The organism is Rhodococcus sp. I2R, from assembly GCF_020889545.1.
Classification (GTDB): Bacteria; Actinomycetota; Actinomycetes; order Mycobacteriales; family Mycobacteriaceae; genus Rhodococcoides.
The window spans coordinates 1-52216 of the sequence record NZ_JAHUTG010000032.1 but is presented as its reverse complement, the minus strand read 5'-3'; the positions used below and the strand labels follow the sequence as shown (position 1 = coordinate 52216).

General features: G+C 62.4%; 48 protein-coding genes and 1 pseudogene. 32 read left to right on the top strand and 17 right to left on the bottom strand.

Annotation, left to right across the window (positions count from 1 at the left end; all coding sequences use genetic code 11):
• The 4 genes from KVY23_RS22920 to KVY23_RS22905 all read right to left on the bottom strand — a co-directional run.
• Positions 1 to 423: GDP-mannose 4,6-dehydratase (locus tag KVY23_RS22920; protein WP_230558313.1), on the bottom strand; the 423-nt coding region annotated here is incomplete at its 3' end.
• 11 nt (positions 424 to 434) lie between these two features.
• On the bottom strand, positions 435 to 1487 hold the full coding sequence (locus KVY23_RS22915) for a glycosyltransferase (protein WP_206509945.1): 1053 nt from the start codon (positions 1485 to 1487) through the stop codon (positions 435 to 437).
• Positions 1488 to 1647: 160 nt separating this feature from the next.
• Positions 1648 to 3156, bottom strand: a complete 1509-nt coding sequence (locus KVY23_RS22910) for a sugar transferase (RefSeq protein WP_374108760.1) — start codon at positions 3154 to 3156, stop codon at positions 1648 to 1650.
• Positions 3157 to 3726: 570 nt separating this feature from the next.
• Positions 3727 to 5046, bottom strand: coding sequence for a UDP-glucose/GDP-mannose dehydrogenase family protein (locus KVY23_RS22905; protein WP_206509944.1), 1320 nt, complete (start codon positions 5044 to 5046; stop codon positions 3727 to 3729).
• Between the two features lie 1083 nt (positions 5047 to 6129).
• On the opposite strand from KVY23_RS22905, the gene KVY23_RS22900 reads away from it, so the two are divergent.
• The 3 genes and pseudogenes from KVY23_RS22900 to istB all read left to right on the top strand — a co-directional run bounded on the left by KVY23_RS22900 (position 6130) and on the right by istB (position 10025).
• Positions 6130 to 7419: an O-antigen ligase gene (locus KVY23_RS22900; protein WP_230558312.1), complete on the top strand. Its 1290-nt coding sequence runs from the start codon at positions 6130 to 6132 to the stop codon at positions 7417 to 7419.
• A gap of 379 nt (positions 7420 to 7798) precedes the next feature.
• Positions 7799 to 9174, top strand: a pseudogene (locus tag KVY23_RS22895) (transposase).
• On the top strand, positions 9171 to 10025 hold the full coding sequence (gene istB / locus KVY23_RS22890) for an IS21-like element helper ATPase IstB (protein WP_230558311.1): 855 nt from the start codon (positions 9171 to 9173) through the stop codon (positions 10023 to 10025). The pseudogene KVY23_RS22895 and the gene istB overlap by 4 nt, the downstream one beginning before the upstream one ends.
• Positions 10026 to 10149: 124 nt before the next feature.
• Here istB and KVY23_RS22885 read toward each other — a convergent pair whose 3' ends face one another.
• On the bottom strand, positions 10150 to 10575 hold the full coding sequence (locus KVY23_RS22885; protein WP_206509941.1) for a hypothetical protein: 426 nt from the start codon (positions 10573 to 10575) through the stop codon (positions 10150 to 10152).
• Between the two features lie 624 nt (positions 10576 to 11199).
• Positions 11200 to 11532, bottom strand: coding sequence for a hypothetical protein (locus KVY23_RS22880; protein WP_230558310.1), 333 nt, complete (start codon positions 11530 to 11532; stop codon positions 11200 to 11202).
• A gap of 795 nt (positions 11533 to 12327) precedes the next feature.
• Between KVY23_RS22880 and KVY23_RS22875 the strand changes: the two genes are divergently transcribed.
• The 8 genes from KVY23_RS22875 to KVY23_RS22840 all read left to right on the top strand — a co-directional run bounded on the left by KVY23_RS22875 (position 12328) and on the right by KVY23_RS22840 (position 17803).
• On the top strand, positions 12328 to 12672 hold the full coding sequence (locus tag KVY23_RS22875; protein WP_206509939.1) for an ankyrin repeat domain-containing protein: 345 nt from the start codon (positions 12328 to 12330) through the stop codon (positions 12670 to 12672).
• Between the two features lie 150 nt (positions 12673 to 12822).
• A complete protein-coding gene (locus KVY23_RS22870; protein ID WP_230558309.1) occupies positions 12823 to 13299 on the top strand; it encodes a DIP1984 family protein in 477 nt (158 codons plus the stop codon).
• A gap of 532 nt (positions 13300 to 13831) precedes the next feature.
• Positions 13832 to 14353, top strand: coding sequence for a hypothetical protein (locus tag KVY23_RS22865; RefSeq protein WP_230558308.1), 522 nt, complete (start codon positions 13832 to 13834; stop codon positions 14351 to 14353).
• A 521-nt stretch (positions 14354 to 14874) separates the two neighbouring features.
• Positions 14875 to 15375 carry a hypothetical protein gene (locus tag KVY23_RS22860; RefSeq protein ID WP_230558307.1) on the top strand — a complete coding sequence of 167 codons (501 nt, stop codon included), beginning with the start codon at positions 14875 to 14877 and terminating at the stop codon, positions 15373 to 15375.
• 60 nt (positions 15376 to 15435) lie between these two features.
• Positions 15436 to 15681 carry a hypothetical protein gene (locus KVY23_RS22855; RefSeq protein ID WP_206509935.1) on the top strand — a complete coding sequence of 82 codons (246 nt, stop codon included), beginning with the start codon at positions 15436 to 15438 and terminating at the stop codon, positions 15679 to 15681.
• Between the two features lie 340 nt (positions 15682 to 16021).
• Positions 16022 to 16351, top strand: coding sequence for a helix-turn-helix transcriptional regulator (locus KVY23_RS22850; protein ID WP_206509934.1), 330 nt, complete (start codon positions 16022 to 16024; stop codon positions 16349 to 16351).
• Positions 16351 to 17043, top strand: a complete 693-nt coding sequence (locus KVY23_RS22845) for a cation transporter (protein WP_206509933.1) — start codon at positions 16351 to 16353, stop codon at positions 17041 to 17043. Before KVY23_RS22850 ends, KVY23_RS22845 begins: the two co-directional genes overlap by 1 nt.
• A 217-nt stretch (positions 17044 to 17260) precedes the next feature.
• Positions 17261 to 17803, top strand: a complete 543-nt coding sequence (locus tag KVY23_RS22840; RefSeq protein ID WP_206509932.1) for a DUF6328 family protein — start codon at positions 17261 to 17263, stop codon at positions 17801 to 17803.
• 28 nt (positions 17804 to 17831) lie between these two features.
• Here the strand turns inward: KVY23_RS22840 and glsA are convergent, their stop codons facing one another.
• Together glsA and KVY23_RS22830 are read right to left on the bottom strand one after the other, a co-directional pair.
• Positions 17832 to 19109, bottom strand: a complete 1278-nt coding sequence (gene glsA, locus KVY23_RS22835; protein ID WP_206509931.1) for a glutaminase A — start codon at positions 19107 to 19109, stop codon at positions 17832 to 17834.
• A 23-nt stretch (positions 19110 to 19132) separates the two neighbouring features.
• Positions 19133 to 19885: an SDR family oxidoreductase gene (locus KVY23_RS22830; protein WP_206509930.1), complete on the bottom strand. Its 753-nt coding sequence runs from the start codon at positions 19883 to 19885 to the stop codon at positions 19133 to 19135.
• A 116-nt stretch (positions 19886 to 20001) separates the two neighbouring features.
• On the opposite strand from KVY23_RS22830, the gene KVY23_RS22825 reads away from it, so the two are divergent.
• Together KVY23_RS22825 and KVY23_RS22820 are read left to right on the top strand one after the other, a co-directional pair.
• A complete protein-coding gene (locus KVY23_RS22825; RefSeq protein WP_206509929.1) occupies positions 20002 to 20895 on the top strand; it encodes a LysR family transcriptional regulator in 894 nt (297 codons plus the stop codon).
• 146 nt (positions 20896 to 21041) lie between these two features.
• Complete coding sequence (locus KVY23_RS22820) at positions 21042 to 21911, top strand: AraC family transcriptional regulator (protein ID WP_206509928.1); 870 nt, start codon at positions 21042 to 21044, stop codon at positions 21909 to 21911.
• A 71-nt stretch (positions 21912 to 21982) separates the two neighbouring features.
• Here the strand turns inward: KVY23_RS22820 and KVY23_RS22815 are convergent, their stop codons facing one another.
• Positions 21983 to 22447 (bottom strand): SRPBCC domain-containing protein, encoded by a 465-nt coding sequence (locus tag KVY23_RS22815; RefSeq protein ID WP_230558306.1) that lies wholly within the window; start codon positions 22445 to 22447, stop codon positions 21983 to 21985.
• A gap of 82 nt (positions 22448 to 22529) precedes the next feature.
• On the bottom strand, positions 22530 to 23474 hold the full coding sequence (locus KVY23_RS22810; protein ID WP_230558305.1) for an SDR family oxidoreductase: 945 nt from the start codon (positions 23472 to 23474) through the stop codon (positions 22530 to 22532).
• A gap of 193 nt (positions 23475 to 23667) precedes the next feature.
• Here KVY23_RS22810 and KVY23_RS22805 point away from each other — a divergent pair, with 193 nt between their 5' ends.
• From KVY23_RS22805 to KVY23_RS22760, 10 genes are all read left to right on the top strand, one after another.
• Positions 23668 to 24507, top strand: coding sequence for a helix-turn-helix transcriptional regulator (locus KVY23_RS22805; protein ID WP_230558304.1), 840 nt, complete (start codon positions 23668 to 23670; stop codon positions 24505 to 24507).
• Between the two features lie 192 nt (positions 24508 to 24699).
• Positions 24700 to 25689 (top strand): LacI family DNA-binding transcriptional regulator, encoded by a 990-nt coding sequence (locus KVY23_RS22800; protein WP_230558303.1) that lies wholly within the window; start codon positions 24700 to 24702, stop codon positions 25687 to 25689.
• 25 nt (positions 25690 to 25714) lie between these two features.
• Positions 25715 to 26722, top strand: coding sequence for a 2-hydroxyacid dehydrogenase (locus KVY23_RS22795; RefSeq protein ID WP_230558302.1), 1008 nt, complete (start codon positions 25715 to 25717; stop codon positions 26720 to 26722).
• Positions 26719 to 27936, top strand: a complete 1218-nt coding sequence (manD, locus tag KVY23_RS22790) for a D-mannonate dehydratase ManD (protein WP_230558301.1) — start codon at positions 26719 to 26721, stop codon at positions 27934 to 27936. Before KVY23_RS22795 ends, manD begins: the two co-directional genes overlap by 4 nt.
• 3 nt (positions 27937 to 27939) lie before the next feature.
• Positions 27940 to 29454 (top strand): mannitol dehydrogenase family protein, encoded by a 1515-nt coding sequence (locus tag KVY23_RS22785; RefSeq protein ID WP_230558300.1) that lies wholly within the window; start codon positions 27940 to 27942, stop codon positions 29452 to 29454.
• Positions 29455 to 29509: 55 nt separating this feature from the next.
• Positions 29510 to 30874 carry an MFS transporter gene (locus KVY23_RS22780; protein ID WP_230558299.1) on the top strand — a complete coding sequence of 455 codons (1365 nt, stop codon included), beginning with the start codon at positions 29510 to 29512 and terminating at the stop codon, positions 30872 to 30874.
• 6 nt (positions 30875 to 30880) lie between these two features.
• Positions 30881 to 31540 (top strand): bifunctional 4-hydroxy-2-oxoglutarate aldolase/2-dehydro-3-deoxy-phosphogluconate aldolase, encoded by a 660-nt coding sequence (locus tag KVY23_RS22775; RefSeq protein WP_230558298.1) that lies wholly within the window; start codon positions 30881 to 30883, stop codon positions 31538 to 31540.
• Complete coding sequence (locus KVY23_RS22770) at positions 31537 to 32475, top strand: sugar kinase (RefSeq protein ID WP_230558297.1); 939 nt, start codon at positions 31537 to 31539, stop codon at positions 32473 to 32475. Before KVY23_RS22775 ends, KVY23_RS22770 begins: the two co-directional genes overlap by 4 nt.
• Positions 32472 to 33515: an L-idonate 5-dehydrogenase gene (locus KVY23_RS22765; protein ID WP_230558296.1), complete on the top strand. Its 1044-nt coding sequence runs from the start codon at positions 32472 to 32474 to the stop codon at positions 33513 to 33515. The genes KVY23_RS22770 and KVY23_RS22765 overlap by 4 nt, the downstream gene beginning before the upstream one ends.
• Complete coding sequence (locus KVY23_RS22760; protein ID WP_230558295.1) at positions 33499 to 33780, top strand: hypothetical protein; 282 nt, start codon at positions 33499 to 33501, stop codon at positions 33778 to 33780. The genes KVY23_RS22765 and KVY23_RS22760 overlap by 17 nt, the downstream gene beginning before the upstream one ends.
• Before the next feature lie 57 nt (positions 33781 to 33837).
• On the opposite strand, the gene KVY23_RS22755 is transcribed toward KVY23_RS22760, so the two are convergent.
• Together KVY23_RS22755 and KVY23_RS22750 are read right to left on the bottom strand one after the other, a co-directional pair.
• A complete protein-coding gene (locus tag KVY23_RS22755; RefSeq protein ID WP_230558294.1) occupies positions 33838 to 34446 on the bottom strand; it encodes a histidine phosphatase family protein in 609 nt (202 codons plus the stop codon).
• A gap of 58 nt (positions 34447 to 34504) precedes the next feature.
• A complete protein-coding gene (locus KVY23_RS22750) occupies positions 34505 to 35647 on the bottom strand; it encodes a PEP/pyruvate-binding domain-containing protein (protein ID WP_230558293.1) in 1143 nt (380 codons plus the stop codon).
• A 60-nt stretch (positions 35648 to 35707) separates the two neighbouring features.
• On the opposite strand from KVY23_RS22750, the gene KVY23_RS22745 reads away from it, so the two are divergent.
• The 7 genes from KVY23_RS22745 to KVY23_RS22715 all read left to right on the top strand — a co-directional run bounded on the left by KVY23_RS22745 (position 35708) and on the right by KVY23_RS22715 (position 44394).
• Positions 35708 to 36103, top strand: a complete 396-nt coding sequence (locus KVY23_RS22745) for a hypothetical protein (RefSeq protein ID WP_230558292.1) — start codon at positions 35708 to 35710, stop codon at positions 36101 to 36103.
• Positions 36100 to 36735, top strand: a complete 636-nt coding sequence (locus tag KVY23_RS22740) for a hypothetical protein (protein WP_230558291.1) — start codon at positions 36100 to 36102, stop codon at positions 36733 to 36735. Before KVY23_RS22745 ends, KVY23_RS22740 begins: the two co-directional genes overlap by 4 nt.
• Before the next feature lie 73 nt (positions 36736 to 36808).
• Positions 36809 to 37516 carry a hypothetical protein gene (locus KVY23_RS22735; protein ID WP_230558290.1) on the top strand — a complete coding sequence of 236 codons (708 nt, stop codon included), beginning with the start codon at positions 36809 to 36811 and terminating at the stop codon, positions 37514 to 37516.
• Positions 37517 to 37648: 132 nt separating this feature from the next.
• A complete protein-coding gene (locus KVY23_RS22730) occupies positions 37649 to 39076 on the top strand; it encodes an HNH endonuclease signature motif containing protein (protein ID WP_230558289.1) in 1428 nt (475 codons plus the stop codon).
• Positions 39077 to 39481: 405 nt separating this feature from the next.
• Positions 39482 to 40339 carry a lipase family protein gene (locus tag KVY23_RS22725; protein WP_206511567.1) on the top strand — a complete coding sequence of 286 codons (858 nt, stop codon included), beginning with the start codon at positions 39482 to 39484 and terminating at the stop codon, positions 40337 to 40339.
• Positions 40340 to 40732, top strand: coding sequence for a hypothetical protein (locus KVY23_RS22720; protein ID WP_230558288.1), 393 nt, complete (start codon positions 40340 to 40342; stop codon positions 40730 to 40732). It begins immediately after the preceding gene.
• 206 nt (positions 40733 to 40938) lie between these two features.
• Complete coding sequence (locus KVY23_RS22715) at positions 40939 to 44394, top strand: indolepyruvate ferredoxin oxidoreductase family protein (RefSeq protein ID WP_230558314.1); 3456 nt, start codon at positions 40939 to 40941, stop codon at positions 44392 to 44394.
• 16 nt (positions 44395 to 44410) lie between these two features.
• Here the strand turns inward: KVY23_RS22715 and KVY23_RS22710 are convergent, their stop codons facing one another.
• Positions 44411 to 45451 (bottom strand): glycosyltransferase, encoded by a 1041-nt coding sequence (locus tag KVY23_RS22710; protein WP_230558287.1) that lies wholly within the window; start codon positions 45449 to 45451, stop codon positions 44411 to 44413.
• Positions 45452 to 45918: 467 nt separating this feature from the next.
• Between KVY23_RS22710 and KVY23_RS22705 the strand changes: the two genes are divergently transcribed.
• Positions 45919 to 46347 carry an acyltransferase gene (locus tag KVY23_RS22705; RefSeq protein WP_230558286.1) on the top strand — a complete coding sequence of 143 codons (429 nt, stop codon included), beginning with the start codon at positions 45919 to 45921 and terminating at the stop codon, positions 46345 to 46347.
• A 4-nt stretch (positions 46348 to 46351) separates the two neighbouring features.
• On the opposite strand, the gene KVY23_RS22700 is transcribed toward KVY23_RS22705, so the two are convergent.
• The 4 genes from KVY23_RS22700 to KVY23_RS22685 form a co-directional block, all read right to left on the bottom strand.
• Positions 46352 to 47557 carry a lipase family protein gene (locus KVY23_RS22700; RefSeq protein WP_230558285.1) on the bottom strand — a complete coding sequence of 402 codons (1206 nt, stop codon included), beginning with the start codon at positions 47555 to 47557 and terminating at the stop codon, positions 46352 to 46354.
• Positions 47557 to 48876, bottom strand: coding sequence for a lipase family protein (locus KVY23_RS22695; RefSeq protein WP_230558284.1), 1320 nt, complete (start codon positions 48874 to 48876; stop codon positions 47557 to 47559). Before KVY23_RS22695 ends, KVY23_RS22700 begins: the two co-directional genes overlap by 1 nt.
• A complete protein-coding gene (locus tag KVY23_RS22690) occupies positions 48873 to 50024 on the bottom strand; it encodes a lipase family protein (RefSeq protein WP_230558283.1) in 1152 nt (383 codons plus the stop codon). Before KVY23_RS22690 ends, KVY23_RS22695 begins: the two co-directional genes overlap by 4 nt.
• 107 nt (positions 50025 to 50131) lie before the next feature.
• On the bottom strand, positions 50132 to 51451 hold the full coding sequence (locus KVY23_RS22685) for a polysaccharide biosynthesis tyrosine autokinase (RefSeq protein WP_230558282.1): 1320 nt from the start codon (positions 51449 to 51451) through the stop codon (positions 50132 to 50134).
• A gap of 342 nt (positions 51452 to 51793) precedes the next feature.
• Between KVY23_RS22685 and KVY23_RS22680 the strand changes: the two genes are divergently transcribed.
• The coding region (locus tag KVY23_RS22680) for a GDP-mannose 4,6-dehydratase (protein ID WP_230558281.1) at positions 51794 to 52216 on the top strand (423 nt) is incomplete at its 3' end.

Genomic DNA, 52216 nt, shown 5'->3' with positions numbered 1-52216 from the left:
CTCGGACTGAGGGACCTGCTGCACCTTGCCGAACATCTCACTGCTCGAAGCCTGATAGAACCGCACGCGTTTGCCGGAGGTGTCCTGATAGAAGCGGAGCGCCTCGAGCACGTTGAGCACACCACCACCGGTGACGTCTGTGGTCAACCGAGCGTTCTCCCACGAATATGCGACGAACGACACAGCACCGAGGTTGTACACCTCGTCAGGTTGAGCGGCGGAGAACGCCCGCATCAGCGACGACAGGTCGAGCAAGTTGCCGGAAAGGATCTCCACGAACGGGTGACTCTGTTCGAGCAACGCCCGCTTTGGATTGTTCTGACCGCGCACCAGGCCGTACACCTTGTAGCCCTTGTCGTGCAGCAACTCGGACAGGTACAAACCGTCCTGACCGGTAATACCCGTGATCAACGCTCGCTTCATCTGCTTCGTCCTCATACTTTCTGATCTAGACGCTGTGAAGCGCTAGATGCTCGGTAGACCGCTTGCTGCAGCGCCTCGGCAAACCGTTGTTCGCTGAACTGATCCAGATGGGTGTCCATAGCGTCCTGAGACCAACGGCGATCCTCTAGCGCGGTCAGCGCAGCAGCAATGGCTGTTGGCTCGGGCTCCCCGAAGTAGACTCCGGTAACGCCTTCTGCAACGGTGTCCAAGAAGCCTCCCCATCGCAGTACCGCACTGGGCTTCCCGTAGCTTGCGGCCTCCAATGGCGTAAGACCGAAGTCTTCGTAGCTTGCGGCGACCAAGCCTGCGCAATGTGCGTACAGCCAACGAATTTGGGCGTCCGTCAAGTCCTTGACCATCGTCACATTCGGTCCCGCCAATTCAGCGAGCTCAGCTTCTTGCGGGCCACTTCCAACAACAACGAGACGCCTGTCGCCATGCTCGAACGCACGGATAACCTTGTCGACGTTCTTGTACGGCAAGAGGCGCGAGATGCAGAGGTAGTAGCCGTCAGACCATGGCTCGACCGCCTGGACTGCCTCCGTTGGCAGGCTAGCGTCGAGGGACTGGGGAGCCGGAAGCACCGTGGACGGGAGGCCGTATGCGTTTTCGATTCGCGACTTGACCACGGATGAGATAGCGAAATACTTCGACGCGGACTTTGCGGCTCTGCGGTCCCATGCCTTCAGAGCCGGACTGGATGCCGCGATGAGGCCCCGCAGGGTTCGAGACGCCGAAGTACCCAGGTATGCCTCACGTTGATACAGCCAGCGCGCCGGTGAGTAGCAGTAGACGATCTTGGTACCCGATGTCCGGAAACCGTGAGCCCACCCGCTGCTGCTGGCAAGGACGACGTCGGCATCGATTTTCGTCGTCGACGACGCAATGGGCAACAATGGCAGTGCGCTGCGATGGTGCTCGCGAAGGTACTTCACCTTGTTGAGCGGCGAAACCCTGATGTCGAAGGATTCGAACTCAGGGTAAGTGCCGTTCGGGTCGTACAGCGTCGTGTAGATGGGTGCCTCCGGGAAGGCTCGCGCCATAGCGAGAACGACTTTCTCTGCCCCACCCCGCTGTGTTAGGTAGTCGTGCGCAATCGCGACCTTCAGTTTTTCTCGCAAGTTTTCTTTCCCCGACCTTGTTCTCCGACGCGCGCACGCGAGGAGCAATGCTCCAACTGACTAGGTACTGTCGAGAGTTCGCTCAGTACGCGCCGTCACTCCCGGCTACCGCCCTAACCGTTTTTGCGATGATCAGCAGGTCGCCCACCATCGACCAGTTCTCCACATATGACAGATCGAGCCGAACAGTCTCTTCCCAAGACAGGTCTGACCTACCGCTGACCTGCCATAGGCCTGTAATGCCGGGTTTGACCAGCAAGCGACGTCGAACCTCGCCGTCGTACGTCTCGACCTCTCGGCGGAGTGGCGGACGTGGTCCAACGACACTCATTTCGCGGCGCAGGACATTGATGAATTGCGGCAGTTCATCGATGCTGAATCGCCGCATGAATTTGCCGACTCTGGTAACCCGCGGGTCCTCGCGCATCTTGAAAAGGACGCCACCCTCGCTCTCGTTCTGCGCGAGCAGTCTTTCAACGTGCTTGTCGGCATCCTGCACCATGCTGCGGAACTTGATCATCGAGAACGGCTTACCGTCGATGCCCATCCGCTCGGACTTGTAGAAGACCGGCCCCCGGCTCGTCACCTTCACAGCGATAGCCGCGATCAACAGGACCGGTGTGATCAGAAGCAAGACGGCGGATGCAAACACCAAGTCGAAGGCGGTCTTGCTGAAGCGTTTTGCGCCGTTGTATTGCGGCTTCTCGACGTGGATGAGGGGGAACCCTGCTACCGGGCGCATGACGAGCCGTGGGCCGGCCACGTCCACCACACCGGGAGCGACAACCAAGTCGACGTCTTTCTTTTCCAGGTCCCACACCATCTTGCGGATCCCTTTGGTTCCGAGATGCTCGGTTGCTGTCACAGCGACGGTGTCAGCGCCCGAGGCTTCGATCGCGTCGACCACGCCATATTCGTCGCCGAGTACAGGAATCTCGTACCCCTCAAGTGTCACGGCGTCACGCGCCGGTTCGTAGCCGGGCAGGCACATGCCGACGACGCGGTACCCAGCACCCGGCGAACGCTCGAACTGCTTTGCCATCGAGACGGCAGCTTTGCGACTTCCGACGATCAGGACGGAGGTTTGGTACTTGCCCTTGCTGCGCTTCACCGCCACCCCCTTGCGCCACAACCAGCGGCTGAGGAGGAGCCCCAAGAGACCGACAGGGAGAGCGATTGCCAAGTACAAGCGAGCGAAGTCCACTTTGAAGAGCAGCGACACGATCGCAATCACGCCGAAGAGCTTGAAGGTGGCCGACACGATGCGGCGGTATTCCTCGGCACCGTTGCCGATGACGCGGGTCGATCGCGTCCGGAAAATGGCGAGGAACGCCACCCACAGCGCAGCCAGAACGATAGACACTCCGCTGTAGCTCAGCGTCGCCTGCAGGCCGTTGTTTTGCAGCTCGCCGAACCGGATGAGCTGAGCGAGTGCCACCGCGAGAACAACGACAGCGACATCGGTGATGCGTAGTCGATAGATGTACTGGTGCTCCCAAACACGGCGCGAGGTCAAGCGCTCTACGCGTCGCGCCTGCTGGTCCTTCTCAACCCCCTGCGGAGTCTGCTGCACGGATCCGAGTGTTGCCACCGGTTCCCCTCCTGAATCTGCTCTCTTGCTTCTATGTCAACGGTGTCTGCACTCCGACACGTCGACACTGACGTTGGGAGACGAGTCGATGGCTCCGCAGCCTGAGATTTAGATTTTCGCACGCGGTGCGACTTGCGACCTCTCAAGTGGGTCACATCACAAAACAATTACATCCAACATGATTGGTCTACCACACTTTCAGCACAGACCGGGAAGAGAATAGTGATCCGTCCCAATTCATCCCCTATCGTCCAACTCGTCGCCGTCGTTACAGCAGCACGATCCGACAGCCATTGTCGAAAACCACTGTTTCGCAGGCTGTTTGCATGTTCAAATCCAAATCACCGCATTGGTCGGGACGGATTTAACCTGACGGTAACTGGTCGACTTCATCGCTTTCGAAAAACTTTCAAGTAAATGGTCGCGAATCCGTCTAGAACCAAACCTGCCGTTATCAAGCAGTCATTGTGCCGGTTTTTCGCAAGCGCCACAAACGCCACCGTGCGGTGAATGCATCAACTGAACGACACCAGTCTTGTTTGGCCGGTTCGCAGCAGCGGACGAGACGGGTTACGGACGCCCGAGTCCGCGGTAGGTCCAGCCAGCCTCACGCCACTGCACGGGATCGAGGCAGTTGCGGCCATCGATCAAAGTCTTGGCGCGAACCACGTCATCGAGGTCCTTCGGGGTCAACGCCTTGAACTCTTTCCACTCCGTCAACACCAGCACCACGTCAGCGCCTTCACATGCCTCAAGCGCGGACGCGCTGTACCCGAGGGTCGGGAACAATGCCCGTGAGTTGTCCATGGCCTTCGGGTCGTAGACGTTGACAGCAGCACCCTGCAACTGGATCTGACCTGCGACGTTGAGCGCTGGCGAGTCGCGTACGTCGTCGGAGTCAGGTTTGAACGCCGCGCCCAACACCGCGACCCTGGCTCCCAACAATGATCCGCATGCTTCGCGGGCCAGCTCGACCATACGAGTGCGTCGGCGCATGTTGATGTTGTCGACCTCCCGCAGGAAGGTCAACGCCTGGTCCGCGCCCAGCTCACCGGCCCTGGCCATGAACGCCCGAATATCCTTCGGCAGGCATCCTCCACCGAACCCGATACCGGCATTGAGGAACTTGCGGCCAATTCGGTCGTCATGACCGATGGCATCGGCAAGAACCGTCACGTCCGCACCCGCGGCCTCGCAGACCTCAGCAATCGCGTTGATAAACGAGATCTTGGTCGCTAGAAAGGCATTGGCTGAGGCCTTGACCAGCTCAGCGGTCGCAAGATCGGTCACCAGAAACGGGATCTTCTCGTCGAGCAATTGCGCGTAGACCTCGCGGGCCAGGTCCTCCGCCCGGCCGGGTCGATCGCGGTCGACGCCGAGGACCAGACGATCGGGGTGCAGCGTGTCCTTGACTGCGTAGCCCTCACGGAGGAACTCCGGATTCCAGGCGATCTCGACGTCGTTGCCAGCTGGGGCGAGTTCTCGCGCCATTGCGCCTAGCCGAGCTGCTGTGCCCACGGGAACGGTCGACTTGCCGAAGATGACGGCGGGCTTGGTGAGCAGGGGCGCGAGTGTCTCGACCACGGAGTCGACATAGATCATGTCGGCCGCGAACTCGCCCTTCTTCTGGGGAGTGCCCACGCCGAGGAAGTGCACGTCGGCGAATTCAGCGGCCTCTTCGTATGAGGAGGTGAACCGAAGTCGACATGCCGCGATATTGCGCTGCAGAACCTCTTCGAGCCCGGGCTCGTAGAACGGGACCTCACCGGCCTCGAGCTTGGCGAGCTTCGCCGGGTCCACATCGACGCCCAGCACCTCGTGGCCGAGCTCTGCCATGCACGCAGCATGGGTGGCACCGAGGTACCCGGTACCGAACACAGTTATCCGCATAGCGCTACTTCCCCCGTCGAAGACAAGACTCGATATGTCAACGGCCGTACGGACCACTGAGTGGATTCCGATAGCCAGCCGCTACGGCCACATCCTAAGGCCACCAATCGACAGCTCGCGCCCCAGGGATTTTCACTCAGAGGTCGGAAATGCTGCCGGACAGCCACCCAGATTGGCCACGAGAACACCAGCAGGGCAACAGGGCACGAACGGGCGTTGAACTAAGTTCGAACGACCAGAATTGTCAGCGGTGAATGCGCGCAGTCAGGGCGGCCGCGAGACTGCGGAGTACAGTTCGCGGCTTCTGTGGTTTCGGGGTCCGCTCTTGATCTTCGCCCCAGTATGGTTCCTGCGGCCATCCGCATTGGTCGGCAGGAGGGCAAGGGGAAGGTTTTGTAGTCACAAACAAGAGACTCGGGTGTTTGTGATGGCTCGCTACAACCCGCGCGTTGTTATTGAATGGTTCATTCGACCGAGTGACGGCGGTCCGAAATGAGCGCGTATCGCGAGGGGTAGATCAAGCCGGGGCGCCTGGCCTCGGCCTCGGCCTCGTACATGTCGGCATCTTCCCTAGATGAACGCACATGGTCGGGCTCCTTGCACAGCAGCTCGCTACTCCCCGCATCAAAAGCTGAGTTCGGTAATCAGCTCGGCGTTCGAGAGTTCTTCAGGTTAGATGCCGAACCGTCCGTCACGATCGAATCGAGAGGGCATCGCTGTGTTCGCCGAGGTGGGCGCATAACTCGCGTTATGCGCCCGTTTTCAAGCAAGTCCGACAGCGATCAGACCGAGCGGTACGGCATGATGACGCGGTGGATTCTCTCGCCCGTCTCAGCTACCTCGGACTTGCAGCGATCCCGCTCGATTGCGTGCTGTACATGATGCATCGCAGTGGCAACTCCGTGTTCCGATCACGCACCGAACGGAAGCTGGATAATGAGCGCGTGCCAACTGCGGGACCTGCGCGAGGACGTCGACCCACATGATGGGCGCACCTGCAGCGAAGCCTGCGCCGACGAACTATGGCTGGACCGCAACGGATAGGTGGGCGACTGACCACCCGGTACGGCACAATGACAGACTATGACTCTGGCGCACGCAACCCATGACGCCGAGGCTGTTCAGCCACGCAGCGTCCGTGACATACTGCGCGGCAATTGGCTGGTGTTTCTCACCGTGCTTGCCGTGCCGATCAGCTACCTGCCGTACGAGCTGACCTCGTCACGCTGGCCCCCGACGTATCCGTTCTTCGCGCTAGTCGTTGCCACCGGCGTTCTCGCCGGCGTGCTCGGTCGACGTCAGGGCCCGGTCGACTACGCGCTTGCAGCACTTGGGCTGTGGATCGCCCTCGACCTGACGATCATGGGCATCGGAACCGCCACGCCGCCGTGGAACCAACTCACCCGCGAACTACTCACCCTGTTCGCCGGACTCGTCCTGTTCCGAATCGCGCAGACCTCCGAGCGGAAATTGGCCATTGTCTACGGCCTCCGCGCCGCCCTCGTCCTCTGTGGCGGCTGGGGTGTCTACCAGTATTTCGTCGGGCTTCCGTTCCTGCTGTCACAGGGGTACGGGTCGGGCTTCTACTTCGCCACCGCTGACGGCACGTACCGTCCTTTCGGAACGTTCTTCTCTCCGACCGTGTACGGCGGATTCCTTGCCATGCTGGGCATAGCGGTTATCGCAACGCTGACACGCAGTCTGTACTTCTGGCTGACATTCGTCGCGGTCGCTTCCGTGCTTCTCATGACCGAGACCCGATCGGCCATCATCGCTTTCGCAGTGGCGTTCGCAATTGTGCTGTTCCAATCCGGTCGAGCACGTGGGGTCCGGTTGGCCGTCGCCATCGCGGCGATGGGGTACGCCATCATCGGGTACCAGTTCTGGAAACCGCCCTATGTCGCGTCCGCCCTCGAACGACTGTTCTCGGCATCGAATGACGCCGACACTTCGAGCGTCACCCGGCAGGCTCTGTGGCAGGGCGTGATCGACGGCCTCGATCATCAGGGCGCGTGGTTGACAGGGTTCCTCGCCCGTGATTTCGTGCCTACGATCTCGCCGTACACCGGTCTGACGGTCGCCCGACTCGGCCACCCGCACAGCAACTACTTCCAAGAGCTCTACCGGTACGGCCTTCCCGGACTTGCGTTGTTCGTCGCGCTACTGCTGGCGATGTGGTGGACGATCCGCCAGGGCAGGGCGTCTGTTCCGCTCAGCATGAACACCGCCGCGCTGGCTGGTGTCGTCGTGTTCGCGGTCGACTCGATCTTCAACAACTCGCTGTCGTCGTTGAACGTGTTCGTTGGCCTTCTGCTGATTGCCGGTCTCGGGTCGGTACCGTCTCGCCGGAAGTTGGATCTTGGCGATAGATGAGCGGGCCAGGATGTGGGCCGTCTCGCATTGTCGAAGGGCCGCAGCGGGAACCGTTCTTGCCCTTACCCCGCCGGAGCGCGAGCCCGTCACCAACTCGATTGTCGATCAGTGCCGGGTCGCTCTTGCTGACCGATACAAGGTGACTGCGTGGCGCCATGATGAGTACGCGGTCAGCCCGGAGGGCGTCGAGTGCATCGAGTTCGTCGGCACCGTGCAGATTGGCGATGAGGGACGGAACTATTGACGGCGCTCAGTGAAAGTGCCCAGATCTGATCTCTGAAAGTGCTCACCCGTGTGGCTCCGCCAATGAGGGTGGGTCTCCTCCGATGCTGATGGTCTCTGACCACGCACCAGCGTCCCGAAGGAGACCCGCGATCTCATGCTTACATGGGAAGAGGACATGGAGATATCCGCACAGCCGCAATCGAGGCATGTCGATCTCGGACATCGCCCGCCACACCGGCCGCAACCGCCGAACCGTCCGCAACTACATCAACGGCACCACCACCCCCGGAATGCGAAAAAAGTCGAGCCCGGACCAGTTCGAGGACTTCATCGACTACATCCGGTATCGCTTCACCGAGGACCCGCATCTGTGGGCAGTGGCCTTGTTCGACGAACTGTTGGCCCTGGGATTCGGATTGTCATACCCGACGATGACCCGCAAGATCCGGCAACAGAAACTACGCCCGATCTGCCTGGCCTGCAGGACCGCAACCGACCGAGCCAACGCCATCATCGAACACCCACCGGGCGAGGAAACTCAATGGGACTACGTCGATCTGCCGAACCCGCCTACTGAATGGGGCTGGGGCAAAACAGCACACCTGTGGGTCGGTTCCCTCGCACACTCAGGCAAGTGGCGGGCAGTGCTGACCCCGGCGATGGATCAACCGCATCTCGTCGACAATCTCGATCGCGTTGTCCGCGCGCTGGGCGGCATCACCCGAGTGTGGCGTTTCGACCGGATGGCCACGGTCTGCCACCCCGACTCCGGTGCGGTGACCGCTAGCTTCGCCGGCGTCGCGAAGTACTACGGGGTCTCCGTCGCGATCTGCCCACCCCGACGAGGGAACCGCAAAGGCGTAGTCGAGAAGGCCAATCACACTCCCGGCGCAGCGGTGGTGGCGATCACTACCGGACATGAGCGTCGAACAAGCGCAAGCGCATCTCGACAACTTCTGCGCCGCCATCTCCGACAGTCGCACCCGCCACACCCCCGACGGGACCAGCACGGTCGCCGACCTCGCAGCGGCCGAACCATTGCAGGCACCGCCGGCCACTGCGTATCCAGTGATTCTCGGCGACAGTCGGACAGCGTCGCGGCAAGCGTTGGTGTCCTACCGCGGTAATCAGTACTCGGTGCCGCCGGAGTTAGCATCCGCGCAGGTCACCGTCACCCGGCCGGTCGGCGGCAGTCATCTCGACATCGTCACCGCCTCCGGCATCACTGTCGCCAGGCATGCGGTCGCCGCGGACGGCCTGGGCATGATCATCCGCGACAGCGGCCATGTCATCGCACTCGAGCAGGTCGCGATAGCGACCGCGAACACCGGTAAACCGCACCGCCGCAAGGAACGGATACCACCCGGTCCTGATGCGGTCAGGGCGGCAGAAACATTGCGTGGCAGACGTTTTCATCACTCGGTGACCGACACGACGGAGACCGAATCAGGCTCTACGGAAACAACATCGGATGTCATCGACCTCTCAACCTACGAGCGGGCCGCACGAGGAAGGAACACCCTCGCATGAGCGAAACACCGACATCGCGTGCCGTGGCCGATCGACTTCCCGCACCGAACTCCGCGGAAGCTGCGAGTCTCTACCAACGTCTTCGAGGTCATCTCGGGGTCCTCAAACTCGCCGACGCAGCCGAAGCGTTGCCATCGGTCCTCGACCAAGCGGCGGCGGAGGATCTGTCGATGACTGCAGCGTTGGAGCGACTGCTCTCGATCGAGGTGGCCGCCACCGAAGCCCGGCGGTTGACCGGCAGGTTGCGGTTCGCGTGTCTGCCGACACCGGCATCGCTCGAGGACTTCGACTATGGCAACGCAGCCGGCGTCGACAAAAAGTTGATCGACGAGCTCGCGACCTGCAGATATTTGGAGACCGCGACGAATGTGCTGCTCATCGGACCACCCGGAGTCGGCAAGACGCATCTGTCGGTCGGGCTTGCGCGAGCCGCAGCGCATGCTGGGTATCGGACGTATTTCACCACCGCAGCCGATCTAGCTGCGCGGTGTCACCGGGCCGCGATCGAAGGCAGGTGGGCGACGACGATGCGGTTCTATGCCGGGCCGACACTGCTGGTGATCGATGAACTCGGGTATCTACCGTTGCCCGGCGAAGCGGCGTCAGCGTTGTTTCAGGTTGTCTCGCAACGGTATATGAAGACTTCGATCGTGATCACCAGCAATCGCGGGGTCGGTTCGTGGGGCACAGTTCTCGGCGACGACACCGTCGCAGCAGCAATGCTCGACCGTCTCCTGCATCGATCGGTAGTCCTCGACATGTCCGGGGATTCCTACCGGCTCCGTGACCACAACGCACGCTCGGAGAAACTCCGCAAAGCCGTCACAGGAACCCGTCAACCACTACAGTGATCACCGCTACCGGGTGAGCACTTTCGCTGACCGAAGTTGAGCACTTTCGATGAGCGCCGTCACTATCGCTGCTCGATCGGCCCGGACCCGAAGATCGGCGCTGTGACCGATCTTCGACCCTGGGTTACACCGATCCGTGGATGCCTACTCCTGAATCAAGGTTCGTAGCACCGGCGGGAGTGATGGTTGCAGGCGGCGCGCCATTGTCGGAATCGGCGTACAACGCGAGCCCTGCCGATGCCGCGTACCCGCCGACCGCCGACTGTCCCAGCGGTGAGGACATCGTCTGCCCTGCGTTGCCGCCGACCGTTCGCACTGCCGCTGCCACCTGCTCGACGCCGCCCACCGCAAACCACGTGTTGGCCGGAATCGTCAGTGCGGTTCCGGCGGTCACCGTTCGCTGACCGACGACAGTATTGTCCGTCTGCCCGGACTCGACCAGCAACGTCGCCCACGCAGTACCGATCGCCCATGAGAACGGGTTCGTCTGGTCTGTGATCTGGAAGACGCCGCAGCGTGTGACCAACCCCGCTGCCCTAACCGTGCCCACGAGAACATCAAGCTGGTCGATCGTGAGACCTGCCGTCCCAGAGAAGAACGGGTGCAGCGCGACCCCCCGATGCTGGGAGTAGCGGTCCGGATGCCGATGATCAACGGCGACGGATACCACCAACCGACTGCGGCTGGCGTGAACAGCAGGTTCCCGCCCGTCGATGCAGATGCGGAACCGATCGTTTCAACTGCGCCTGAACCAACCTTGCATTTCAGGCCACCTGCTTCCGCCCAGATCACAGCGCTGTTGGTTGCCGTGCTGGTTGGAGCGGTTCCATAGGGGAAAAACTATTCCCTTCTTTCCACCCGTGTTCCCCCGGTGGGCCCGCCGATGAGGAGGTTGGAGTCGACGTCCCATCCGCAAATCTCGCCGCCACCGGGTGGAAATGCGGAGCTTGTTCCCGCCGTAGAGATCGATCGCCCAGAGGTAGCTCCCGTCTGCCCAGAGAGCTTGCGGCGTGGACTGGAACCCTCCCAAGAATCCGACCGGGATCGCACCGAGCGAACCAGGTGCAGTGGGAAGCGCACCCGAGAACCGCGAGTTCGCACCTGCGATATTCGTTGTAGGGAGCTTGTCCCGCCCTCGGCCTAGCACGGTCCACCCGGCCGGGAATGGCGCGGGTCAAATCGAAGTTGATGCACGAACGATGTTGATCGCGACGCCGTCACCTACAGTCCCGGCGATCGTGATGTTGGTCGGTGTCGCGCTGGGGTCCTGGTTCAGTAAGATCGTGTCGAAACGAATCTGCCTGCTGTTGTTGATGATCATCTCCGCTGTGGTGGACGCAACCTTGACCTGGCTGAATGTGGCCGAGTGCGGCCCACCATTAACATCGCCGATCTCGATACCTGTTGCGCAACCTTCGATCCAGACGTGCGAGAACCAGAACAACTTCGACGATCGCTCGATGTGGATCGCGTGCCTGGTCGTGCCGGTTCCAGGTGGGGAGACCATCGTCGTATTGAGCACCGGCAGTCCGGCTGCGAAGTCCGTGCCAGCAGGGTTGCGCCGTAGACGTGCTTCCAGTTGGACCCGACTGCGCAGTTGACGATGTAGTTCTGGATCGCGTCAGTATGGACACCGATGCCGAGGTTGTTGATGTCGCAATCCGAGACACGGTTGTCGCCTGCGTTGGATCGGAAGTTGAAGCCCTCCTGCGTCCGGTAGGTAGCGCAGTCGCGGAGACGTCTTGGCCTGCGATAACGCACCTCGACCAGGAGCAGCGGAAGGAAGGAGTCGACGGCGTCAAACGCAACGGCCCCGGCCTGAGTGACGGTGACGCCAAGGTTCGCGAACTTGACCTGCGTCTTGCTCGACAGAGTGACAAAGAGCCTGTGCCGGTGTACCGGAGCTGTGAAAAGGGCGCCGTAGTTGGGAATTGACAGCGAAGGTGCGCATACGAATGTTCCGGACGGGATGAAGTCAGTACTGCCGACGACTGATCCGCTCGACGAAACGGAGTCGTTCGCGGCCTGAATGCGCGCGGTGGCGTCGGAGCCGTCACCCTTCGCGCCGAACCGGAGGTCGGTGATGATGACCCAGCCGAGGGCGCGTGCAACCTGTTCGTGCGAAGTTCCCCGTCGGACGCCCGGGAGGTGGACGCATCGTTCTGGCCATCTGGCACCTTCGACCCGCGGCGATGCAAAGCTGGGTCGGAAGAAACGAGACGAAGTGAGGCGCACAACGCGAGGTATGTACCCGCTGTGAAACGACAGTAGTCTTCGCAACGACGGCAGTTCCTTGCGGCGATTGGCGGGGCGCGCGCTCGGTTCGGCACCCTGCACCCTCGACTACCAACGTGACGTCACCTCCACCCCCGACATTCGCGCCGAGTTCGCGATCGAGGATCGACACGGCGACCGCGCCATCAACAAGAATGAAGTCGTAGCCGAGGCAGACGAATGGGGCCGAGTTCCGCCGCACTACGCGGCGATGGCACGTTCGAACGGGGAGGTCCGGCAGCACCTGAAGCAAACCGAAGACCCAAATCCACGTGATCACGAAGGCTGGACTCTACTTCTGTTCGCCGCCCGCTCGGCACGCCATGACGTGTTGGGTTCCTACTCGATGCAGGTGCCCGAATCGATGCGGTGACCAACCATGGGCACCATCCGGCCCCGATTGGTCTTTCATTGCACAGACCACTGTGGTACTCCTTGAATATGAACACATTCGACACGTCGAAAGGCGCATGAGCGCCCGTCAATTCCCTACTTTCGGTGCTGCGGCGCCGGGGTGTAGATCATGAAACTTGCCGAGGCCCTCGCAGAACGGGCGGAACTGGTCCGGCGCGCCGAACACCTGAAGGTTCGGATTCTGGCGAACGCTCGCCACCAAGACGGTGAATCACCTGCAGAGAACGCCTCCGAGCTGCTGGCGGCGCATGCCACAACGCTCGACAGGCTTCAAGTGCTCATCCGCAGAATCAACCGCACCAACAGTGCCGCAATGGTGCGCGACGGAACCGTCACCGATGCCCTCGCATCCCGTGATGTGCCGCGCATGAAGCACAAGGCCGTCACCGCCGCAGCCGATGCAGCATCGGGACGGGAGCACGACCACCGATACGGGCCCCGGCAGCTACGCTCGGAGCTGGTTTATATTGCAGCACTGCCAGTCTCGGAGCTACGCGATACTGCCAATGACCTCGCCAAACAGATCCGTCAGGTCGACCTCGAGATCCAACGCGTCAGCTGGGAGTACGACCTGATCGACGAGTGAGATAGCAGCCGGGTAGTAGGTAGTCTTCTTCGAAGCGAGCACGTACCGCGGGCCGGCGGTTTCCGGCCTACCTCCTGCGTGGTGGGCAGCGTTCCGAGATTGACTCGGATAACATTGCAGCTCAGTACATCTCACGCACGACGGTGCACCGCGCACATCACATCACCGTGTGCTGGTCGAACGAAGACGAGGGTGGGCAAGGGGCCACTCGGCTGACATTTCCATAGGGATATGAGATCTACCTGTGGCCCGCTTCCACTCTGTCGCTGCGCCGCGGTGTCGCACGGAACCGACAGTTCGACGCCCCGCAAGAGACCGTTGCAGTGTCCACGGAACAGAAGCCACTCACCACTCGCACCCCAAAGCGTGACCGACCTGGCCGACTGACCGATGGCAACAGTATCGATATTGGTCATCGCGTCGTCACCAGGGGTTCAACCTGATCAGGGTTGCGCGAGCGAGATTGTGCCAGCATTCTATGTGAGTGGCTCCGAATCCGAAACGGGTAGTTCTCAGCAATGGAATCGATTGGGTGACCGTCTTTCTCGACGGCCGCGTGAAGGTCGCGTCACGCTCTCACCTGTGGGATGTGGTCGATTCCGGTCGACACACCGCCATGGGGCAATACGTAACCCTGGGCGTCGGCCGCGACCTGGACCTCGAGCCAGGATCCGGCGCCCCGACAGTTCCGGCGTTCGAGACCCGCCTCGACCAGGAGTTGGGTGACGCCCTCGCCGCGACCGTCGCAGCCACCAACGGCACATTCGTCGAGTTCGTGCACGACGGCAGCATTCGCGTGGGCAACGACAACCGCGACATCGCCGAGACCTTCAACACCGGCCGAGAGTCACTCGAAGGCGGACCCTCAGGCCGCGGAGGTGCCGTGATGATCACCTTCCTGGGCACCTACAGATCAGCGCGCGTGCGGGAACATGACTTTCTCGTTGACATTCCCGATAAAGAGCGACCAGCTGCGAACAGGCTCCTCCCTGGCGAGTTCGTCATCAAGGAAGGAAAGATCGCGGCGCCGCGCACCACTCCGGCTTCATGGTGAGCCACCAGCCCCACCCAATTGCCGCGCCGCGGAGCATGTCCGGGCGAATCGTCTCGGCCAGATGCGTACGCGGAAGCGTTGGCACCTGATTCGTTCCGTGGCACTATGTCGAAATGAACGAAGAAGAGCCCTCCGGTGCACGCCGGCAGGTCAAGAAACAAGCTGCAGTAATCATTGTCGGCGTCGTTTCTGGCTTGACTGTTCTCTTTCTAGGTCAGCATTTCTGGGGCATCGACTCGGCGATTCAGAATGCACAAGCAGTAGACGGAGCGGCGCTTGCACAAGATGACAACCTACCCGCCGCGGAAGCCACCTTCGTCGGGTACGGAGAGAGGTCAGCCGTAAACCCCTGGCCAGGGTGGGTTAGCTCCGAGATAGTCGACATCCCTCCGGGAGTCCAAGAATTTCCGTTGCCCCCTGGCGCCACGAACATCGGACGACCAACCTTGGCCGTACGAACCCCGAACGATCCCGAGCACTTACCGTACGTTTCGCGAGAATTCGTCTTCAACCTCAAAGGGTTGACCAAACTACCCACGATGATCACCGACATCGAGGTGATGATCGCCAGCCAAGGACCTGCACCCTCGGGAACAGTAGTTTGGTACATGCCACAAGGCGACACTCTCCGTAGGGATATCGGTTTCGATTTGACTCCAGGCGCATCTCGTTCGGCGCGCGTGATCGACGAGCACGGCGGCCTGGGCGAGAACTACTTCAACGAGAGAATCGTTACGTTGAGCCGTGACGAGTACCTCGGATACAAGGCACTCGTGTTCGCTCCCCCCGACTCCGATACCGAATTCTTCATCCGAATCAATTTCGATAACGGCACGCACGTCGATCTGCGGGATTCGCAAGGCGAGAATTTTCGCCTCACCAGCTACCCGCGGTCTACAGACCGGACATTCGTCAACAGCACGCCATCAGGGAGCTACGACGACATGGGCTTGTACCAGTGTGAATACCCTGCCGGTTGCGCATGGAGCTTGAACTCGATGCTGCAAAGCGGACCACGGTAGCGCCGCGCCTACGATCGAACTTCGATCCTGGTGGACTTGTTGAGCGTCGACGCTTTGGGGATGGACAGACAGCACGATCAGCTCTCTCGGGTGTCGAGTATCCCTCCGAGCAGTAGGACGAGCACCACCTCGCACAATCCGATGGCGAAATACACAACCTGCAGCCACCGCGTGAGTGCCGCCGACCACGACACCCAGGATCAGTCCTGGCGCCACGAAACTGTCGAACGGCGTGCCGTCCAAGTATCGGTGCGGCACGCCTGCACCATCGAAGAACACGCCCATGACGCCGCCGACGGCAGCTGAAGCCGCCGCGAACGACAGCATTATCAGCAGAGACCAACGCAGGACTGGACTGCTCGTCATGTCCCAATGAGTGTCGTTGCGGCTCATAGCGTCCTTCCTGACGCTTCGTGTGATCCGGAGCCTCCATTCCACCCTGGGCCCAGGTCGCGATCCAGTGCCGAAGGTCCTCATTCACCCCGTTTGGGCAGATCAGGTACTGCGATTCGGTCAGCAGGCGCTGATCTGCTCGGCCCGCCGAGGACACGGTCATCGCTACTCGAGCAGTCCGGTTCCCGCAACTGCGGATCGCCTGGAGGATTCACTCTTTTCTGAATACAGAATGCGATGTACCGTTGCGGGCATGGACATCCTGACCCGCGTTTCGGTGCTGTCACGATTCGGCCACGCGCTGTCCGACCCAACCCGCACCCAAGTGCTGCTGGCGCTGAAAGACACACCGAGGTACCCGGCCGAACTCGCCGACGCACTGGGTGTGACACGCCAGAAGTTATCGAATCACCTCGCATGCCTACGCGGCTGCGGCTTGGTCGTTGCCGTACCGGACGGACGCAGAACCCGATACGAGCTGGCCGACAACAACATCGGACAGGCGCTGGAGGACTTACTGAAAGTTGTTCTCGCGGTCGACCCGACCTGCTGCCCGGCATCGACCACCGAAAACTGCTGCTGATGCCCGCCGAGCTGGGCATGACGTCGCCGCCGAACTCGCCCTCCGTCGAGCGGCGAGCCGTACTGTCCACCCGCATTCGCTGGTTCGTCGCGGCGACGATTCTCTACAACGTGATCGAAGCGGTCATCGCCATCGCAGAGGGTGCTCGGGTCTCATCCACCGCGCTGGTCGGGTTCGGCCTGGATTCGATCATCGAGGTGTCCTCGGCAGCGGCCGTGGCATGGCAGTTCTCGGCCAAAGACCCCGAGACGAGAGAGAAGGTCGCTGTACGAATCATCGCATTCTCCTTCTTCGGGCTGGCAGCGTACGTCACCGTCGACGCCGTGCGCGCACTGTTCGGGCTCGCAGCCGCCGAGCATTCAACAGTCGGAATCGTTCTTGCAGCAGTCAGTTTGGCGATCATGCCCACGCTCTCGTTTGCCCAGCGTCGGGCCGGACGCGAGCTGGGTTCCGTCACCGCCGTCGCCGACTCCAAACAGACCTTGCTGTGCACCTACCTCTCCGCCGTTCTCCTGATCGGATTGCTCCTCAACAGTCTCTTCGGTTGGTCGTGGGCCGACCCAGTAGCTGCCCTCGTCATTGCCGGCCTCGCCACGAGGGAGGGAATGAACGCTTGGAAAGGAGACACCTGCTGCGCGCCGATACCCGCCCGCACCGAATCGGACGAACACCGCTGCGACTGCTGCGAGTGATACCTGCCCAGTGATCTCACGAGTGCATTGATGCCACGATCTCCACTTCGATGATTGGTTGCCTCTGGTACGGGTACTCCGCTTACCAGGCGCAGCAGCTTCACGGGGAACTAGTCCCAGCCACCGAATGGGTGGCAGAGGGCGGGCCGGGGATGACTCACGCACTCCGCGCACGCTCACAATGCACCGTTGCCACCTCCGCTCGAAAGGGGACGCGATGTCGAAGAACAGCACAGAGGAGCCCCCAGGGAGATCCAACGAAGGGTTCAACTCGCGCCACCGTGGGGAAAGCCCAGAGCAGGCGCTCGATCGAAACTGGACCAGCCTGCTGCAGGAGCTCAGGGTGGTGCAGACCGGAATTCAACTACTGACCGGGTTCCTCCTCGTTCTCCCGTTCCAAGAGAGATTCGCCCAACTCCCCAGCTACGACAAAGCCATCTACATGATTGCGGTCCTCGCCTCGGTAACCGCAACGATTCTGTTGACCTCTCCAGTCGCGATGCACCGACTGTTGTTTCGACGACGAGCCCTCGCAGACTTGGTCTCTACGGCACACCGCGCCGCCCTGGTGGGTTTGATGTTGCTTGGCGTAGCGCTCACCGGTGTGGTTGTTCTGATAACCGATGTCGTCATCGGACCCGTAGCGGCGATCATCGTGGGCATCACTGCAGCGTCGGGCTTTCTCGGAATCTGGGTGATTCACCCGCTACTTCGGCGTCGCCGCGCGGAGTCCACAGCCGGCGAGAGGTCGTCCCCGTAGAGGCAATACTGCGTCGCGCAGCTGGTCCTCACCGCACCGCATCGCTCAGCTGTTCCGGTGTCCACCGCTCGATCGTGCGGCCGTGACTGTCCGCGAAGTTCTCGACGGTGCCTTCGGGGTCGACGACGATGATCCAGTAACCCTCTTCGATGAGTTTCGCCGCGGTCTCCGAGGACGTGCGTTCCGCCACGGGCATCACCTCGTCGACCCGGCTCATGTCGAATACCACCAGATCTGTACCGGGCGGATGGGTGACGATCTCCTGCACCAGCGACTCGATGCTGCTCAACACGAGGTCGCCCTGCAGCACATAGATCGTCGCTTCCGTACCGTCGACGAGGGAGACGACCTGCGTCTCGCGCAGCGAGGAGCGCGAAGGCCTGGTCGCCTCCATCAGGTGCAGGCCCATGTCCTCGGACAGCAATTCCATCATCGCCACACCCCTGGCGCTGTTGCCGTGCGCATCCAACCGAGGCGAGAACACCGCCACACCAATCTGCCCCGGCAATACCCCGATGATTCCGCCGGCCACCCCGCTCTTGGCCGGGATACCCACCGTCGTCAACCAGTTGCCCGCCGCGTCGTACATGCCGCAAGACGCCATGACGCTGAGCAGGTGACGATTGGTCCGTCTGCAGAGAAGCTGCTTGCCGGTCTTCGGCTGCACTCCGCCATTGGCCAGAGTGGCTGCCATGAGGGCGAGATCGCTCACCGTCACCGACGCCGCGCATTGGCGAATGTAGCCCGTGACCGACTCGGTGGGATCGGCTGGCAATGCCCCCGATCCGTGCAACAAGTACGCCAGCCCCAGGTTGCGATGGGCCGTGGCCAGCTCCGAGTTCGCCACCGCCTCGTCCACCCGAATCGGCCGATCCGCTAGGTCGCCGAAGTACTCCAGCATCCGATCGACCGCCGTTTTCTCTCCCTCGGAATTGATCAGGGAGTGCGTGGTGATCGCGCCCGCATTGATCATCGGATTGCGCGGCTTGCCTGTCTCCGGGTCGAGAGAGAGCTCGTTGAATGCATCACCGCTCGGTTCGACGCCGATCCGATCCAGCACGTACTCGAGGCCGTGGTCCTCGATTGCGAGCGCATACGCGAACGGTTTGGACATCGACTGAATGCTGAATTCGTGATCGGCATCGCCGCTGGCATAGACGGTTCCGTTGCTGGTGCACAACGCGATCGCTGCACGAGTCGGATCAGCTGCAGCGAGTTCTGGGATGTAGTCCGCTGTCGATCCCGAGTCGACGTGCTCGGTAGTAGCGATGATGCTGTCGAGATAATCAAGAATCGGCGAGCGCATCAGCAAACCTTTCTCGGCCGCGGTCAGCGGGTCGTGTATCCGCCGTTGGCGAAAATGGTCTGCCCGGTGATCCACCAACCCTCACCTGCGAGGAACCGCACGAGTGGGGCGATGTCCTCGATCTGTGTGAGTTGATTCTTCAGCGCCTGCGACTTGTGAAACTCGACGCGCTCCGGGGTTTCCTGGCCGTAGAAGAACGGTGTGTCCATCGGTCCGGGAGCGATGTTGTTGACCGAGATCCCGCGTGCGCCGAACTCTTTGGATGCGGCGCGGGTGAAATGTTCCACCGGACTCTTGCCGCCGGCATAGGTCGAGTAGCCGTCGGTCAATGCGGCGAGCAGCGCAGTGACGATGGTGATCACCTTGCCGTCGTCGTTGATTCGTTTGCCTGCTTCCTGAATGAAGAAGTAGGCGGCCTTGCTGTTGATGCCGAACATCGAGTCGTACTCGTCCTCCGAGGTCTCGACGATCGGCTTGCGGAGCACCTTGCCGACGGTGTTGACGGCGATATCGACGCCGCCGAAGGCGTCGACAGCGGTGTCGAACAGCTTCACGATGTTCGCCGGACGGGTGAGATCACCTTGAAACTTCACGGCCTTCACACCCGCTGCCCGTACTGCCTCGACTGTCCGGTCGGCATCGGCCTCGGTGCTGTCGCTGTTGTAGTGCACTGCAACGTTGACGCCCTGCTCGGCGAGGGTGGTGCTGATCAGTCCACCGAGGTTCTTGGCCCCCGCGGCTACCACCGCTGATTTGCCCTGTAGCGAGTTGCTCATCCGAATCTCCTGTCGCACTGATCTCGATGTCGAGCTAAACGGTAGGGTTCAGAGCCACAATTGAAAAACACTAAAAATGGGTGATTGCACAAGTATCAATTGTGGATAGGAGAGCCATGCCGAATCGACCCAGCCCACAGCTCGACCTCCGTCGTCTGCGTCAGTTCGTTGCCGTCGCCGATACCGGGTCGCTGACCGCCGCTGCGGCCCAAATGTTCGTCTCGCAACAGGCCATGAGCAGCGCCATGCGTCAGCTCGAGAAGGACCTGGGGGTGCGGCTCCTCGAACGACACGGCCGCTCGACCGTTTTGACCGCCGCCGGCCTCGAACTCCGCCAGGGTGCGTCGATGCTCCTCGCTGCCGCCGACGCGTTGGGTGCGGCAACTCAACAGGCCGCCCGGGGCGAGGCCAAACCGTTCGTCGTCGGCCACTCTCCCGCAATCACATCCGAGGAAGCCTTCACCAAGATCGAACCGATTCGCGCAGCGATGCCGGAGATGTCGGTGACCGTCCGGCAGATGTTCCCGGACCGAATTCACGATGAGCTCGTGGACCGGACCGTCGACGTCGTACTGCGACGCGGAGTCATGACGCCACCCGATCTCGCCACCGCGGTACTCCACTACGACACACTGAACATCGCCGTCGACGCGAACCACGACCTCGCCCGACGCGGTGAGATCTCGCTACCGGACATCGCCGACTGGCCACTGGTGGTGTGGGCACCACCCGGGCACTCCTTCTACACCGACTTCCTCGTCTCTGCCTGCAGACGTGCGGGTTTCGAGCCGACGTTGGTTGTGAACCCCATTCAGGGAACACCTCCGGTGACGGCCGTCGTTCGATCGGACCGGGTCGCACTCGTCACCGCGGCCGTAGGCTCTGCCCTGGGCGGGCAGGTGCGGGTATCGAGCCTCGCCGACGCCCCGCGTGTCCCAGTGCAGGCAGTGTGGCTGCCGCACACCATCTCCCACGCTCGGACGGCACTGCTCGATGCAGCACTCCCCTGACCGACGAGCGAAGCCACCGGCCGGGTAGTCACATCACCGTGTGCCAACTTCGCCGCACCCGACAATTCGGGACAGAAATAGTCGAGACATGGGCATGCCCCCACTCATATCGTTGTGCTCGCAACCGAAGAAAGGCGCTCACGGACATGCTGGAACGATGGAACGATGCTCTCGGCTACATCGAGGAGAACATCGAAGGTGAGATCGATCCGACGGCACTCGCACGGATCACTCTCACATCCGAGTACCACTTTCGACGCGTCTTTTCGGCACTCGCTGGGATGTCACTATCACAGTACATCCGGGCGCGCCGAATGACGCTGGCAGCAGCGGAGATTCTGGACGGCACCGGCATTCTCGACGTCGCATCGAAGTACAGATACACCTCCGGTGACGCGTTCAGTCGCGCGTTTCGACAGATGAACGGTATGACGCCCGCTGAAGCGCGCCGTCCCGGGGCCATCCTCCATTCACAGCAAGCACTGACATTTCACCTGACCATCCAAGGACGGAGCACCATGCGCTACCGCGTAGTCGACCTACCTGAACTCCACATCGTCGGCAAGACAGCACGAATCCCCCTGAAACATCACGGCGTGAACCCCGCGATGACCGAGTTTCACCAAAGCCTTCCGGCCGGCACTGGAGAACGCCTGCGCAAGCTCGCGGACATCCCTGCGCTACCGGAGATCCTGTTTGTCAGCACGGATTTCGAAGCTGATCGCGCCGACGGCAGCTTGTTCGACTATTACTTCGCCGTCGCGACATCCGTCCGCCACCAAGGTTGGGACGCACTCGCGGTGCCGGCGTCGAAATGGGTTGTGTTCGAGGCGCACAGCGAAGGCAACCTGCAGGCTGAATTGCAGCAGCTCTGGGCCGACGCGTTCAGCGAGTGGTTTCCATCCAATCCCTACCAAATAGTCCCGGGCCCGGAAATTCTCACCGTCACCGAGCATTCCGAAGACTGGACCACAGGCACAGGCGAGCTGTGGATCCCCGTCGAACGCACGAGCTGACGCCGGTCGACGGAGGAAACGAGCCCGGTGAAGTATTCGCAACTACCGGAACCTGATCGGACCGCTTTCGGTCAGGTAGTGGCCTCGGCATCGAGCCGGCTCAGAGTGTAGGACAGCTGATCCTGTGTGACCAGCGGAAACTTCACCTGCTCGAGGACCTTCTTGTCGGTCACCTTCGACCAATCGTACGTGTGCCGCACCAACGTTTCGTTGGGTCCCTGAGACTCCAACTCCCACAGCCACTCCCACCCGGGAGGCTCGGTACCTGCGGGCGCGGTCTTCCAGGCCAACAACTTGTCCTTGGCGTACCCGGACACATAGTTGTCGGTTTGGTACTCACCGCCCATGTGATCGCCCTGCATGTTCATCCTGAACACTTCACCGACCTTCTGGATGCGATCGGCGTGGTCCACACCTCGGATGAACCCGGAGCCGTCGAGCGATTGGTGTCGCTCCGGATTGGAGAGGACGTCGAAAACTGCGTCGACCGGCGCCTCGATTGTTCGTTCGACAGTGACCTTCGTTGTGTCGCTCATCCCTCCACCCTGCCTGCACTTCGCCGACGCGGCAATCAAGCCCTGGTTACGACGCCTCGCACCGTTCTCGCGAGGCATACCGTCAGGCAGTCTGGAAGACAGTCTTGGTGAGCTCCTCGGACATCTGCCAGATACGCGCTGCGTCGTCCACGCTGCGCAACGGCGCGTACATTTTCTGTTCGTCGGGTTTGCCGCTGAGGTTGCCGAACCCGCTGGGGCCGTACAGGGCGCCGGGCTTGGCATTCGGATCGGTTGCTGCCATCAGCGCGGGTAGCGCCGCCGTCTCGGCGGTGCCCGTCAGAATTCCGTGAGCAGACAACCACCGGATCACCCGGTACTGAGGGGTGTCCTTGCTCCGATCCAACTCGGGGCGGGCGGCCAGCAGACTGGTGGGCGCGACGCCGGGGTGCGAGAGGTTACTGGTGATGCCCCACCCATGAGCGGCACTGCGCCGCGCCAACTCGAGGCCGAACAGCCCGAATGCGATCTTGGACTGGCTGTACGCGCGCATCGCGTCATAGTTGCGCTCCCAATTCAGGTCCTCCCAGTTGATGTTTCCGCGACGGGCAGCGATGCTGACCTGCGACGTCACCCGAGCACGACCGTCGCGCAGCATCGGTAGAAGCCCGGCGACAAGGGCGAAATGACCCAGGTAGTTCGTACCGAACTGCACCTCGAATCCGTCGACCGTGGTCTGTCTGCTCGGTGGGCTCATCACGCCTGCATTGTTGATGAGAATGTGGATCGGACGGCCCTCCTCGCGCAAGGTCTCGCCCAGTGCCGCAACCGATTGCAGCGACGACAGGTCGAGCTTGCGCAGCGTCACGTCCGCACCGGGGGCGAGACCGGAGATCGTGTCGATCGCCGCTTTGCCTTTAGCGGCGTTGCGCACGGGCATGACGACCTCCGCACCGGCGGCGGCCAGTCGGGCGGCCATTCTCAGGCCCATCCCGTCACTGGCTCCGGTGATCACTGCTCGTCGTCCGGACAGGTTCGGAATCGTGATGTCGATCGTTCTGCGTGGCATGGTGTGCTCCCTCGGCGAGTTTGGTGTTGGTCTGCAATCGATACTGGTTGGACGACGGTGACCTATCCAGGACCTCTCGAACACAGGCTCACCGGACCGTCGGAGAGTTCCGATGGGGGGATCAGCGGGCCGTGGCTACTTCTGCTCGGGAGCGGTAGAAACAACTGAAGCGTGCGCGGACAGGAGGAGCGATGTGATCGATCGGACCGGGTTGGCGGGGTTTCTCCGCAATCGCCGTGAGGCACTGCAGCCAGAGGACGTCGGGTTGCCTCGCGGACAGCGGCGCAGGACCAGTGGGCTGCGACGCGAGGAGGTCGCGTCGCTGTGCAACATGTCGAGCGACTACTACTCCCGCATGGAGCGCGAGCGTGGACCGCAGCCGTCGCCGCAGATGCTCGCATCCATTGCTCAGGGATTGCACCTGTCGATCGACGAACGCGACCACCTGTTCCGCCTCGCGGGGCACAACCCGCCGCCCAGGGGCACATCGAGTGAGCACATCAGCCCTGGTCTGCTGCGTATCCTCGATCGTTTGGTGGATACCCCGGCAGAGATCGTGACCGAGCTCGGCGAGACACTGCGACAGTCTCCGATGGGTGTCGCGCTCATCGGCGTCACGACCCAGTTCACCGGGCCCGCTCGTAGTGTCGGCTACCGATGGTTCACCGACCCGAACGCCCGAAACATCCACGCCCCTTCGGAACACGAATTCCTCACTCGAATGTACGTCGCCGGGCTACGCGAGATCGTCACCCTCCGCGGCCCCGACTCCCGAGCAGCACACATGGCCGATCTACTTCTCGGCAGCAGCGAGGAGTTTCGGCGCGTGTGGGACGACCACGAAATCGGAATACGCCCGCACGAGGTGAAGCACTTCGTCCACCCCGAAGTCGGTGCTCTGGAGCTGAACTGCCAACGGTTGGTCGACCCGGAACAAGCCCACTCACTGATGGTCTACACCGCAACCCCGGGCAGCGAGAGCTACGAGAAGCTACAGATGCTGTCCGTCCTCGGTGCGCAGTCGCTGCGCTGACACTCCGCCGATGCGGCGCCGACGCGGTTCTGATCGAGAAGGTGCGATCGGGCCTGACCTCCGTCGGCTCCAGCCGTCAACTACTTCATGGTTCGACTCTTCCCGCAAGCCCGTTTGCGCAATATCTTGACAATATTGCGCAAACACTGCGATGGTTGTGGTCGCAGTCACAACGAGAAGACAGGGTGAACCATGGCACCGACACTCACGCAGGTCGCGCAGAAGGCAGGCGTCTCTCTCTCCACCGCGTCGCGGGCTTTCAGCGCTCCCGACCGAATCGGTGCGGACACCCTCACACGAATAGTCGCCGCTGCCGACGAGATCGGTTACAACGCATCGGCCGGTCGGTCACCCGAGTCACGGCGAGCCGCAAGCACGGTCGCGGTTGTCGTCCCGGACATCGGACACACCGTCTTCGCCAGTTTCGTCAAATCTGCGCAGGCCCAGGGCTGGCACCGCAGGCAGACGATCGTGCTGACCGATACCGACGGCAACTCCGACCGCGAGCGCGAAGTAATAGGTGAGTTGCAGTCCCGTGTCGATGCCCTGGTCGTTTGCGCACCCCGGCTTCCCGCCGAGGACATCGTGCAGCTGGCCGGCGACACCCCACTCGTGCTCGTGAACCGATCGTCCGAGGAATGCGACTGCGTCGTAGCCGATTCCGAGGACGGAATCCGACAGGCCATCGACTATCTGGTCGCATTGGGACACGAACACCTCGCCTACGTTCAAGGTTCACCCCAGTCCTGGTCCAACGCCAGACGGGTGGAAGCAATCGAACAGTTCTGCACATCACGGAACATCCAGGTCGACATCCTGGGTTGGCAACAGGAAACCCTGGCAGGTGGCAACGCGGCCGCAGCGAGCGTCATCGCCACCGGAGCCACCGCCGTCATGACCCACAACGATCCGATGGCCATCGGCGTCATGAACGGCGTGCGCGCAATGGGCTACGCCGTTCCCGACGATCTCAGCGTCATCGGGATCGACGACTCGCCACTGGCCGAACTCACGAACCCAGCACTGTCCAGCATCAACGTACCCATGGGACGCGCCGGTCTCGTGAGCTCCGACCTCGTCTTCCAACGAGCAGCAGAGCCTGATTCGGCGCCCCGAACCATCCATCTCCCAACACAACTCGTGGTGCGCGCGTCGTCGGGACCTTCCCGCCGCCGCGATTGACGCTCCACGGAAAGGACCGTTCTCGATGAAGATCGTCGTATCGGACCGCAACCTACTGCCTCATCGCACGCTCTTCGAAAGCAAACTCCCCTCGCACTGCGAAGTCTCTTGGCACAAGAACGCCGACGAATCCGCTCTCTCCGACGATCTCGCCGACGCCGATGTGTTCGTCGGCGGGAGGTTCAGCGCCGCGCTCGCATCAGCAGCGCCACAACTGCGCCTCGTCCACGTCGCAGGAGCGGGAACCGACGGCATCGAATTCGAGTCTCTGCCAACATCGACACTGTTGGCCAACACTTTTCACCACGAACGGTCCATCGCCGAATACGTCGCCGCAACCGCCGTTCTCCTCCGCCGCGGGTTCCTGTCGCAGGACAGCGAACTGCGAAAGGGCCGATGGGCCTCCCCCGTGTACGACCCAGCCTTGCAGCAATCGCCCGCATTCGGCTCGGCCACCGTTGGCTTCGTAGGGTTCGGACACATCGGTGAGCGCTCCTGGCAGTTGATGCGGGCATTCGGCTGCAACGGCGTCGCCGTCACCGGTAGTGGTTCGGTGGACGCCGCGGCACACGGGCTGAACTGGGCCGCATCCACCGACAAGCTGACCGACCTCTTGACAGAATCGGACGTCGTCGTCGTATCGGCCCCGTTGAATTCGGCCACCACCGGGATGATCGGCGCCGCGGAACTCGCAGCGCTCGGCCCTGATGGCATCCTCGTCAACGTCGGGCGCGGCCGCCTCGTCCAAGAAGGCGCCCTGTTCGACGCCTTGAGCTCCCGCGCACTCGGAGCCGCCGCGATCGACGTCTGGTACGACTACCCGAACCCCGACGGACAGGGCGCTCCGTCTCATCTTCCGTTCGGGATCTTGCCGAACCTTGTGATGACGCCACACTCGTCCGGGATCACCCGCGACACCTTCGAAGGCCGCGTCGGTGACATCACCGCGAACATCGTCCGACTCGACAGCGGCGAGCCACTGCTCAACCTCGTCTCTACACCGCAGATTCCGTCGAAGGAACCCCTCTCATGACAGATCGCATCGTCGCCGCCGAAGTCATCGTCAGCAGCCCCAGCCGAAATTTCGTCACGCTCAAGATCACCACCTCGGACGGTGTGATCGGATACGGCGACGCCACACTCAACGGACGCGAACTCGCCGTTGCCTCGTACCTGCGCGACCACGTCGCACCATTGCTCGTGGGGCGCGATCCCGCCCGAATCGAAGACACCTGGCAGTACCTCTACCGCGGGGTGTACTGGCGCCGGGGTCCGGTGACGATGTCCGCCATCGGCGCAGTGGACCTGGCGCTGTGGGACATCAAGGGTAAGACTCTCGGACAACCGGTGTACCAGCTGCTCGGTGGCGCAGTACGAGATCGCATCCTCTCCTACACACATGCCACAGGTTGGGATGTCGCGGAGCTGATCGACTCCGTCGACAAGCGCCGCAGCCAAGGTTTTCGCGCCGTGCGGGCGCAGTCCGGCGTACCGGGCCTCGACTCCGTGTACGGAGTCCACAAGGGCGCCGCAGGCTACGAACCCGCGGGGCGAGGCGCACATCCCGTGGAAGAATTCTGGGATACCGACTCGTATCTCAACCACGTCCCCGATGTCCTCGCCGCAGTTCGCGAGCATGTCGGTTCGGATCTCAAACTGCTACACGACGCCCATCACCGCCTCACTCCACAGCAGGCCGCACGGTTGGGCAAGGCACTCGAACCCGTCGACCTCTTCTGGCTCGAGGACGTCACCCCCGCCGAGGATCAACAGGCACTGCGCCTGGTGCGGAATCACACGACGACCCCGCTCGCAATCGGCGAAGTGTTCAACACGATCTGGGATTGCCACCAGTTGATCTCCGAGAACCTCATCGACTTCATCCGGGTTGCGATAGCCCACGCAGGCGGAATCAGCCACGTGCGAAAGATATTCGCGCTCGCGGAGATCCACCAGGTGAGGTGCGGACCGCACGGGCCGTCCGACGTCTCTCCCATCACCCTCGCCGCGAGCATCCATCTCGGAATGTCCACACCCAACTTCGGCATCCAGGAGTTCATGGGCTACGACCCGCTCGTCGACGAGGTCTTTCCGCACTCGTGGTCGTTCGCCGACGGCTATCTGACGCCCGGTGACGCTCCCGGCCTCGGTGTGGATTTCGACGAAGCTCTCGCCGCACGCTTCCCGTACGAACGTGCCTACCTCCCGGTTGCGCGCAGGCTCGACGGCTCAATGACGGACTGGTGACCGATGAACGACATGAGACTTTCACGCAATACGGTCCCCTCTCGGCTACTCACCACTCGTGAACAGCCTGAGGGCACCTCGATCGTCCACCTCGGACTGGGTAACTTCCACCGCGCTCACCAAGCCGAGTACACCGCACGCGCACTTGCCGAGCACGGCGGTCCCTGGGGAATTCTGGGCGTCGCAAATACGTCACGAACAGTGGTGGACGCGATGATCGCACAAAACATGCTCTACGGCATCGTCGAAATCTCCCCGTCGGGCTCACGAGTGAGTGTGCCCGGTCCACACACCGGAGTGATGGTTGCAGCCGAGAATCCCGCTGCCGTGGTCGAAGCCATCGCAAACCCTGAGGTCAAGGTCGTGACCGTGACGGTGACCGAACACGGCTACACGTTCTCACCCGAAACCGGGAAACTGGACATCGATTCCCCTCCGGTGCAACACGATCTGGCGAACCCGACGAATCCGCGCACAACCGTCGGACAGATCGCGCGAGCCCTTGCTGTCCGAGCACGTACCCACGGCGCCCCGATCACCATCGCCAGCTGCGACAACGTCCTGTCCAACGGAAGCCGTACCGCCGCCCTCGTCCACGAGTTCCTCGAGCGTGCGCGAGCCTCGGACGTCCTGGAGTGGATATCGACATCGGTGACGTTCCCGAACTCCATGGTGGACCGAATCGTTCCCGCTTCCGCGGAGGTCTACAACTCCTCGTCCAGCACTGCATTGGGGGCGACCGACTCGATCGCCGTCCCGGCGGAACCGTTCTCGATGTGGGTGATGGAGGATCGTTTCTCCGCCGGCCGCCCGAAGTGGGAACTCGCTGGGGCCACCTTCACATCCGATGTCGAGTCCTTCGAGCTCATGAAAGTGCGCCTACTGAACGGAACGCACTCTCTCATAGCCTATCTGGGCGCACTCGACGGACGGTCCACTATCCCCGACTCGACATCGCAGCCGTCAATCGAGATGGCGGCGAGAGCCGTGCTCGTCGACGAATACCTCCCCACGATCTCTGTTCCGGATTCGATCGACATCGACACCTACATTGCTCAGCTATTCGGACGCTGGTCCAATTCCGCTCTCGGACACCGAACATCACAGGTCGGCTCCGACGGTTCGGGCAAGCTTGCACAACGCATTCCCGAGCCAGCCCGCCTCCATCTCGACAACGGTTCGGTACCGCAGCATCTTGCGCTCACGGTGGCGGCGTACCTGTGCTGTGTTGCACCTCCACTCGATTTCGATCCAGGCCCACACGCTCACGCAATGACCGATCCCGCCCGGCCACGGCTGGCAGAACTCGCCGCATCGGCCGCGTCCATCGAGGATTACGTAAGAGCAGTATTCACCGTCGGCGACATCTTCCCGAGCTATCTTGCCGATTTCGACGAATTCCTCACTAAAACAGCATATTTCATGAATACTATTATTCGGCACGGTCCGACTGTCGCAGCCGCCGAGGCATCCTCCGCGAGCCGCAGTGAGACATCCGTTCGGCCCGCCCTTCACTGAAAAATCTCCCCTCTCATCTGCCGGATCAGCCGGCCACAGAACGAGGACACACGATATGGACACAGCGACAGGATCATCGGTATCCACAAAGGAATCCGAGCCCCACCACAATCCCGCGGCCGTGCGGCGCGCGGCCTGGGCAGGCCTCATCGGCACGACCCTCGAACAGTACGACTTCGTCATCTACGGCACGGCCTCTGCTCTGATCTTCAACCAACTGTTCTTCCCCAACATCTCACCCGCGGCCGGCATCATCGCCAGCTTCAGCGCGTACGCGGTCGGATTCCTCGCCCGCCCACTCGGCGGACTGTTCTTTTCGCGCTACGGCGACCGTTTGGGTAGAAAGTGGGTTCTCGTCGCGACGCTGATGCTCATGGGCGGCGCGACGATGGCCATCGGATTGCTGCCGACGTACGAACAAGTCGGGCTTCTCGCACCCACACTCCTGGTCGCGTGCCGATTCCTTCAAGGATTCGGCGCCGGAGCCGAACAGTCAGGCGGTGCAACGCTACTCACCGAGACCGCACAGATCGGGAGGCGAGGCCGGTTGGCGGCCCTCGTCATGACCGGCGCAGCTCTGGGCACTGCACTGGGTGCGATCGCCTGGATCCTCGCCCAACTCCTCCCAGACGACCAACTCATGGCATGGGGGTGGCGAATGGTGTTCCTGAGCAGCATCGTGGTCACCGTCGCCGCGTTCATCATCAGACGAAAGCTGTCGGAATCTCCCGTCTTCCAGGAATTGAAGGCCGCCCAGGAACGCCCCAAGGCGCCGGTGAAGGAAGTTTTCAAGAACGGCAAGAAGCCCCTGTTCATCGTTATGTTCATGACTGTCGGGATCAGCGCGCAGTCCTATACCTATCAGGTGTTCATGGCCTCGTACATGAAGAACGACCTCGCAATCGACCCGACCTTCATCCCCAAGGTCCTTCTGGTCGGCGCAATCTGCGGTGGTATCGCGGCGTACGGCTTCGGCATCTTGTCCGACAAGGTCGGGCGCAAACCGGTCTACATCGGCATCGTCAGCCTGCTCGTCATCCTGCCCATCCCCACGTTCATGGCGCTCGACACCGGTTCGTTCATCCTGATCACGGTCGTCATGATCATCGGATTCATCCTCGCCTGCCAGGGCGCGGTCGGTGTCACCATGAGTTACTTCCCAGAGATCTTCGGTGCGCGATACCGCTACGCAGGTGTGACGCTGGGCCGCGAATTCGCGTCGGTATTCGGTGGCGGTATCGCGCCGCTCATCTGTGCCGGTTTGATCACAGCGTTCTCGGGATCCTGGGTTCCCGTAGCCGTGTACATGATGATCATGGCTGTCTCGGTGCTCATCGCCTCCGCGTTCGCTCCGGAAACCCGAGATCGCGATCTCACCGACCTCGCCAACGCGACGGATCCGATTCGCGAAAAGGTCTGATCAGCAATGACACTCATGCAGAGATCCGATCGCTCCACGACAACGGCTGTCACACCCGACATCATCGCCGTGCTGCGTGCCGACGATGCCGACAGATACGACCCGGTCGTCCGGATTCTCGCCGAGAACGGGATCAGCGGCATCGAACTGACGCTCAGCACACCCGGCACGATGGACCGCCTCGAGACGCTCCGAAATACCGCGCCCAGCGGTGCAAAAATCGGAGTGGGAACGGTGACCACGGTCGAACAAGTCCGCCGTGTGCTCTCGATCGGCGCCGACTTCATAGTCACTCCGGTCACCGACCTCGAGGTCATTGCCGCAGCGGTGGATGCTGGAGTACCGATCTACCCGGGCGGCCTCACGCCGACCGAACTCCTGCGTGGATGGAATGCAGGCGCGACTGCGGTCAAGGTCTTCCCCGCGTCGCTGGTCGGTCCTGACTACCTGGCCGGCCTTCGCGGACCGTTCCCCGATATCCAAGTGGTCCCGTCCGGCGGACTGGGCCTCACCGAAGCAGAGGCGTGGATTCGAGCAGGCGCGACCGGAGTGAGCATAGGGAGCCCGCTGCTGGGGGACGCACTACGCGGAGGAGACCCGACATCCCTCGCCCACCGTTGCGCCCGGTTCGTCGAAGCAGTACACAACGGAAGACAGCCACGATGACGGTGTTGACCTTCGGTGAAACCATGGCACTCGCCAGTGCCGTCGGCACCGGCCCGCTTGCACACACCGCAACCATGGAGCTCGGCATCGGCGGGTCGGAGTCGAACTTCGCTGTTGCCCTCGCACGCCTGGGAGTGGACGTGACCTGGGTGGGACGCGTCGGGGTAGACAGCCTCGGCGACCGCGTCGAGCGGGAACTGCGCGCCGAGCGACTCGACGTCCACGCCGTCCGCGACGACCAGGCGGCCACCGGGCTGATGGTCAAGGAGCGAAGAACCGCTTCCGCCACCCGAGTCTGGTACTACCGATCCGGTAGTGCGGGTTCGCGTTTCGGAATCGGCGATGTGCCGGACCGAGCGTGGGACAACACCTCACTGTTGCACGTCACGGGTATCACCCCTGCCCTCTCGGAGTCCGCTTCGAAAGCGACGCTGCACTACGTCGAGCTGGCGCGCGAGCGGGGGATAACGGTGTCCTTCGACCTGAACTATCGCAAATCGTTGTGGACGAAAGAACAAGCGGCGCCTGTGTACAGACAAATCATCGAACGCGCGGATATTGTCTTCGCGGGTGCGGACGAAGCCGCTGTCGTCGTTCCGGACGGGAGCCCCGCGGAACTGGCCGAACGATTGTGCGCGCTCGGCCCCGACGAGGCAGTTATCAAGCTCGGTCAGCACGGTGCATTGGCCCGCGTCGACGGCCGCTGTGTCGACAGGGCCGCCGTGCCGGTGACCGTCGTGGACTCCGTCGGCGCCGGCGACGGATTCGTCGCCGGGTATCTGGCGGAACGACTAGCCGGTCGTTCGGTGGCCGAGCGACTCGAAGTGGCAGTCCGGGTGGGTGCATTCGCCTGCACCGTCACGGGCGACTGGGAAGGCATGCCCAGACGAGACGAACTTGATCTTTTGGCCGCAATGGAAGGAGTCTCACGATGAAGGCGTCCCAGGCTGTAGTAGTGCACGGTGCGAACGACATTCGAATCGAAAGCGGTCCGGTCGCACCAGCCCGCACCGACGAAGCGCTCGTCGCGATTGCATACGGCGGCATCTGCGGATCGGACCTGCACTACTGGCAGCACGGGGCGGCAGGAGAATCGGTTCTGAAGGCTCCGATGCGGTTGGGGCACGAAGCGTCCGGCACCGTTGTCGTCGCCGCATCCGACGGTAGCGGCCCCGCGGTCGGTACGGCCGTCGCAATCCACCCGGCTACACCGGGTGGAACCGGCGCGAAGTACCCCACGGACCGACCGAACCTGTCGCCCGGTTGCCGCTACATGGGCAGCGCCGCTCAGACCCCACACAACGACGGATTGTTCGTCGGGCAACTCGCAATTCCCACCCGCATGCTCCGACCGTTGCCCGAGGGTCTCGACCTCAGGCTGGCATCGCTGGCCGAACCCGCCAGCGTTGCCTGGCACGCCGTGTCAAGGGCGGGCGACGTCGCGGGCAAGACTGTCTTGGTGATCGGCACCGGTCCGATCGGCGCCCTCATCGTTGCCGTCGCCAAACGCAACGGCGCGGCCGATATCGTCGCCGTCGACCTGGAAGACTATTCCCTCGGTATCGCCCGAAAACTGGGTGCCACTCGGACGATCGACGCACGGGACGCCGACGCGATCACAGCTGTGGAGGCGGACCTGACTCTCGAATGCTCCGGCAATCACCGCGGATTAGCCTCGGCCATCGCCGGCACGGCCCGTGGAGGCCGCGTGGTGATGGTGGGGCTGCTACCCACCGGAGATCAGCCGGTGCCGATGTCACTGGCCATCACCCGAGAACTCGAACTCGTCGGGTCGTTCCGCTTCAACGACGAGATGGACGAGGTGATCACCGCGCTCGCCGACGGTTCGCTCGACGTCGAAGCCGTCATCACCGCCGAAAACACCGCCGAAAACTCGCTTGCCGCATTCGAATTGGCGAAAGATGCCTCCCGGTCGAGCAAAGTCGTGTTGCGATTCGGTGAGCACGAGAGCTGACACCGAGCCGATCGAGGTGTACGTAGCTCGCAGGGACATCCACCGGTTGAAGTACCGAAGTTCGCCACCGGAACGTGCACGCACCGAGCTCGCTGCCCTGGCTTACCGCCAGGAGGTCGGTCTGATCCACGCCTCCCGGGCGCTCGAGATTCTCGTCCGCACTGCAGTCGACCGCGAAACCGCGGACGCATTGGATGCGAACTGGCAGCGATGGCGTGGGATTCTGCGTAGCTCCGAGAACGCGGTCGGGGTTCTGGCAGCCTGATCGGTCCGCGACGAAAGCCGTGGACGTCACTCGAATTTCTCTGACGTCCAGTTGAATTCAGGGGCACAGCGTCTTCGGGAATCCCGTCCACTGCAGATCGGCGCGGAGGTGGCTCATGTCGTTGAACATGACGATGCTCGGTGGCAGCTCCGGCCGGTTCTCGATCACGGTCAATGCGGCGTTGGCACTGTTGAGCCCGAGCCACCGCGCCGCCGGGGCGTCCAATGCGTGCCGGATGAGCCATGCGATCGGATAGGCGTGGGTGATGAGTACCTCGTGTGCATCGTCGTCGCCCTCGGGTGCAGTGGCGAACCTCGCGATCAGGTTTTGCGCGATCCTGTGACCCGCTGCAGCTTCTTCGGTGTCGTAACCGTCGAAGAACGGCACCCATGAGGGCGGGGTTTCCTCCGGCGTCGGCACATAGGGCACGTGGTCGATCAGCTCGGCCGCTTCGCTGACATGGGCGCTGCCGGTGATGAAGATGTTGAGTTCCCGAGCGCTGGCGGCAGCTCTGGGTAGCGGAGAATGCCAGACCGCGTCAATCGGCAAGTGCGCCAGGCGTTGACCGAGTAGACGGACTTGTTCGCGGCCAGTGTCGATGAGATTGCCGAACGCGTCGGCGTCGCCGTGGCGTGCGATGTAGAGATACCTGGTGGCCATGAGCATGTCAGGAGCACCACTCCGATGCCCCTGTTCTCCCTTCCCTTTGGATGCGGCGGTTTTGTCAGAGGATGGTGACGGTGCCGGCTGTTCCATCCACTGCGATGAGGGCGCCGTCGTCGACGCGGGTAGTAGCGTCCGGGACGCCGAGCACAGCAGGGATGCCGTACTCACGGGCAACGATCGCAGCGTGCGAGAGCGCGCCTCCGGTCTCGGTGACAACCCCGGAGGCGATCTTGAACAGGGGCGTCCAGGCCGGGCCGGTGTAGGGGCAGACCACGATGTCGCCGCGGCGGACGGCGCCAAAGTCCGAGGGGCCGCGCACAATACGTGCCGCCGCGGTGACTGTCCCGTGGGAGCCAGGAGTGCCGCTCAGCGCCGCGGCCGGACCGGAGGAGCCAGGGAACGTACTGGCAGGAAGTGCCGCAGTAATGGGGCGTGCTTGCAGAATCCACACGACGCCGCCCGCGACCGCCCATTCGACGTCCTGCGGCCCACCGAGAACCCTCGCTATCCGTCCTCCCAGATCTGCCAGCACCGCGACCGCGTCGTCGTCCAAGGCCCGTGCATGTTGCTGGTCCGGTGCGACGGTGCTGGTAGCGATACCGCCGAGTTCGTGGTTCAGATCGATGCGAGTTTGCTTGCTTCCGACCGAACATACGACGGTTCCGTCCGGTGCGACCTCGCAGGTGTCGGGGGTGACCGTTCCGCCCACCACCGACAGTCCCAAACCCCATGATGCTTCGATCCGGGTCGGCTCGCCAATTTGCTGTGGTGTGAACAGCACCCCTGAGACCTCGGCCTCGATCACCGGCTGAACGAGTACTGCCATATCCGAGGCACGCGAAGCGCCGCCCGTCCGGCGCCAGTAGTCGCCGACCCGTGCAGCGCTGGCTGACTCCCGACAAACCATGATCGCCTGGCACACATCGTCGGCTCCCTGAACGCCGATGATGCTCTCGTATTGGCCTGCCGCCGAGGCATCCTCGGTGTCCTCGTTCGTAGCGGATGACCGCACCGCCACCACCGGGTCGCCCAGCCGCCCGAGCTCGCGGGCGACCGAATCGCGCCTAGAGCGCCCGATTTCGGTGCCGGTCGGTACGACGAAACCGTCGGGCACGGGCAGTCCCTCGCGCAGCAGCGCACCGAGCATTGCCGCTTTGCCACCCGAGTCAGTCCGGGTCGCCTCGGAAAGTCGCGTCAGCATCACACCGTCCGATCAACGAAATATTGACAACATTATGTTGACGATAGCAGGATGACGGTCATGGGACGCAAGCACGAACCTGAACGGCTCAGCAGCGCCGACCATGCACAGGCCCAGCGTGAGCGCGACGCCCAAGACAAGCTTCTCGACAAGGGCGCAGACCAGCTGCAACCTCGACCGTGGCGACCTGCGCCCGCCCCGCCCTCGGCGGTCGACCTGACGCAGTACGCGGTGTGGCGCTCATCCGAGCTGACCCCCGACGAACTCCTGGGGGCGCTGTCACTGCTCCCGGCGGCTCGCGCGGAGGTCGAGGGCGTAGAGATCGGCCTACTCTTCGCGGCCCGGAGCGAGGGGCTGACCTGGGCACAGATCGCTGAGGCGATGGGTTTTCGCTCCCCACAGGCCTGCCAGCAGTATGTGAACCGGCTCAGCGCCAGGCAGGACAAACGGATATGACGCGCCAGTCCGCGCCGGAACTACTCGTCCTGCACACGGTACGCCTCGTGGGATTTGCAGACAGTGAAGCGGTCGCCGAGCGTGCTCGGACGAGTCACGCCGAAGCATTGCGACTGCTGACTATGGCGGAGCGCGCGGGGTGGGTGCAGCACGACTCGTTCGCTGAGCTCGACGGTTGGTCACTCACCGATTCCGGCAAGGTGGAGAACGAGCGCCAACTCGCGGCAGAACGCGTGGAGGCCGACCCCGACGGGACGGTGGCGGCGCTCTACCGCGACTTCCTCCCGCTCAACGCTCGCCTGCTGCGCGCTGTCACCAGTTGGCAGATCAAGCCAACCGAAGCCGACACGTTCGCTCCCAACAACCACACCGACAGTGAGTGGGACGGGCGCGTCCTCGATGAACTCACGGCACTGAGTGAGGAACTCGCACCCCTGACCGAGCGGCTTTCTGCTGTTCTGGCGAGATTCGACAGCTACATGACTCGGTACGCATCAGCGCTGCACAAGGGCAGAAGCGGGGAACGCGACTGGATCGACAAGTCCGACAGGGACTCCTGCCACCGCGTGTGGTTCCAACTCCACGAAGACCTCGTCGCTACCCTCGGCATCGACCGAGCAAGCGAGGTGTAGGTACCGCGGACCTTGCTGTCGGCCGCTGCGCCCAGAATCAGTGGCGTGAGATCACTACGCGACGATAGGAGCCATGGACGTCACCGTCTCCGTACTTGCCGACCGACCCGATCTCGCCGATGCCCTGTGGAGCATGCCGGACTCGTGGCCGAGGTTCATGACGCGCGATCCCATCGCCACGATGTACTACACACCCGACGTCCTCGAACTGTTCGGAGCCTACGTACTCGTATGCCAGGACGAGACGGGAAACGTCGTCGGGAAAGCGTTTTCGATCCCCTTCCACCTGGCTGAAGGCGACGCGCTGCCGATCGACGGCTGGGACGGCGCAATTCAACGCGGCATCAGCACCCGGCTCACCGGCCGGACTCCGAACACCGTCAGCGCCCTCGAAATTGCGGTAGCACCGGAACGCTCGACGAATGGCGAAACTGGACAGGACTGCCGTTCGACCGATCCGGACCGGTCGAAGTTCCGGGAGCCCTCTCACCGGTGCATTGCGATCTGGCACACAGAACCGCCGCATACACCGAGCCCAACGTGTGGGTTCGGCACTCTACTGCGCGCTCCTGAAGCGCAGTCATTCAACGGGCGGATCAACTCTTCTAGCGTTCGAACGACCAGAATTGTCAGCGGTGAGTACGCGCAGTCAGGACGGTCGCGAGACTGCGCAGTACGGTTCGCCGCGTTCGTGGTTTCGGATGCTCTTGATCTTCGCCCCAGTATGGTTCCTGCGGCCATCCGTATTGGTCGGCAGGAGGCTCACGGAAAGGATCTGTAGTCACAAACAAGAGAATCGCAGGTTTGTGATGATTTGTTACAACCCATGCGCTGTTGTCTCGATATCTCGAGAATCACCCGTTCGAGACGGACCCGACCGTTCTTGTCGGTGGGCGGTTGTACCTTCCCTGGCATGCAGAAGTTGGGGGACTTCACCACAGCCCACACGCTGTCCGACCAGGACATCGTGACCGGACTCGCGCACATCCACACCACCGAGACACAACTCGCCGCAGCACGACTGGCAATGCTCACCGAAGCAGACCGACGAGGACTCGCACTGCAACTCGGCCACTCCTCCATCAAACGCTGGTACGCCAAAGCCGTACGCCTCCCCGAAGGAAACATCGCCCACCAGATGACCCTCGGAAAATGGCTCACACACAACCCCACCGTCGCCGAAGCCCTCACCGACGGCACCATCCACTACCTCCACGTCAAAGCCATCGCCGACGCCACCGCCACCGTCCTCACCGCCGACCCCACCCTCACCGAACCAAAACAGACCGACATCACCGCGGTACTACTCGACGTCGCCACCCGCTCCCTCCCCAAAGACGTCCACGACCGCGGCCAAGAACTCGCCCACCACGCCGCCAAAGCCCGCCACGAAACCGAACGACAACGCCACGAAGAACAACAACGCCGCAAAGCCGCTGACAGCCGCGAGAACCCCCGCCCCGAGGACCCACCCCACAGCAAGCCCAACAGCAAGTCCGACGAGGAAACACCCGTGCCGCCGCCCGGCCCACCACCGCTGCCGGTGTCCGAAAACAGGGCACTCAACCGACTCGGCATCTACCCACTGGCCAACGGCCGCAGCAAAATCGACGGAGACCTCGACAAACTGACCGTCGAGAAACTCAAAGCCGCCCTGTCACCGCTGACCGCACCCACACCCTCACCCGACGGCACCCGCGACCCCCGCACACCCGACAGACGCAACGCCGACGGGCTCAGCGAACTCCTCGAGCGCTACCTACACACCCGAACAGACACCGGATCCGGCGCAGTCAACGTCAACTTGACCATCCCACTTGCAGACCTGCTGAAAAAACCTGCCGACGCCGAGCACCCACACCGACACACAGCAACTCGGCGGAACACCCCACCGGGTCCGAGTGACGGTGACTGGCCGTTCTGGCTGGACTGGACCGGGCCCATCAGCGGCCACCTCGCCCAATACCTCTCCTGCGACGCCCACCTCACCCCGGTGATCGTGGACCACCACGGCGTGCCTCTCGCACTCGGCCGCAGCTTCCGGCTCGCATCGACCTCACTACGCCAAGCGGTCATCATCCGCGACCGCTGCTGCGTGATGTGCGGACGACCAGCCCAATGGTGCCAAATCCACCACGTCACCTACTGGAACGACGGCGGCGCAACAGATCTCAACAACCTCGCCCTCCTCTGCACCGAATGCCACCGCGACATCCACAACACCGACTGGCAACTCGCCATGGGCGAGGACGGGCACCCGCACTCCATCCCACCCCCCGAAACCGACCCCGAACGTCGACCCATCCCCAGCTACCACCGGAGACGAAAACACTCCGCCTAGCCTCGGCCGAGGCACCGCGCTCGCCCACACCGCGAGCCGTAGACACCGCTGTGGTCGGCACTCATCCCATTGTTGGAAGTGCTGCGGCAGGGAGGTACGTACTGGCTGTCGGCATCGATGACCACGCTCCACCGCGCGTTCCGTGATCGAGTACGTCAACGACTGCCCCCACAGTGGCGCTCGTGCAGGACCAGAAGTCAGGCACGGTAGTCACATCGCAGGGACGGCCGACCAACAGCAACAATCTCAGCTGAACTCGGCCCCAACCGGAACTGCGCCGAACGGCGCAGGGCGACACGATTGGTGTGAAAGCCGAACTCACTTCCAAGGTGCGCATCCGTCATTCGAACAGTATCCTCCCGAGGGTCGTTGTTCGCCGGCGGGGGCCGAATGAGAAGGGTTTCGATGACCGGTCGAATGTGGTTGCGTCATGCTGCGAGTGTGGGCCTCGCAGCCCTCGTCTTCACGGTGACTTCGTGCGCGTACAGCGAAAGTAACTACGTGAGCCGAGTCGACATCACGATGCAGCCACCCGCTGCAACCGGTATCCCGGCACCTGCACCAGCGTTGAACCCGACTTTCGGAGGCACCGAGCCGGGTGCCTTGGTCGGGGCAGTCGAGTTCGACGAACTGGACCCTCAGATCACCGAAACCGGAGCGACCGCGCTCAAGATCGACTACCTCTCTCGGGACGCGAATTCGCCGGACCCCCGCACGGTTGCCGGTGCAGTGTTCATTCCCGCAGGCATTCCGCCCGAGGGCGGTTGGCCAATTCTGGCGTTGGGACACGGCTTCACAGGCGTATACGAGGAATGCGCGCCGACGAACCATCCCAACCTGCTGGGCAACGCACTCGTCGTCGGGGCATTTCTGCTGAACGGTTACGCCGTCACAATGGCTGACTACGTCGGCCTCGGTGACGGTTCGCCGTTTCCGATGCTCGATACACGAAGCTACGGGTACAACATCGTCGACTCCGTCCGAGCGATCAGGAACGTGTCCGACGGGTTGTCCTCGAAATGGGTCGCCTTCGGCGGATCTCTGGGTGGCGCCGCTGTATGGGCCGCCAACGAATTGGCTACCGATTATGGCCGTGGCCTCAACTTCCTCGGGAGTGTGAGCGTGTCGCCGGCAGCTGACATGACCGGTCTCGCTTACGCCGCGTCGGACATGTCGATGTCATCGGCGCAAAGACACCTTTACATGCTGGAAGTGCTCGCTCTGCAACGAACTACGCAGCCCGATATCGAGTTGACCGATTAAATGCGCGGCGATGCATTCGACAACAGGGTTCTGGTCCAGGCCTGCTACGGGTCTGACGCAGACCGTGCGCAAGAGGTATTGGACAACCTCGACCCCAAAGATCTGGTACCGATCGACCAAGGTGCCGTCGACCGCCTTGCTGGTTGGCTATCTGAACTTGCGCTGCCATCGCGACCTTTGTCCGGACCTTTGTTGCTGATATACGCGTCCGAGGACGACATCGTCGACGTGGCATGGCTCGACAAAGCCTCGTCCGCGGCTTGCGCACTCGGCGGCACCATAGAGAGTGTGGTACGAGTGGGGCAGGGCCACGGTGACCTCGACGGTTCCCCCGCCGTCCCTTGGGTCCGCGAACGATTCGACGGCTTCGAGGCTCCCAATTCCTGTCCATAGACCACGCCGGGAACAGAAAAGCGAAGCCTGAACCACCCGAAACAGACTCGAAGTTTGCTTCGGAATCGAGAAGTGCTGCGCAGCAAAGAATCACATTCCGTCCAGTTGCAGCCGACTCCACCTGGGCCTACCGTGAGTCCGTCGCCGCCGTGTCGACACGTGAGAGACGTAGGAGAGTCGTGACCGAACAGACCGAGCGTGCTGACGTGCATCTGCAGGCCAAGTCGGTCTCCGACGATGTCGGCTACGACATCCGCGACCGATACCGCCCTGGAGCCGGTCCGGTTCTGGTCAGCGGCGTTCAAGCTATCGCTCGTCTCCTTGTCGAACAACAGGTCCGGGATGCAAAGAACGGCATCCGTACCGGCACATTCGTCTCTGGCTACCAGGGCAGCCCGCTGGCCGGATTCGACAGGCTTCTGGCGAGCACACCGACCCTGCGCAGTGACTACGACATTCGACTCGTTCCGGGATTGAACGAGGAAATAGCCGCCACTTCGGTGTGGGGCAGCCAGATCGAACTGCCGGTCGGAACCAGAACGCATGATTCAGTCGTCGGCGTTTGGTACGGCAAAGGCCCCGGCCTCGATCGCGCTACCGATGCACTTCGACACGGCAATATGTACGGAGCGCACCCCGAAGGCGGCGTGCTCATGCTCGTGGGCGACGATCCAGGCGCAAAATCCTCGTCCATCCCCTGCGTCAGCGAGCGTTCGCTGGCAGCGATGAGCATCCCCACCCTCTACCCACGCAACGGCGCAGAAATGGTGGAGTTCGGACTGCACGCTATTGCCCTGTCCCGCTCGTCGGGGTGCTTCGTCGCCCTGAAAATTATCGCCGACGTCGCCGATGGCCTCTGGACAATCGATTCGAGCACGAGCGACGTCGAGATCACGGTCCCCGATGTCGAATGGGACGACAAGCCTTGGACGTACTCGCAACGTTTCTTCAAAGCACCCCCGGACAGTGTGCTGGCCGAAGCCGACCTCCTCGGGCCACGCTGGGCGATGGTCGAGGCCTACGCCGCAGCGAACGCACTCGATGCCGTCGAGGTTGCCCCGGCGAACGCGCGGATCGGAATCATCGCCGCCGGAGGTGCGTACGACTCCATGAGGCAGGCGCTCGTCGATCTTGGCCTGTCCGATGAAGACCTGCGCGAGAACGGCATCCGCATACTGCGAATCGGCATGATCTACCCGCTCTCAGCTTCTCGCGTGCACGAGTTTGCCGACGGCCTTTCCGATATCCTCGTCGTCGAGGACAAAGTACCGTTCCTCGAATCCCAACTACGAGAAATCCTCTACGGCGCCACGGATTCCCCAAGGATTCAGGGCAAGAGGGCATCGGACGGGTCGCGTCTCGTCCCCATCGACGGTGAACTCACCGCAGCACGCCTCGCCGAACCCATCCGGAGAGCACTATCGCCATTCGTCGACCTGCGTCGACCGCTTCCGCCGCCGCTGACGCTCACCCCGCTCGAAGCCAAGAGAACCGCCTACTTCTGCAGCGGGTGCCCGCACAACAGATCCACCGCTGTACCCGAGGGATCCATCGCAGGCGGCGGTATCGGCTGCCACACCCTGGTCACCATGTCCGGCCGGACCGACAGCGCAGTGAACGCCCTCACCCAAATGGGCGGCGAAGGCGCGCAGTGGATTGGCCAGGCCGAATTCGCCGACGTACCGCACACCTTTCAAAACGTTGGGGACGGAACGTTCTTTCACTCCGGCCAGCTCGCCGTCCAGGCGTGCATCGCTGCGGGCGTGAACATCACGTACAAGATCCTCTACAACTCGGCCGTCGCCATGACCGGCGCACAGGACGCCGAAGGCGGACTCGAAGTGCCGGCGCTGACCCACAAACTTGCATCCGAGGGCGTCGCACGCATCATCATCTGCGCCGACGAACCCGAACGGCATTCCAAGTCCGCTCTTGCGCCCGGCACCAAACTCCTGCATCGAGACCGACTCGACGAGGCACAAAAGGAACTGCGCGATATCGCAGGCGTGACAGTTCTGATCTACGACCAACGCTGCGCCGCCGATGCGCGACGCCAACGCAAACGCGGCAAGATTCCCGCGCGCAGCACCCGCGTCGTGATCAACGAGCTCGTGTGCGAAGGCTGCGGAGACTGCGGAGTCAAGAGCAATTGCCTCTCCGTACAACCGATCGACACCGAGTTCGGCCGAAAGACGCGTATCGACCAGTCGAGCTGCAATACCGACTACACCTGTCTCGATGGCGACTGCCCGTCGTTCGTGACGGTCGAAGTCCCGGACAATGCAGTAGTTCCGTCGAAACCGAAGAATGCGAGAATGACACCGCCCAAGGTGCCAGCGCCCGTCCTGGGCCCAATTGTGGGCACACACAATATCTTTCTCGCCGGTGTCGGCGGAACCGGCATCGTCACCGTCAACCAGGTGTTGGCCACCGCAGCCATGCGCGCGGGACTCCATGTGGAGGGCCTCGACCAAACGGGCCTCAGCCAGAAGGCTGGCCCGGTCACCTCGCACCTGCGCATCAGCTCGTCCATGGTCGAGCCGTCCAATCGCATCACTCCTGGCAACGCAGACTGCATTCTTGCCTTCGACCTGTTGGTCGCCGCAGACAGCAAGTACGTCGGTTTCGGTAACCGCGGGCGAACGGTCACAGCCGCATCGACATCCAAGACACCGACCGGTGACATGGTGTACGACGCCTCCGTGGCCTACCCTGACGAGTCGGTAATGGTGGAACGCCTGGAATCTGCATCGAAGATCCTCACTTCGATCGACGCCATGACAGCGGCCAAAGCCGTACTCGGCAGCACCGAAGCGGCGAACTTTCTGCTCGTGGGTGCCGCGTATCAGGCTGGTGGACTTCCCATTCCGGGGTGGGCGATCGAAGAGGGCATCGGTATCAACGGCGTCGCAGTCGCCGACAACATCGCTGCGTTTCGGTGGGGGCAGGTGGCAGTCGCCGATCCCGACCATTTCGCCGACGCCATCGCCCAGAAGGTCTTTCCCACGCACACGGAGGCTCCGGCCTCGATGTTCACGTACTCCCCCCTGCAAGGTGAAGTTCTCGAGCTTGTTCGCAGACGCGCGGGGGAGCTCATCGCATTCCAGAACCTGCGGCTTGCGCAGCGCTATGTGTCCACCGTCGAGCAGATTTGGCGTGCGGAGAGATCGGCTACCGATCGGACCGAATTCTCCGATGCCGTCGCGCGTGGGTTGTTCAAGCTCACCGCCTACAAGGACGAGTACGAGGTTGCGCGGATGCTCACCGACCCTCAGTTCATCGAACTCGTACGTGTCGAGGTGCCCGGGGCAAGCAAACTGACGTTCAAGCTGCACCCGCCGACTTTGCGAGCTCTGGGACGCAAAAAGAAGATCGGGCTCGGACCGAAGTCGCGCGTCCCACTGAAAGTACTTGCGCGCGGACGTGTTCTACGAGGAACTCCGCTGGACCTGTTCGGGTACGCGCACGTGCGTCGCGTCGAGCGCAAGCTGGTCGAGCACTATCGAACGCTGATGGCGGACCTCGCGAGCACACTGACGGAATCCAACTACGACCGCGCAGTCGACGCTGCACAGGCGGCCCAGCTGGTACGCGGGTATGAGGGCATCAAGCTCGGCAACGTGGACAAGTACTACGCTCGGCTGGCGGAACTGGATCTGTGAGTTCGCCGAAGATGGGCTAGCGAAGGCTCATGGCCTGACCGTAGGCCGCGTCCAGACTCCGAGACATCCGTTCGATCGTGCTCGCCTGGGCAATGGCTTTCGTAGCCAGCCTGACGGACTCCTGGTACCGAGTGTCCGAGAAGAACAGATCCACTGCCTGAGCGACATCGAGCGGCCGACTCCCGGCGAGCGCGTAGCCGAGCGATTCCATACTCGGGATGGATCGGGCCAACACCGCGCACCCGGCATCAGCGGCCTCCAGGGTGGCCAACGGGCCACCCTCCCACGCTGCGGTATGCACATAGAGGTCCGAAATCCGAAGTAGCTCGCGAACTTCGGTTGGCGGCAGCCACCCCGTGACCTCGACACCCGCACTCTCCAGAACGGCCCGACTGTGTGCTTCACCGTCGCCGATCCACACGAATCGATACCGGGACGATCCGAGTTCCGAGCAAACGCGAGCGTAGAAGCCAGGGTCCTTCTGCGCCATGATGCGGCCGATCATGGAAATGACGGGCTTGCCCTCCACGCGCGGTGCTGCACTACCGACGGCGGGTACCGGCATGACGATGTTCTCCACCACCTCCGAGGGCATGTCCGAGCGAAGTCCGAGACCGATCGACTCCTCGTGCGGCGACACGGCCACGAGGACCTGCGCTCGCTGCGCCAAAGTCTTTTCGACGGTGCGGTATACGTGCTTCTTCACTGCGCCATGACCAGCTTCCATCACATAGCAATGGGGAGAGTAGACAACTCGCGTCCCCCTCGGCAACATGGCACGCAGTGCACCCGCGTAACTCGAGTGAAGATGAACGATGTCGTAGTTGCCATCCAGCACGGCACGCCTGGCCTCGAGGAAAAACCCCCGCAGACCTCCGTCGACCCGATGAACATCGATTCCTGCTGGCAAATCGAGGGTTTCGTGTCCAACCCGCACTCGGGCGAACAGGCTGTGCTCGAACTGGTCGGCCCCCGTGATGTAGTGGATGATCGCACTGCGCACACCACCTCCGAAGGCTTCGGTGACGTGCAGAACTCTCAGCTTGTTGCCGATCATACCGAGCCCCTTCGCGTTTGCCACATGCGAGGAAATTATCCACGACATTTCGCACTCTGCTATGTCGTGTGGTCGATTGAACAATGAGAACGCCTAGTGACATGAAACGGGTAGAGAAAAACCCCCTAAAACAGACTTGAAGATTATTGCTGCGTTAACCTACATAACAAATGGTCGACAGAAATACCGTTTTTCCGACCACGCGGGGCTCCCGACCATGCGTCCCGCACTCGCCGTGCGCAGCCGAACTGCTCGGATATAGTAGGCACCTACGCGCACGACGACCGAACAGGATTTCAATGAGCACCGAGCCCTCGGCGCAACACGCGGAAATGACGCCGGCGAAGCGGACTACCGATCAGATCCCCACCAACGCCCGCGAACAAATCGGTGAACGGCTATTTAATTTCGCGATAACTCACATACCGTCGCACACGATTCGTCAGAGCTGGCTCAGGTTTTTCGGAATGAAGATCGGGAAGAATACCTCGATCATGATGGGTACCCGCGTCCACGGGATTCAGCAGCTGACGGTAGGCAACAACTGCTCTATCGGCTTCAGGTGCCTACTCGATGCCCGCGGCGAGCTCACCATCGACGACGATGTCGTACTGGCCAGCGATGTGCACATCGTGGCCGGCCACCACCTGGTCAATTCCGACGACTTCGGGCGGTTCTTGTCGCCGATTCACATCAAGCACCACGTGTGGGTTGCCAGTCGCTCAACCATCTTGGCAGGCGTCGAACTCGGCGTGGGAGCAGTTGTCGGCGCGTGCTCGTTGGTCAGGAAGGACGTTGCCGACATGGAGATTGTCGCGGGCGTTCCCGCCAAGCATGTCGGAGTACGGCGGTCATCTCTCGACTACCACCCGATCTTTCGTCCACTGATGTACTAGCGGTTCAGCAGTTGTTGGGCGCGGGCTGACCACCGAAGCGCTCGCCCAGCCATTGCACCGATGCTCCACCGTCGACATCGCCGTGGCCTTTGTCCGGCTGAAAGTCGGCTTCGATGACGCTGCCGAGCGCACACCCTTCGGCGATGGCGTCGTCGGTCCACCGAGTATCGATGAAGCTGTCCCGTCCGGCGTAGATCACCATCATCGGTGCCGAGGCGGGACCGATGGGCAGTGCAGTTCTCTCCAGCAGCGAGGTCAACAACGACGCGGCCTCGGAGGACGCGGGCTCCACATCGTCGGCAGACATCTGGCTCAGGATTTCTCCGCGCTGGTTTCCCTCCGGCCCCGAACACGCACCCAAGACATCCCAGTTCTCTCTGACCACACCCGATATGTAGTCATCGATTCGTAGATCAGGGTAAGACTTCTGAAGTCCCATCAGCATCCAGATGTACGCTGCCGCCTGATCGTCGGTGAGCGTGCCATCCAGCGCTTTTCGGACAATTCCGGACATGTCCGCCGAGGGGACGAGACTGACCGTTCCGACCAGTTCGAGTTCAGGCGCATACCCGGCCGCTTGCTCATTCGCTGCCCACGTCGCCCCGCCGCCCTGGGACCCACCGAACGCTGCCCACCGGTTGGACACAGATGGTGACAGCTTGCGTAGTGCCCGAACCGAGTCGATAACGTTGAGGCCGGCAGTGCGATTGTCGAGGTACGGATGATTGCCGTCGGTGCCGAGCCCCTGATAGTCAGCCGCCGCCACCGCAAACCCGAGTTCGAGGTAACTCTTGATCAAACCAACAGAACCCAGCAAGTCGTTCGAAGCCGACGGTGCACACTCCTGCTGGATACCGGTGGTTCCGTGCGCAAATGCCATCACCGGCCAACCGCCGGGGGGTGGGTCACCGGGGGGAACGAACAGCGCGCCCGACACCTCGGTAGGTGTTCCGTCGATACCCGACGTCGACCGATACAGGACTTTCGCTGTGGTGCCGCCCAAGTTGGAGACCGAACGGTCGAAGGTGGGGATCGTCATCGCCTCGACCAAAGAGCCAGGCCCATCGGTCGCGAAATCCGCCGTGGTGATCGTCTGCGGTTCGGGCACGGCCTTCGGCTCCAGCGCCGAGGCGCACCCTGCCACCAGGGCCGCACACGTTCCGACTGCGGCGATCCACGTGGCCGTGCGAGGCAGGATCGGCATACGCATCAAAGTTCACCATTCGGTTCCGAATCCAACCCGGCATCAACGGGATTGGCCGGCTCGGTGGAATCCATGGAAGTAGCTTCCGGCAAAGCTTCGGCGCCAGAGGGCCCAACAAGCGAAGTGCACGAGTCGGCGACCGGCTCGGCTGCAAACCGGTCTGCCATCCACGCGAACGCCGCCACCGTGTCGAGGTCACCGTGCCCCTCACCGGGTCGCAGCCGCCAATCGATCACGTCGCCTCGCTCGCATGCGCGACGCACCGCGTCGAGCGTCCACGTCCAGCGCACCAGGTTGTCCTCGTCACCCTGCACCACGAGCATCGGTGAAGCCCCAACCCCCGATCCGGTTGTGTTTCCGGGCCCACCGGGCGCAAGCGGCAGCGACCATTGCGTCAGGCGGTCGGCGAGAACTTGCGCCGACTCCGGCGAGGACGGCGCGACGTCATCGGCAACGATGGATTCCGCTAGCTGGTTTCGGGTTTCCAACGCGGTTCCCGCGCACTGCAGCAGCGCGTCGTTGTTGGCCAGAACGTCCCCGTGCAGATAGTCGCTCAGCACGATGTCCGGATACACCTGGGCAAGACTGTTGACCGCGAACTGCATCAGTGGGAGTTGTTCGGGGGTCAACGCCCGGAGGAAAGCGTCGGTCGCGAGACCGGACATATTCGCAGCCGGAGCCAAGGCCACCGCACCCACGAGATCGAGCCCTGCTCCATAGCTCTGCTGCAATTCGTTCGCCGCCCATGATGCTTGCCCACCCTGTGAACCACCGAAGGCAGCCCACCGCGCACTGGTGTCGGGAACGAGCTCCCGTGTGGCGCGCACAGAGTCGATCATGTTGAAGCCGACGGTACGCGGCTCGAGGTACGGGTGCGGGCCGTCGCTGCCGAGCCCCTGATAGTCCGGCATGACCACGACGTAGCCGTTGTTCACCAATGCGGCCACGGGGCCCGCGTTGCCGATGAGGTGTGGGTACATCGACGGCGCGCAGTCTTCGAGCATTCCCGTCGTACCGTGCCCGTAGGCGACGATGTTCCATCCGCCCTCGGGCGCGAGACCCGGTGGAGTGAACACCGACCCTGTGACGACCGTCGGGGACCCGTCGACGCCCGATGTGGACCGATACGTGATGCGGTGCGACTCGCCGCCGAGCTTTCCGATCCGCATGTCTGCCGTCGAGAATCTCGACGAGTCGACCAGTGATCCCGGTGCCCCATCCGCGTATGTCGGGCCCGGTGGGGACGGCGCGGTGGTGCTGGGGTTCGAGCTACACCCGGCCACAACCAATGCAGTCAGCGTCACCAGGACGAGTGCACCCTTCACGATGACGGGCAATCATTGGCAGCTTGCTGACCGTCGAAACGGGCGCCGATCCAAGGAAACGCACGCGATGCGTCGATGGTGCCGTGCCCCTCTCCCACACGCAGTTCGGACTCGATGGATCCACCGGCCTCACATGCTTCGGACAGCACTCGAGCGGTCCACTCCTGATCGACGAGCTTGTCCTGATCGGCGTACATCACCAGCAGCGGCGCGCCCGCCATGTGATCCCCCAGAGCCCGTTCCTTCAACAGCGATGTCATCCTGGCTTCGGCAGCCGGAGACGCCGGAACCATGTCCGCAGGGTCTGCGTTCTCGAGCACTTCGATCGCATCGGGCACCCTCGGGCCGTTGCAGAGCACCAACAGATCCTTGTTGGCGGCCACCGATCCGCGCATATAGTCATCGAGGTTCAAATCCGGTGCGCTGGTCGCTTTCAGGCCGATGATGGCCAGGAAGTACAGGTGCAACTGATCTTGGGTGAGTGCGCCCGCCGTTGCCTTGGCCGGCAGGTCGGACACGTCGGCCACCGGGACCCAGGCCGCCGCGCCGACCAACTCGAGCCCCTGCCCGTAGCGTGGTTCCACATCGTGTGCCGCCCAGGTTGCGAGTCCTCCGAGGGAGCCCCCGAAAGCGGCCCACCGCGAACCCGCTGCGTCCGTCAGGTTCCGTGCCGCCCGAACCGCATCGATCATGTTGTGCCCAAGAGTGTTCGAGTCCAGAAACGGGTGTGCCACCGTCACACCACCGGCGCCGAGACCCTCGTAGTCGGACATCACGACCAAGTATCCGTTCAACAGCAATGCGGTGATGGGCAGCCACTGGTTGAGCAGATCGTCATACATCGACGGGCCACAGTCGAAGTTGATTCCGGTGTTGCCGTGGCCGTAGGACACCACTGGCCAGCCGCCCTCGGGAGCGGTGCCGCTGGGCACGAATACGGTCCCGGTCACCTCGGTTGTGCGCGACCCATCACCGGATGTCGACACATAGCGAATCTTCGTGACCTCGGCACCGGTTTCAGCGATGCGGGGAACGACGGTGTCGAAGTCTTCGGCAGCGAGCAACGCCCCGGGTTCTGTCCCTCCGAGCTGTGCGTTCGATGCGCTATCAGTCGGCTGCGCAGGCCGCGCGGCGGCGTTGGTTGTCACCGTCACTGCATTTCGCGTCGAAGACGACGTGGCCGGTTGAGTACAACCGGCCAGCAGCGCCATTGCCGCAGCGACTGCGCAGAGGCAACGAATACCCGAAGTCAGTGTCACGAACTGCTCTTCATCCTTGCTGCTGTGAGCACAGAACCAAGCACGTTGGCACCGACCAGGCGCAACTTTTCGGCCGCTTTCGCTGTGTCGTTCAGTTTGGTCCCTCCGTACCGCGCGAGCAGCAGAACTCCATCGGCAGACTTGGCCAGCAGAGCTGCGTCGCTGAACTGCAGAACAGGTGAGGTGTCGATCAGGACGAAATCGTACGTCGCGCGAAGTTCTTTCACGGTGTCGACCAGAATCTCGGTACTGAGCAGTTCACTCGGGTTGGGCGGGATCGGCCCGGACGCAAGGACAGACAAGCCCGGATGCGACGACTCCTGGACAGCACCGTCCAAAGGTGTGTGCCCAGCGAGAACGGAAGAGGTGCCGACGTCATCGGTCATGCCGAGGTGAGCCGCCAAACTCGGAGCACGAAGATCGCCGTCGACCACTATGACACTGTGTCCGATCTCACCCAACGTGATGCCGAGGCTGGCCACCACGGTGGTGGTTCCGGTTGCCGCCTTCGGGCTGGTGAACACCAGGACTCGTGCTTCTTTGGTAGCTCCCACGAACGACATATTGGTCCGCAACTCACGGAAGGCCTCGGACGCTGCCGGGCGCTCTGGCACGAACAACAACGGATGAGTGTCCTTGGTGATCTTCTCTCGCGGAATCACACCGACCGTCGGCGCCCCTGCCTGGTCGGTGAGGTTTTCCGCATCCTTCACCGACGTGTCCAGGCGAGCCTGCAGGACCGATACGACGAGTCCCAACAGCAGACCGGCAACCGCGCCCAGAGCGAGGTTGCGCACCCACTGCGGCGAGACCGGGGAGCTGGGGGTGTCGGCCAGCTCCACCAGCGTGGCGGACGCAGCTGGCGATCCGCCACGCGCGGATGTCTCCAGCTCGGACACGAGCTGGCTGGTCTGCGCAGCAATGGTATTCGCGAGATCGCGAGCGAGTTCAGGATCGGGGTCGAGTACCGAAATGTCCAGCAGAACCGACTCGGGCTGTGGTGTCGCGGTCACTTTTTCGACCAGTTCGCTCGCGCTCATGTCGATTTCCAGCGAATCGACTGTTCGCTGGGCCACCTGCTTGCCCGCAGCCAAGGACGCGTACGAGGTGACGCGTTCGGTGGAGAACAGATTTCCTTGATATGCCTCGGCCACCGATGCACCACCGGTGGTGGTGACGAACAGCTGCGAGGATCCCTCGTATTGCGGCGTGGTGAACGCACTGATCAGTGCGGCACCTCCGACCGCGATCACCAGCGTCGCAACGATCGAAATCCATCGGCTGCGCCAGATTGCCAGGTACTCACGAATGTCCACCTACACGGTCTCCTGTTCGATAGCCGGGCATGCCGAGGCAAGTCCGGCGCTCCGCCCCTCGTGCGCGAATGAGTGAATAGTAATTCGGGACCCAGCAACCTCGCAGGACGAGAAATCCGCAGCGGTCGCCGCACCCTTTCAGCTCGACACTTGTCGAACTCCAGCCGACCGGGCATTCTGCATCTGTCGAAGCATCCTTAGCGACGCACTGCAAACTACCCGAACTCTGCAATAATTCGAACCCGACCCGGTCGGATTCGCCGCGAGCCGGTTCGAGGATGCACAGTTTCGAGTCCAGACTTTGCACGTTCATCCACCTGACGCGACGGAAGTAGAGACCACATGAAAAGCGCGTTGATCACGGGTATTACCGGTCAGGACGGTTTGTACCTGTCCGAGTTGCTGCACGACAAGGGCTACAAGGTGTACGGCCTTGTGCGCGGTCAGAACAATCCAAAGCGGGCGTTGCTCGAGCAGAGTCACCCGTTCGTGGAGATCCTTTCCGGCAACTTGCTCGACCTGTCGTCGCTGATGCGGGCGTTCTCCGCCGCTCAACCTGACGAGGTGTACAACCTCGGCGCTGTGTCGTTCGTCGCATATTCGTGGGAGAACGCTCGGTTGACCACCGACGTCACCGGCGGCGGTGTGCTCAACGTGCTCGAGGCGCTCCGCTTCTATCAGGACACCTCCGGCAAACGCGTGCGGTTCTATCAGGCTTCGAGCAGTGAGATGTTCGGCAAGGTGCAGCAGGTCCCTCAGTCCGAG

Excerpts from the sequence above, each read along its gene's own strand:
- KVY23_RS22740 (WP_230558291.1), top strand. The coding sequence starts at position 36,100 with ATGACGCGCCAGTCCGCGCCGGAACTACTCGTCCTGCACACGGTACGC.
- KVY23_RS22830 (WP_206509930.1), bottom strand. The coding sequence starts at position 19,885 with ATGAGCAACTCGCTACAGGGCAAATCAGCGGTGGTAGCCGCGGGGGCC.
- KVY23_RS22795 (WP_230558302.1), top strand. The coding sequence starts at position 25,715 with ATGAAGATCGTCGTATCGGACCGCAACCTACTGCCTCATCGCACGCTC.
- KVY23_RS22750 (WP_230558293.1), bottom strand. The coding sequence starts at position 35,647 with ATGCTGACGCGACTTTCCGAGGCGACCCGGACTGACTCGGGTGGCAAA.
- istB (WP_230558311.1), top strand. The coding sequence starts at position 9,171 with ATGAGCGAAACACCGACATCGCGTGCCGTGGCCGATCGACTTCCCGCA.
- KVY23_RS22710 (WP_230558287.1), bottom strand. The coding sequence starts at position 45,451 with ATGATCGGCAACAAGCTGAGAGTTCTGCACGTCACCGAAGCCTTCGGA.
- KVY23_RS22840 (WP_206509932.1), top strand. The coding sequence starts at position 17,261 with ATGTCGAAGAACAGCACAGAGGAGCCCCCAGGGAGATCCAACGAAGGG.
- KVY23_RS22720 (WP_230558288.1), top strand. The coding sequence starts at position 40,340 with ATGCGCGGCGATGCATTCGACAACAGGGTTCTGGTCCAGGCCTGCTAC.
- KVY23_RS22775 (WP_230558298.1), top strand. The coding sequence starts at position 30,881 with ATGACACTCATGCAGAGATCCGATCGCTCCACGACAACGGCTGTCACA.
- KVY23_RS22905 (WP_206509944.1), bottom strand. The coding sequence starts at position 5,046 with ATGCGGATAACTGTGTTCGGTACCGGGTACCTCGGTGCCACCCATGCT.
- KVY23_RS22765 (WP_230558296.1), top strand. The coding sequence starts at position 32,472 with ATGAAGGCGTCCCAGGCTGTAGTAGTGCACGGTGCGAACGACATTCGA.
- KVY23_RS22820 (WP_206509928.1), top strand. The coding sequence starts at position 21,042 with ATGCTGGAACGATGGAACGATGCTCTCGGCTACATCGAGGAGAACATC.
- KVY23_RS22855 (WP_206509935.1), top strand. The coding sequence starts at position 15,436 with ATGGACAGACAGCACGATCAGCTCTCTCGGGTGTCGAGTATCCCTCCG.
- KVY23_RS22725 (WP_206511567.1), top strand. The coding sequence starts at position 39,482 with ATGACCGGTCGAATGTGGTTGCGTCATGCTGCGAGTGTGGGCCTCGCA.
- KVY23_RS22705 (WP_230558286.1), top strand. The coding sequence starts at position 45,919 with ATGAAGATCGGGAAGAATACCTCGATCATGATGGGTACCCGCGTCCAC.
- KVY23_RS22785 (WP_230558300.1), top strand. The coding sequence starts at position 27,940 with ATGAACGACATGAGACTTTCACGCAATACGGTCCCCTCTCGGCTACTC.
- KVY23_RS22845 (WP_206509933.1), top strand. The coding sequence starts at position 16,351 with ATGCCCGCCGAGCTGGGCATGACGTCGCCGCCGAACTCGCCCTCCGTC.
- KVY23_RS22770 (WP_230558297.1), top strand. The coding sequence starts at position 31,537 with ATGACGGTGTTGACCTTCGGTGAAACCATGGCACTCGCCAGTGCCGTC.
- KVY23_RS22810 (WP_230558305.1), bottom strand. The coding sequence starts at position 23,474 with ATGCCACGCAGAACGATCGACATCACGATTCCGAACCTGTCCGGACGA.
- manD (WP_230558301.1), top strand. The coding sequence starts at position 26,719 with ATGACAGATCGCATCGTCGCCGCCGAAGTCATCGTCAGCAGCCCCAGC.
- KVY23_RS22815 (WP_230558306.1), bottom strand. The coding sequence starts at position 22,447 with ATGAGCGACACAACGAAGGTCACTGTCGAACGAACAATCGAGGCGCCG.
- KVY23_RS22850 (WP_206509934.1), top strand. The coding sequence starts at position 16,022 with ATGGACATCCTGACCCGCGTTTCGGTGCTGTCACGATTCGGCCACGCG.
- KVY23_RS22755 (WP_230558294.1), bottom strand. The coding sequence starts at position 34,446 with ATGCTCATGGCCACCAGGTATCTCTACATCGCACGCCACGGCGACGCC.
- KVY23_RS22745 (WP_230558292.1), top strand. The coding sequence starts at position 35,708 with ATGGGACGCAAGCACGAACCTGAACGGCTCAGCAGCGCCGACCATGCA.
- KVY23_RS22870 (WP_230558309.1), top strand. The coding sequence starts at position 12,823 with ATGAAACTTGCCGAGGCCCTCGCAGAACGGGCGGAACTGGTCCGGCGC.
- KVY23_RS22825 (WP_206509929.1), top strand. The coding sequence starts at position 20,002 with ATGCCGAATCGACCCAGCCCACAGCTCGACCTCCGTCGTCTGCGTCAG.
- KVY23_RS22780 (WP_230558299.1), top strand. The coding sequence starts at position 29,510 with ATGGACACAGCGACAGGATCATCGGTATCCACAAAGGAATCCGAGCCC.
- KVY23_RS22900 (WP_230558312.1), top strand. The coding sequence starts at position 6,130 with ATGACTCTGGCGCACGCAACCCATGACGCCGAGGCTGTTCAGCCACGC.
- KVY23_RS22730 (WP_230558289.1), top strand. The coding sequence starts at position 37,649 with ATGCAGAAGTTGGGGGACTTCACCACAGCCCACACGCTGTCCGACCAG.
- KVY23_RS22735 (WP_230558290.1), top strand. The coding sequence starts at position 36,809 with ATGGACGTCACCGTCTCCGTACTTGCCGACCGACCCGATCTCGCCGAT.
- KVY23_RS22915 (WP_206509945.1), bottom strand. The coding sequence starts at position 1,487 with ATGGCGCGAGCCTTCCCGGAGGCACCCATCTACACGACGCTGTACGAC.
- glsA (WP_206509931.1), bottom strand. The coding sequence starts at position 19,109 with ATGCGCTCGCCGATTCTTGATTATCTCGACAGCATCATCGCTACTACC.
- KVY23_RS22700 (WP_230558285.1), bottom strand. The coding sequence starts at position 47,557 with ATGCGTATGCCGATCCTGCCTCGCACGGCCACGTGGATCGCCGCAGTC.
- KVY23_RS22800 (WP_230558303.1), top strand. The coding sequence starts at position 24,700 with ATGGCACCGACACTCACGCAGGTCGCGCAGAAGGCAGGCGTCTCTCTC.
- KVY23_RS22880 (WP_230558310.1), bottom strand. The coding sequence starts at position 11,532 with ATGGTCTCCCCACCTGGAACCGGCACGACCAGGCACGCGATCCACATC.